At 68.9% G+C, this 53,945-nt stretch carries 54 protein-coding genes (1 of these 54 running past the window's edge); 34 read left to right on the top strand and 20 right to left on the bottom strand.

The annotated features are described in order from the left end of the window. Positions 1–860, bottom strand: the 5' portion of a protein-coding gene (locus tag QTI51_RS38270) for a YncE family protein (RefSeq protein WP_116912857.1). Its footprint begins 328 nt before the window's first position; 860 of the gene's 1,188 nt are visible here — the first part of the coding sequence; it begins with the start codon at positions 858–860; its stop codon lies beyond the left edge, outside the window. Between the two features lie 97 nt (positions 861–957). On the opposite strand from QTI51_RS38270, the gene QTI51_RS38265 reads away from it, so the two are divergent. The 3 genes from QTI51_RS38265 to QTI51_RS38255 all read left to right on the top strand — a co-directional run bounded on the left by QTI51_RS38265 (position 958) and on the right by QTI51_RS38255 (position 2,583). Then, entirely contained in the window at positions 958–1,236 is a 279-nt protein-coding gene (locus QTI51_RS38265; protein ID WP_116912858.1) for a DUF2164 domain-containing protein, read from the top strand. Positions 1,237–1,337: 101 nt separating this feature from the next. Next, the gene (locus QTI51_RS38260; RefSeq protein WP_116912859.1) at positions 1,338–1,760 is read left to right on the top strand and encodes a hypothetical protein; all 423 of its coding nucleotides are present in this window, start codon (positions 1,338–1,340) and stop codon (positions 1,758–1,760) included. Positions 1,761–1,785: 25 nt separating this feature from the next. Continuing rightward, complete coding sequence (locus QTI51_RS38255; RefSeq protein ID WP_116912860.1) at positions 1,786–2,583, top strand: enoyl-CoA hydratase/isomerase family protein; 798 nt, start codon at positions 1,786–1,788, stop codon at positions 2,581–2,583. Between the two features lie 19 nt (positions 2,584–2,602). Here QTI51_RS38255 and QTI51_RS38250 read toward each other — a convergent pair whose 3' ends face one another. After that, positions 2,603–3,724 (bottom strand): M14 family metallopeptidase, encoded by a 1,122-nt coding sequence (locus QTI51_RS38250; protein ID WP_116912861.1) that lies wholly within the window; start codon positions 3,722–3,724, stop codon positions 2,603–2,605. Positions 3,725–3,806: 82 nt separating this feature from the next. Beyond that, positions 3,807–5,156: an MFS transporter gene (locus tag QTI51_RS38245; protein ID WP_116912862.1), complete on the bottom strand. Its 1,350-nt coding sequence runs from the start codon at positions 5,154–5,156 to the stop codon at positions 3,807–3,809. 172 nt (positions 5,157–5,328) lie between these two features. Here QTI51_RS38245 and QTI51_RS38240 point away from each other — a divergent pair, with 172 nt between their 5' ends. Further along, positions 5,329–6,231: a LysR family transcriptional regulator gene (locus tag QTI51_RS38240; protein WP_116912863.1), complete on the top strand. Its 903-nt coding sequence runs from the start codon at positions 5,329–5,331 to the stop codon at positions 6,229–6,231. On the opposite strand, the gene QTI51_RS38235 is transcribed toward QTI51_RS38240, so the two are convergent. Beyond that, positions 6,228–6,926 (bottom strand): glutathione S-transferase, encoded by a 699-nt coding sequence (locus QTI51_RS38235; protein WP_116912864.1) that lies wholly within the window; start codon positions 6,924–6,926, stop codon positions 6,228–6,230. The two genes, QTI51_RS38240 and QTI51_RS38235, sit on opposite strands and share 4 nt — an antisense overlap. Positions 6,927–7,015: 89 nt before the next feature. On the opposite strand from QTI51_RS38235, the gene QTI51_RS38230 reads away from it, so the two are divergent. The 4 genes from QTI51_RS38230 (at position 7,016) to zigA (ending at position 11,012) form a co-directional block, all read left to right on the top strand. Continuing rightward, positions 7,016–7,825 carry a helix-turn-helix domain-containing protein gene (locus QTI51_RS38230; RefSeq protein WP_286518371.1) on the top strand — a complete coding sequence of 270 codons (810 nt, stop codon included), beginning with the start codon at positions 7,016–7,018 and terminating at the stop codon, positions 7,823–7,825. Between the two features lie 56 nt (positions 7,826–7,881). Beyond that, positions 7,882–8,787, top strand: a complete 906-nt coding sequence (locus QTI51_RS38225) for an SDR family oxidoreductase (protein ID WP_286518373.1) — start codon at positions 7,882–7,884, stop codon at positions 8,785–8,787. A 189-nt stretch (positions 8,788–8,976) separates the two neighbouring features. Beyond that, complete coding sequence (locus QTI51_RS38220; RefSeq protein WP_116912866.1) at positions 8,977–9,690, top strand: DUF899 family protein; 714 nt, start codon at positions 8,977–8,979, stop codon at positions 9,688–9,690. A 128-nt stretch (positions 9,691–9,818) separates the two neighbouring features. After that, the gene (gene zigA / locus QTI51_RS38215) at positions 9,819–11,012 is read left to right on the top strand and encodes a zinc metallochaperone GTPase ZigA (RefSeq protein ID WP_116912867.1); all 1,194 of its coding nucleotides are present in this window, start codon (positions 9,819–9,821) and stop codon (positions 11,010–11,012) included. A gap of 7 nt (positions 11,013–11,019) precedes the next feature. On the opposite strand, the gene QTI51_RS38210 is transcribed toward zigA, so the two are convergent. Then, positions 11,020–11,496 (bottom strand): Fur family transcriptional regulator, encoded by a 477-nt coding sequence (locus tag QTI51_RS38210; RefSeq protein WP_116912920.1) that lies wholly within the window; start codon positions 11,494–11,496, stop codon positions 11,020–11,022. A gap of 120 nt (positions 11,497–11,616) precedes the next feature. Between QTI51_RS38210 and QTI51_RS38205 the strand changes: the two genes are divergently transcribed. The 4 genes from QTI51_RS38205 (at position 11,617) to QTI51_RS38190 (ending at position 16,009) form a co-directional block, all read left to right on the top strand. After that, on the top strand, positions 11,617–12,618 hold the full coding sequence (locus tag QTI51_RS38205) for an AraC family transcriptional regulator (protein ID WP_116912868.1): 1,002 nt from the start codon (positions 11,617–11,619) through the stop codon (positions 12,616–12,618). Between the two features lie 110 nt (positions 12,619–12,728). Then, a complete protein-coding gene (locus QTI51_RS38200; RefSeq protein WP_116912921.1) occupies positions 12,729–13,664 on the top strand; it encodes a tryptophan 2,3-dioxygenase in 936 nt (311 codons plus the stop codon). A gap of 25 nt (positions 13,665–13,689) precedes the next feature. After that, positions 13,690–14,856: an FAD-dependent oxidoreductase gene (locus QTI51_RS38195; RefSeq protein ID WP_116912869.1), complete on the top strand. Its 1,167-nt coding sequence runs from the start codon at positions 13,690–13,692 to the stop codon at positions 14,854–14,856. Between the two features lie 139 nt (positions 14,857–14,995). Next, the gene (locus QTI51_RS38190; protein ID WP_116912870.1) at positions 14,996–16,009 is read left to right on the top strand and encodes a Bug family tripartite tricarboxylate transporter substrate binding protein; all 1,014 of its coding nucleotides are present in this window, start codon (positions 14,996–14,998) and stop codon (positions 16,007–16,009) included. 82 nt (positions 16,010–16,091) lie between these two features. Here QTI51_RS38190 and QTI51_RS38185 read toward each other — a convergent pair whose 3' ends face one another. Beyond that, entirely contained in the window at positions 16,092–16,400 is a 309-nt protein-coding gene (locus tag QTI51_RS38185; RefSeq protein ID WP_132748997.1) for a hypothetical protein, read from the bottom strand. A 208-nt stretch (positions 16,401–16,608) separates the two neighbouring features. On the opposite strand from QTI51_RS38185, the gene QTI51_RS38180 reads away from it, so the two are divergent. The 5 genes from QTI51_RS38180 to QTI51_RS38160 all read left to right on the top strand — a co-directional run bounded on the left by QTI51_RS38180 (position 16,609) and on the right by QTI51_RS38160 (position 20,993). Beyond that, positions 16,609–17,277, top strand: a complete 669-nt coding sequence (locus QTI51_RS38180) for an alpha/beta hydrolase (protein ID WP_116912872.1) — start codon at positions 16,609–16,611, stop codon at positions 17,275–17,277. A 37-nt stretch (positions 17,278–17,314) separates the two neighbouring features. Then, positions 17,315–17,632, top strand: a complete 318-nt coding sequence (locus QTI51_RS38175; protein WP_116912873.1) for a putative quinol monooxygenase — start codon at positions 17,315–17,317, stop codon at positions 17,630–17,632. Between the two features lie 175 nt (positions 17,633–17,807). Then, entirely contained in the window at positions 17,808–19,379 is a 1,572-nt protein-coding gene (gshA, locus tag QTI51_RS38170; protein ID WP_116912874.1) for a glutamate--cysteine ligase, read from the top strand. Between the two features lie 126 nt (positions 19,380–19,505). Beyond that, positions 19,506–19,886, top strand: a complete 381-nt coding sequence (locus QTI51_RS38165) for a response regulator (RefSeq protein ID WP_116912922.1) — start codon at positions 19,506–19,508, stop codon at positions 19,884–19,886. A 180-nt stretch (positions 19,887–20,066) separates the two neighbouring features. Continuing rightward, entirely contained in the window at positions 20,067–20,993 is a 927-nt protein-coding gene (locus QTI51_RS38160) for an SDR family NAD(P)-dependent oxidoreductase (RefSeq protein ID WP_286518378.1), read from the top strand. A 58-nt stretch (positions 20,994–21,051) separates the two neighbouring features. Here QTI51_RS38160 and QTI51_RS38155 read toward each other — a convergent pair whose 3' ends face one another. Further along, positions 21,052–21,411: an HPF/RaiA family ribosome-associated protein gene (locus QTI51_RS38155; protein ID WP_116912876.1), complete on the bottom strand. Its 360-nt coding sequence runs from the start codon at positions 21,409–21,411 to the stop codon at positions 21,052–21,054. Positions 21,412–21,561: 150 nt separating this feature from the next. Beyond that, positions 21,562–21,990: a CBS domain-containing protein gene (locus QTI51_RS38150; RefSeq protein ID WP_116912877.1), complete on the bottom strand. Its 429-nt coding sequence runs from the start codon at positions 21,988–21,990 to the stop codon at positions 21,562–21,564. Between the two features lie 378 nt (positions 21,991–22,368). Between QTI51_RS38150 and ylqF the strand changes: the two genes are divergently transcribed. Further along, positions 22,369–23,367, top strand: a complete 999-nt coding sequence (gene ylqF, locus QTI51_RS38145) for a ribosome biogenesis GTPase YlqF (RefSeq protein ID WP_116912878.1) — start codon at positions 22,369–22,371, stop codon at positions 23,365–23,367. A 25-nt stretch (positions 23,368–23,392) separates the two neighbouring features. On the opposite strand, the gene QTI51_RS38140 is transcribed toward ylqF, so the two are convergent. After that, on the bottom strand, positions 23,393–24,259 hold the full coding sequence (locus tag QTI51_RS38140) for a hypothetical protein (protein WP_132748999.1): 867 nt from the start codon (positions 24,257–24,259) through the stop codon (positions 23,393–23,395). A 153-nt stretch (positions 24,260–24,412) separates the two neighbouring features. Between QTI51_RS38140 and QTI51_RS38135 the strand changes: the two genes are divergently transcribed. The 7 genes from QTI51_RS38135 to QTI51_RS38105 all read left to right on the top strand — a co-directional run bounded on the left by QTI51_RS38135 (position 24,413) and on the right by QTI51_RS38105 (position 31,930). Next, the gene (locus QTI51_RS38135; protein ID WP_116912880.1) at positions 24,413–24,907 is read left to right on the top strand and encodes a Fur family transcriptional regulator; all 495 of its coding nucleotides are present in this window, start codon (positions 24,413–24,415) and stop codon (positions 24,905–24,907) included. A 149-nt stretch (positions 24,908–25,056) separates the two neighbouring features. Continuing rightward, positions 25,057–25,206 carry a type B 50S ribosomal protein L36 gene (gene ykgO, locus QTI51_RS38130; protein ID WP_013542562.1) on the top strand — a complete coding sequence of 50 codons (150 nt, stop codon included), beginning with the start codon at positions 25,057–25,059 and terminating at the stop codon, positions 25,204–25,206. Positions 25,207–25,358: 152 nt separating this feature from the next. After that, entirely contained in the window at positions 25,359–26,066 is a 708-nt protein-coding gene (locus QTI51_RS38125) for an ABC transporter ATP-binding protein (protein ID WP_116912881.1), read from the top strand. A 96-nt stretch (positions 26,067–26,162) separates the two neighbouring features. Then, complete coding sequence (locus tag QTI51_RS38120; RefSeq protein WP_286518382.1) at positions 26,163–27,563, top strand: ABC transporter permease subunit; 1,401 nt, start codon at positions 26,163–26,165, stop codon at positions 27,561–27,563. 24 nt (positions 27,564–27,587) lie between these two features. Beyond that, on the top strand, positions 27,588–29,099 hold the full coding sequence (locus QTI51_RS38115) for an ABC transporter permease subunit (RefSeq protein ID WP_116912882.1): 1,512 nt from the start codon (positions 27,588–27,590) through the stop codon (positions 29,097–29,099). A 65-nt stretch (positions 29,100–29,164) separates the two neighbouring features. Beyond that, positions 29,165–31,345, top strand: coding sequence for a TonB-dependent receptor (locus tag QTI51_RS38110; RefSeq protein WP_116912883.1), 2,181 nt, complete (start codon positions 29,165–29,167; stop codon positions 31,343–31,345). A 141-nt stretch (positions 31,346–31,486) separates the two neighbouring features. Next, positions 31,487–31,930: a PaaI family thioesterase gene (locus tag QTI51_RS38105; protein WP_116912924.1), complete on the top strand. Its 444-nt coding sequence runs from the start codon at positions 31,487–31,489 to the stop codon at positions 31,928–31,930. Here QTI51_RS38105 and QTI51_RS38100 read toward each other — a convergent pair. Continuing rightward, the gene (locus tag QTI51_RS38100; RefSeq protein ID WP_116912884.1) at positions 31,851–33,089 is read right to left on the bottom strand and encodes an acyltransferase family protein; all 1,239 of its coding nucleotides are present in this window, start codon (positions 33,087–33,089) and stop codon (positions 31,851–31,853) included. The two genes, QTI51_RS38105 and QTI51_RS38100, sit on opposite strands and share 80 nt — an antisense overlap. A gap of 179 nt (positions 33,090–33,268) precedes the next feature. Here QTI51_RS38100 and QTI51_RS38095 point away from each other — a divergent pair, with 179 nt between their 5' ends. The 5 genes from QTI51_RS38095 to QTI51_RS38075 all read left to right on the top strand — a co-directional run bounded on the left by QTI51_RS38095 (position 33,269) and on the right by QTI51_RS38075 (position 38,280). Beyond that, positions 33,269–34,225, top strand: coding sequence for a LytTR family DNA-binding domain-containing protein (locus QTI51_RS38095; protein ID WP_116912885.1), 957 nt, complete (start codon positions 33,269–33,271; stop codon positions 34,223–34,225). Positions 34,226–34,386: 161 nt separating this feature from the next. Further along, entirely contained in the window at positions 34,387–35,589 is a 1,203-nt protein-coding gene (locus QTI51_RS38090; RefSeq protein WP_116912886.1) for an ammonium transporter, read from the top strand. A gap of 75 nt (positions 35,590–35,664) precedes the next feature. After that, positions 35,665–36,858 (top strand): Fic family protein, encoded by a 1,194-nt coding sequence (locus QTI51_RS38085; protein WP_165840474.1) that lies wholly within the window; start codon positions 35,665–35,667, stop codon positions 36,856–36,858. A gap of 47 nt (positions 36,859–36,905) precedes the next feature. Next, on the top strand, positions 36,906–37,841 hold the full coding sequence (locus tag QTI51_RS38080; RefSeq protein WP_116912888.1) for a M14 family metallopeptidase: 936 nt from the start codon (positions 36,906–36,908) through the stop codon (positions 37,839–37,841). Positions 37,842–37,854: 13 nt separating this feature from the next. After that, positions 37,855–38,280, top strand: a complete 426-nt coding sequence (locus QTI51_RS38075; RefSeq protein WP_165840475.1) for a DoxX family protein — start codon at positions 37,855–37,857, stop codon at positions 38,278–38,280. A 92-nt stretch (positions 38,281–38,372) separates the two neighbouring features. Here the strand turns inward: QTI51_RS38075 and QTI51_RS38070 are convergent, their stop codons facing one another. The 4 genes from QTI51_RS38070 to QTI51_RS38055 form a co-directional block, all read right to left on the bottom strand. Beyond that, on the bottom strand, positions 38,373–39,320 hold the full coding sequence (locus tag QTI51_RS38070; RefSeq protein ID WP_116912889.1) for a restriction endonuclease: 948 nt from the start codon (positions 39,318–39,320) through the stop codon (positions 38,373–38,375). 157 nt (positions 39,321–39,477) lie between these two features. Next, positions 39,478–39,768 carry a nucleotidyltransferase family protein gene (locus QTI51_RS38065; RefSeq protein WP_116912890.1) on the bottom strand — a complete coding sequence of 97 codons (291 nt, stop codon included), beginning with the start codon at positions 39,766–39,768 and terminating at the stop codon, positions 39,478–39,480. 32 nt (positions 39,769–39,800) lie between these two features. Next, positions 39,801–40,724, bottom strand: coding sequence for a M23 family metallopeptidase (locus QTI51_RS38060; protein WP_116912891.1), 924 nt, complete (start codon positions 40,722–40,724; stop codon positions 39,801–39,803). Positions 40,725–40,761: 37 nt separating this feature from the next. After that, positions 40,762–41,322 (bottom strand): rRNA large subunit pseudouridine synthase E, encoded by a 561-nt coding sequence (locus tag QTI51_RS38055; RefSeq protein ID WP_207786813.1) that lies wholly within the window; start codon positions 41,320–41,322, stop codon positions 40,762–40,764. Between the two features lie 305 nt (positions 41,323–41,627). Here QTI51_RS38055 and QTI51_RS38050 point away from each other — a divergent pair, with 305 nt between their 5' ends. Next, complete coding sequence (locus QTI51_RS38050; RefSeq protein ID WP_207786814.1) at positions 41,628–41,930, top strand: hypothetical protein; 303 nt, start codon at positions 41,628–41,630, stop codon at positions 41,928–41,930. A gap of 89 nt (positions 41,931–42,019) precedes the next feature. On the opposite strand, the gene QTI51_RS38045 is transcribed toward QTI51_RS38050, so the two are convergent. Then, on the bottom strand, positions 42,020–43,846 hold the full coding sequence (locus tag QTI51_RS38045) for a glutamine--tRNA ligase/YqeY domain fusion protein (RefSeq protein ID WP_116912892.1): 1,827 nt from the start codon (positions 43,844–43,846) through the stop codon (positions 42,020–42,022). 149 nt (positions 43,847–43,995) lie between these two features. On the opposite strand from QTI51_RS38045, the gene QTI51_RS38040 reads away from it, so the two are divergent. Beyond that, positions 43,996–44,340 carry a hypothetical protein gene (locus QTI51_RS38040; protein ID WP_116912893.1) on the top strand — a complete coding sequence of 115 codons (345 nt, stop codon included), beginning with the start codon at positions 43,996–43,998 and terminating at the stop codon, positions 44,338–44,340. 94 nt (positions 44,341–44,434) lie between these two features. Here QTI51_RS38040 and QTI51_RS38035 read toward each other — a convergent pair whose 3' ends face one another. The 5 genes from QTI51_RS38035 to QTI51_RS38015 are packed head-to-tail and all read right to left on the bottom strand — an operon-like array spanning position 44,435 to position 48,275. Continuing rightward, entirely contained in the window at positions 44,435–45,274 is an 840-nt protein-coding gene (locus QTI51_RS38035; RefSeq protein WP_116912894.1) for a LytR/AlgR family response regulator transcription factor, read from the bottom strand. A 38-nt stretch (positions 45,275–45,312) separates the two neighbouring features. Then, complete coding sequence (locus QTI51_RS38030; protein ID WP_286518386.1) at positions 45,313–46,413, bottom strand: sensor histidine kinase; 1,101 nt, start codon at positions 46,411–46,413, stop codon at positions 45,313–45,315. After that, on the bottom strand, positions 46,410–46,724 hold the full coding sequence (locus QTI51_RS38025; protein WP_116912896.1) for a 2TM domain-containing protein: 315 nt from the start codon (positions 46,722–46,724) through the stop codon (positions 46,410–46,412). Before QTI51_RS38025 ends, QTI51_RS38030 begins: the two co-directional genes overlap by 4 nt. Further along, complete coding sequence (locus QTI51_RS38020) at positions 46,721–47,695, bottom strand: sterol desaturase family protein (protein ID WP_116912897.1); 975 nt, start codon at positions 47,693–47,695, stop codon at positions 46,721–46,723. The genes QTI51_RS38025 and QTI51_RS38020 overlap by 4 nt, the downstream gene beginning before the upstream one ends. Positions 47,696–47,753: 58 nt before the next feature. Continuing rightward, entirely contained in the window at positions 47,754–48,275 is a 522-nt protein-coding gene (locus QTI51_RS38015) for a DUF6622 family protein (RefSeq protein WP_116912898.1), read from the bottom strand. 296 nt (positions 48,276–48,571) lie between these two features. Here QTI51_RS38015 and QTI51_RS38010 point away from each other — a divergent pair, with 296 nt between their 5' ends. Together QTI51_RS38010 and QTI51_RS38005 are read left to right on the top strand one after the other, a co-directional pair. Beyond that, entirely contained in the window at positions 48,572–50,098 is a 1,527-nt protein-coding gene (locus QTI51_RS38010) for an efflux RND transporter periplasmic adaptor subunit (protein ID WP_286518389.1), read from the top strand. A gap of 61 nt (positions 50,099–50,159) precedes the next feature. Continuing rightward, entirely contained in the window at positions 50,160–53,273 is a 3,114-nt protein-coding gene (locus QTI51_RS38005) for an efflux RND transporter permease subunit (RefSeq protein ID WP_116912900.1), read from the top strand. Positions 53,274–53,945: the final 672 nt, after the last annotated feature.

The raw sequence follows: 53,945 nt of genomic DNA, 5'->3' as shown, positions 1-53,945 counted from the left end.
AGGCCTTCGGGGCCGTCGCCGACCACCACCTTGTCGACCACGCGCGGCGGCGCGGCCTCCATGTCGATCACGCTCACGGTGTCGACCTGCCCGTCGGAGGCGCCCGCGTTGCCGTTGTCGGCCGTGAGCGCCAGCTTGCCGTCGGGCGTCACGTCGACGTTGTAGGGCCACAGGCCCGCGGCCAGGTCGACCTTGTTGTAGCTGACCTTCTCGCCGTTGACCTCGAGCAGGGCGATCTTGTGGCTGGTGAACTTGGCCGCCAGCGCGCGCTTGCCGTCGGGCGTGAAGCGCACGTGCGCCACCGACTCGCCCATGGCCACGGTGTCGACCAGCGTCACCTGCTTGCCCGCGATGCGCAGCACGCTCACCGAGTTGTCGGCGCGGTTGGCCACCAGCGCCAGGTTGCCTGCGCGGTTGATCGACAGGCCCGAGGGCTGCTTGCCCACCTGCAGGGTGTCGAGCAGCTTGGGCGGCGTGGTGGTCAGGTCGATGACGAACAGGCGGTTGTCGGGCACCTGCTTGCGCACGCCGTTCTCCTCGACCACGTTGAGCGAGTTGGCGACCAGCGCCAGCGTCTCGCCGGGCGTGATCGCCAGGTTGGTGGGCGGGCCGGCGATGGTGTTGTCCAGCTGCAGCGTGCCCAGCACCCTGGGCGCGAGCGGGTCGGTGCCGATGTCGAGCACCTGCACCGTGTCGCGCCCCATGGGCGAGAGGATGACGGCGCCGGCGTCGTTCCACGATTGCTTCTCGTCGTTGGCGACCAGCATCAGCTGGCGCTGGGGGACGGTGGGCGTCATCGAGGTGCAGCCTGCCAGGGTGGCCAGCGCAAGGGCCGCGAGCGCGGCGGGGCGGAATGCCATGGTGTCTGTCTCCGGTGTTGTTGTGGGGCGCATGGTAGCGAATGGGCGAACCGCGCGAACCGCACAATCGTCCGACTCCATCACCGGAACCCCTGTCATGAGCATCGAGATATCGAAGGAAGCGCGCCAGCTGGCCATCACCTCCATCGAACGCTACTTCCGCGAGAACATGGAAGAGCCCATCGGCAACATCGCGGCGGGCGCGTTGCTTGGCTTCTTCCTGGAAGAGGTGGGGCCGCTGGTCTACAACAAGGCGGTGGCCGAGGTGCAGGAACGGCTGCAGTCGCGCATCTCCGAGATCGACCTCGAGGTGCACGAGGACGAGTTCCAGTACTGGCGCAAGTACGACAGGCAGAAGAAGGGCCGCCAGGGCTGAATCCACTGAAGCGGTACCGAAGCGCCACTGAAGCACCGCCGTCGCTTCCACGCATCGCCGCGCATTCAAAAGTGCTTCAAAACGTTGCAGAATTCGAAGCCATGCATCTCCACCGCACGCCCCCACGCCGCGCGCTCGCCGCGGCCCTTCGCACTCTCGCCGCCTTGCCCCTCGTGCTCGCCGCATCCGTCGCCATCGCGCAGCAGAACCCCGCCGACTTCCCGCTCGACGCGGTCGGCTACCTGAACGAGGAGCTGCCTCGCATGGACGCCGCCATCGCCGCGAAGGACCGCAGCTTCTTCCACGGCGCGATGGTGCGCACGGTGCAGTTCTCGGAGCGCTGGGGCTTCAAGGTCACGGCCAACCCCGACCTGGCGGCCTACCCGATGTGCACCGCCGCCGTCATGGACTACGCTGTGGTCGGCATGTGCCGGCTCGCGCCTTCCGACGAATGCGAGCCCGGCCTGGCCCCGCGCCTGGACGCGAACGTGAAGCGCTGCCGCGAGGTGGCCGCGAAAAAATAAACCCGCTCTTGGAGACACCGCCGCCATGGACTACGCCCGCTACCAGACCCTTGCCATCACGCGCCGCGGCGCCAACGGCGCGGTGCTCGACATCCAGATGCGCGCGGCCAACGGCAAGCTGCCCACGGCGGGCCACGACGGGCACCGCGAGCTGGCGGAAATCTGGCGCGACGTGTCCGCCGACGACTCGGTGCGCTGCGCCGTGCTGCGCGGCGAAGGCCTGGGCTTCTCGGGCGGCGGCGACCTCGCGATGGTGCAGGACATGACCACCGACGACGCGGTGCGCCAGCGCGTGTGGAAAGAGGCGCGCGACCTGGTCTACAACCTCATCAACTGCGACAAGCCCATCGTGAGCGCCATGCACGGCCCGGCCGTGGGCGCCGGGCTGGTGGCGGGGCTGCTGGCCGACATTTCGATCGCCACGAAGAACGCGAAGATCGTCGACGGCCACACCCGCCTGGGCGTGGCGGCGGGCGACCACGCGGCCATCGTGTGGCCGCTGCTGTGCGGCATGGCCAAGGCCAAGTACCACCTGCTGCTGTGCGAGCCGGTGAGCGGCGAGGAGGCCGAGCGCATCGGCCTGGTGTCGCTGGCGGTGGAAGAGGCCGACCTGCTGCCGCGCGCCTACGAGGTGGCCGACCGGCTCGCCGCCGGCAGCCAGAGCGCCATTCGCCTGACCAAGTACGCGCTGAACAACTGGCTGCGCCAGGCCGGCCCGACCTTCGACGCTTCGCTGGCGCTCGAGTTCATGGGCTTCGCCGGCGCCGACGTGCGCGAAGGCGTGGCCTCGCTGCGCGAACGGCGCGCGCCCAACTTCAGTTGAGGTCGGCGCGCCTGCCGCGTCAGGCCTTGCGCAGGCCTTGCAGCGTCTGCAGCAGCACGACGCGCGTCTGGCCCAGCACCATGCCCTTCCACTCTTCGTTGTCGCAGTAGAACGCGTCGCGCAGCCGCTGGCGGATCTCGCGCTTCTGCGACTCCGGCGCCTCGGGGTGGCGGCGCAGCCAGGTGTCGGCGCGCAGGCGGTCGAGCACTTCCAGGTCGGGCAGCGTGCCGAACTCCAGGCCCATGGGCGCGACGCGCGCGTTCGGGCATTCGTCGTACGCGGTCGAGATCACCGGGCCCGACACGTCGGCCGAGGCCGAGTCGCCGGCAAACGGCGCGAACACGTCGGCGCCCCACCATTCATGCGCCAGCGCCAGGTCTTCGGGCGTGTTGCGGCCCGGGTAGATCTTCTCGCCGTGGCCGTAGGGGCCCAGGCCGGTGTGCACGTCGATCCAGCCCAGGTGCGTGGCCGAGGCGGCGTACTTGCGCAGGATCGCGCGGATGGTCTTGTTGCTCCACGACGGCGCGGTGCCGCCGTAGAACAGGCCGTCGGGCGAGGTGTACTGGCCCTTGGTCACGGCGGCGCGAAAGGCCGTCATGCCGTGCTTGCCGATGTAGGCGTGCACGGCCGCTTCGTCGGCGGGCGTGGGCGGCCAGGCGTCGGGCAGCACCAGGGGCTCGACCTCGGCATAGGCCGCGTTCACGGGCAGCGCCGCGCCGAAGTCGATGTGGTTGCGGTTCAGGTCGATGTTGTCTTCGTTCGTGCGGTGCAGGTGCGAGAAGCCGTGCGGGTTCACCGCGTGCACCAGCAGCAGCGCCACGCCGGCCTGCTGCAGCCGCGCGAGCAGGTCGGCGTCGTTCAGCGTGGCCACCTGCGCGCCCGAGCCGCAGAAGCCTTCGGGGCCGTGCGTGCCCGAGGTGACGAGCAGCACCTTCTTCGCGTCGATGGCGCCGATGAGCGCCACGTCGGTGGCCAACTCTTCGCCGAGCGCGCCGCGGTGCTCCGGGTGCACGAACGACTCGACGGCCGCGCCGCGCTGGGCGGCGGCGTCGAGGAACTTGGCGCGGGCTTCGGCGTAGGTGCCCGAGAAATGGCGCGTGGCGGCGCTGCGGTGGGTGGATGTGTTGGATGGGGTCGACATGGCGTGGGGTTCCTGTGCTTTGGATGTCTTGAAATGAAGGAGGCGGTCGGTCCGCCGGATGCAGTCGGCCTGCAGCGTGCGATCAGCCGTTGGCGTGCGCGCCCGCCGCATCGATGTCGCGGCCCGTGTGGTCGCGCAGCCAGAGCAGGCCGAGCAGCGAGACCACGGTCATCGCCACCAGGTACCAGGCCGGCGCGAGCTTGCTGCCGGTGGCGTTCAGCAGCCAGGTGCTGATGAAGGGCGCGAAGCCGCCGAACAGGGCCACGCCCACGCTGTACACCAGCGACATGCCGCTCGCGCGCACCGCCTTGGGAAACATCTCGGGCAGCATCGTGATGCCGGGCACCGTCTGCACCACCAGGCCCAAGCTGAACACGCCCAGCACCACGAACAGCACCGTGGGCGTGGGCGAGGCGTTGAGCCACAGAAAGCCCGGGTAGATGAGCAGCGCCAGCCCGATGCGGCTCCACACGATGAGCGGCTTGCGGCCCACCTTGTCGGACAGCTTGCCCACGAAGGGCGCGAAGGCGAAGGAGATGAGGCCCGTAAGCGCCGCGCCGAACAGCGCCACCGACGGCGTGAAGCCCAGCTCGCGCACCGCGTAGGTCGGCATGTAGAAGGTGACCACGTACGCGGCCGTGGTGCCACCCACCAGCGACAGAATGGCCGCCAGCACCGTCTTGCCGTGCTGCGTGCAGACGATGTTCAGGCTGCTCTCGCGCGGCTTCGCGGCCTCGGCCGGCGTGATGTGCAGCGACTCTTCCAGGTGGCGGCGGATGTACATGCCCACCGGCGCGATCAGCATGCCGATGACGAAAGGCACGCGCCAGCCCCAGCTCAGCATGGCCTCGGGCGACAGCGCCGTGGTGAGCACGCCCACCACCACCGCGCCCATCAGCACGCCCAGGCCCTGGCTGGCGAACTGCCAGCTCGCCATGTAGCCGCGGTTGGCGGGCGTGGCGTGTTCCACCAGCAGCGTGGTCGACGCGCCGACCTCGCCGCCGGCCGAGAAGCCCTGGATGAGCCGCGCCAGCACGATGACGATGGGCGCCGCCACGCCGATGGCCGCGTAGGTGGGCGTGAACGCGATCAGCGCGCAGCCCAGCGCCATCAGGAAGATGGTGAGCGTCATGGCCTTCTTGCGGCCGGCGCGGTCGGCATAGGCGCCGATCACGATGCCGCCCAGCGGCCGCATGATGAAGCCCACGCCGAAGCTCGCCACCGTCAGCAGCAGTTGGCCGTACGAATTGAAGGTCGGGAAGAACAGCTTGCCGATCACCAGGGCCAGGAAACCGTAGACCGTGAAGTCGAAAAACTCCAGCCCGTTGCCGATGGTGGTGGCCACGATGGTCTGGCGCCGGCGTGCAGGGGAGGGCGCCGAAGCCGAGGGTGCTGGCGACGCGGGTGAAAGCCGGTTGCTTGGGGTGCTCATGTCTGTCCAGTGAGTTTGCTTTTTTTCGAGGGAAGGGTCGGAGCCGGCCAAAGGCAAGCGTCGACCGCGCCGGATGCTAGAGACTCGCTGCTGTCATGAAAAGACAATAATTGGGGCGGAAAGATAACTTTTTGTTGTCATGGTTCAAACCCTATGACGGCGCAAGGCACCGATGAAACCCAACCAGTTGCACGCCTTCGTGGCCGTGGTCGAGCAGATGAGCATCCGCGCCGCCGCGCGCGTGCTGGGCATTTCGCAGCCGGCCGTGACCAAGATCGTGCGCGAGCTGGAGCGCGAGGTGGGCGCCCCGCTGGTGGAGCGCAGCGTGAAGGGCGTGCGGCTGACCGAGTTCGGCCAGGCCTTTGCGCCGCGCGCGCGGCTGCTGCTGGCCGACATGCAGCGCGCCCGCGACGAGATTGCGCAGATTCGCGACGGCGCCACGGGCTCGGTGTCGATGGCCGTGAGCGCGTCTTTCGCGCTCACCGTGCTGCCCAGCGCCTTCAAGGACTTTCACACGCGCCTGCCCGCGGTCGACGTGCAGTTCAGCGAGGCCGTGCTGCCCTGGATGCTCGCGCGGCTGCGCGACGGCTACCTGGACTTTGCCGTGGCGCACGTGGTGCCCGGCACGCTCGACCCGCAGTTCGAGGCGCTGGAGCTGTTCCCGGTGCAGCTGGTGGTGGGCATGCGCAACCGCCATCCGCTGCGCGGCGCGCGCTCGCTGCTCGACCTGTACGCGGGCGAGTGGATCCTGCCGGGTGACGATCACCGCGGACGCGACTCGGTGGCGCCGCTGTTCACGCCGCTGGGGCTGCCGCCGCCCTCGCGCATCATCCAGGGCCAGTCGGTCACGGTGGCGCTGGGGCTGGTGGGGCACATGGACCTGATCGGGCTGTTCGTCGAGCCGCTGGTCAAGCTGACCTTCAAGCGGCACGGCATCCGCCGCGTCGATGTCGAGGAGCACCTGCCCATGCTGAACGTGTGCGTGGTGCGCCGCAAGGGGCAGCTGACGACGCCGGCGGCGCAGCACTTCATCGAGTGCATCCAGCGGGCTTCGGCGGTGGCGATGGGGGCTTAGCCCAGCGGAAATTCCACGGCCGCATCGCCCGTCTTCCACGGCGCGTACTTGTGCATGGCGCGCTCGAACAGCGCCGACGCGGTCCAGCCCGCCAGCCACGCCTGAAGCCGTGGCCAGGGCTGAGCGTCGAACCAGGCCGCGTCGACCGCCGCGAACTGGCGCACGAAGGGCATCAGGGCCGCGTCGGCCAGCGTGGCGTGGTCGCCCATCAGGTGATGGGTCGGGTGGGGCGAGTGGGGCGAGTGCGCCAGCCTTGCTTCGAGGCCGCGCAGCCACTGCGCGCCACGCTCGCGCGCCGGCTCGCCGCCGTCCGCATGGCGGTCCGGGTATTTGTAGCGGTCGAGCTGCGGCTTGAAGTCGATGTCGCAGGTGGCGACCAGCGCCAGCATGTCGTCCAGCGTGCCGGTCGTCGGCTGCAGCCAGCGCTGCGGGTCGTTGCGGCGCAGGGCCCAGAGCATCACGTCCAGGCTCTGCTCGATCACCTCGCCCTCGGGCGTCAGCAGCACCGGCACCGTGCCCTTGGGCGAGGCCGCGAGCATCTCGGGCGGCTTGTGCCGCAGGGCCACCTCGCGCAGCTCGCATTGCTGTTCGCCGGCCAGCAGCGCGAGGCGGGCGCGCATCGCGTAGGGGCAACGGCGAAACGAATACAGAACGGGAAGGGCGACAGGAAGAGCGACGTGCAGAGCGGCAGACATTCGAGGAAGCAGCGGCAAGAGGAGCCGCCGATTTTCCGCCACGGCCGCGCGCTCGCCGCCGCGCGGGTTTTTCCAGACAATCGCAGCCCATGGCCGAACGCCTCTTCCTGCGACTCGACGACGACCCGCTGCACGGGCCGGAGTCCAGCGTGCCCGCCGGCACCTTGCGCGCGCTGCCGGTGGGTGCCGAGTTGCGCGGCCATGTGTCGCACATCCTGCGCTACCGCGAGCGCTTCGCGGACGGCCACGAGGTGCGCGAGCGCGTGCTGCCCGACGGCGCGGTCCGGCTGGTCTTCAACTTCGGCGACGCGCCGACGGCGGATGAAGGGGAGGGGCAAGGCCAGCCGGTGGAGGCCATCGGCGCCTCGGCCTTGCCGGTCGTGGTGCGCATGCGGCGCCAGGTCGATGGCATTTCTGTCACCTTGCGTCCGGGCGCCGCGGCGGCCCTGCTCGGGCTGCCGGCCGGGGACATCGGCGGCAGCGCGCTGCACCTCGACGCGCTCTGGCACGGCGAAGGCGCGCGCCTGCTGGAGCGCATGGCCGAGGCGCCCGGCGACGCGGCGCGCGTTGCGCTGCTGCACACGGCCCTGCAACGCCGGCTCGATGGCTGCGAGCCCGCCGGCAGTGCCATCGCCCTGCACGCGGCGCGGCGCATCGCGGCCGCCGACGGGCGCGAGCGGCTGCGCGACGTGGCCGCCGCCGTGGGCGTTGGCGAGCGGCGGTTGCAGCAGCTGTTCCATGCCCACGTCGGCCTGACGCCGGCCTGGGCCGAGGTGGCGCTGGACGGCGGCTTCTACGACCAGTCGCACCTGGTCAACGAGTTCCGTGCGCTGTGCGGCGTCACGCCGACCGAGTTCCTCGGCCGGGCGATTGCGGGTTCTTCCAAGACGGCGGGTTGAGGGCGTTCTATCTTCGGCCGCTCCCAGCCAATGCCATTGAAGGACATGAAATAGCGATGAAGAAGATGCAAGACCACGACACCCCCCCGCCCCTGAAAGACTGCGTGGCCGTCGTCACCGGCGCCAGCCGCGGCGCGGGGCGCGGCATTGCGCTCGAACTGGGCGCGGCCGGCGCCACCGTGTACGTCACCGGGCGCAGCACGCGCACGAAGCCCGCCGGCAGCTACGGGCAGTTGCTGGCGCTGTCGGACATGGCCGCGGTGCCCGGCAGCATCGACGACACCGCCGACGAGGTCACGCGCCACGGCGGTCACGGCATCGCCGTGCAGTGCGACCACACGCGCGAGGAAGAAGTGACGGCGCTCTTCGACCGCGTCGCGCAGGAGGCCGGCCGGCTCGACCTGCTCGTGAACAACGCCTGGGGCGGGCACGAGAGCTTCACCGGCGTGTTCGACGCGCCCTTCTGGGAGCACCCGCTGGCCAACTGGGAGGCCATGTTCGACCGCGGCGTGCGCAACCACCTGCTCGCCAGCCGCTGCGCCGCGCCGCTGCTGCTGCGGCAGAAAAAGGGACTGGTCGTGACCACCACCTTCTGGGACCGCGACCGCTACCTGCGCGGCAACCTGTACTACGACCTCGCCAAGGCCGCGATGACGCGCCTGGCCTTCGGCATGGCGCAAGACTTCAGGCCGCATGGCGTGGCGTCGGTGGCCGTGTCGCCCGGCTGGATGCGCACCGAGTTCGTGCTGGCCGGCCACAAGACCGACGAGGCGCACTGGCAGGAGCGCCCGGCGCTGGCGCGCACCGAGTCGCCGCGCTACCTGGGGCGTGCGGTGGCGGCACTGGCGGGCGACGCGCAGGTGATGGAAAAGACGGGCGAGGTGCTGCGCGTGGCCGACCTGGCGCTGGCTTATGGCTTCACGGACGTCGATGGCAGGCGGGTGCCGGCGTTCGAGATGTAGCGTTCCCGGGTTGCGACGGCGCTGCTGGTGGCTGGCCGGGTAGGACAAATTCGCTCGCTACATGGGAAAAGCGCGTACTGGCGGTGCGGCGCGCGCGGGCGCAACATTCGCTCAGCTTCGCGGTTTTTTCTCGGTTTCTTCTCGTTCTCGCTTTGCACCCACCCGCCACCCTCCAGGAGGTGATTCGCCATGTCTGCCGCCACCGAATCCTTCGGCCCTGCGTCCGCCAGCCAGCTCGCAAGGTCCAGCCCCGTTCGCTTTCCGGGCGAGAGCGTCGCGTACCGCAAGGCGCGCACCGAATTGCTCGCGGAAGAAATCGATCTGCGCCGCCGCATCGAGCGCGTGGCCGAGATGCGGCGGGCGCTGCCGCCGGGCGGCGAGGTGCCCGAAGACTATGTGTTCCAGGGCGCTGACGGCCCGGTGAAGTTCTCCGAACTCTTCGGCCGCCACCCCACGCTCATCACCTACAACTGGATGTTCGGCCCGCAGCGCGAGCGGCCGTGCCCCATGTGCACGTCGCTGCTGAGCGCCTACGACGGGGAAATGCCCGACATCCTGCAGCGCGTGGCCTTCGCGGTGATCGCCACCTCGCCCATCGAACGCATGACGGCCTTCGCCGCCGAGCGCGGCTGGCACCACCTGCCGCTGTATTCATCGGCGGGCAACAGCTTCAACGCCGACTACGCCGGGGAAACGCCCGACAGCGGCGACGTGCCGGCGTTCAACGTGTTCCGGCGCGACGGCAAGGTGCTGCGCCACTTCTGGGCCGCCGAGATGGGCCCGGGCACGGCGGACGCGGGCCAGGACCCGCGCGGCGCGCCCGACCCGATGCCGATCTGGAACCTGCTCGACCTGACGCCCGAGGGGCGGGGCAAGGACTGGTATCCCAAGCTGAGCTACTAGGGCAACGCCGGGGCGGGAAGGCGGGAAGACGAGGAGGGCATCCCGGGAAACCAGCCCGCTCAAATATGCAACCGTGTTGCATATGCTCCCTATAATGCAATCCTGTTGCATATATGGAGCCTGCCCCCATGGCCGACCGCCTCCCCGTCACCGTGCTTTCCGGCTTTCTCGGTGCCGGAAAGACCACGCTGCTGAACCACATCCTCCACAACCGCGAGGGGCGCCGCGTGGCGGTCATCGTGAACGACATGAGCGAGGTGAACATCGACGCCGCGCTGGTGCGCGACGGCGGCGCCAAGCTCTCACGCACCGAGGAAAAGCTGGTCGAGATGAGCAACGGCTGCATCTGCTGCACGCTGCGCGAAGACCTGCTGCTCGAGGTGCGGCGCCTGGCGAAGGAAGGGCGCTTCGACCAGCTGGTGATCGAGTCGACCGGCATCTCCGAGCCGCTGCCGGTGGCCGAGACCTTCACCTTCGCGGGCGAAGACGGCAAGAGCCTGGCCGACGTGGCGCGGCTGGACACCATGGTGACGGTGGTCGACGCCTTCAACTTCCTGCGCGACTACGGCTCGGCCGACAGCCTGGGCCAGCGCGGCCAGTCGCTGGGTGATGAAGACACGCGCACGGTGGTCGACCTGCTGATCGAGCAGATCGAGTTCTGCGACGTGCTGGTGGTGAACAAGACCGACCTCGTCACGCCCGGGGAGCGCAAGCGGCTGATGGCCATCCTGCGCAGCCTGAATCCGCGCGCGCGCATCGAGCTGTCGGCGTTCGGCCGGGTGCCGCTCGACCGCGTGCTCGACACCGGCCTGTTCGATTTCGAGCAGGCCGAGCAGGCGCCGGGTTGGCTGGCCGAGCTGCGCGGCGAGCATGTGCCCGAGAGCGAGGCCTACGGCATTCGCAGCTTCGTGTACCGCTCGCGGCTTCCGTTCCACCCGATGCGTTTCTGGAAGCTGGTGCAAAGCGAGTGGGAAGGCGTGGTGCGCTCCAAGGGCTTCTTCTGGCTCGCGAGCCGCGCCACGCGCGCGGGCACCTGGTCGCAGGCCGGCGGCGCCTGCCGCTATGGGGCGGCCGGCTTCTGGTGGGCCGCGGTGCCGCGCGAGCACTGGCCGACCGACGAGGAGGCGCTGGCGCTGATCCAGAAGAACTGGGACCCGGCCACGGGCGACGCGCGCCAGGAGCTGGTGCTGATCGGCATCGGCATGGACGAGGCCGCGCTGCGCGCGCGGCTCGATGCCTGCCTGCTGACGGAGAACGAAATGCGCTTCGGCGCTTCGTGGTGGCAGAACTTCCAGGACCCGTTCCCGTCCTGGAACGTGTGAGCCAGGGCTAGCGGGCGCACTCTCCGCAGGTGCCGTGCAGGGTGAGCGCGGTGTGGCGGGTGTCGATGCCCTGCTTGCGCAGCGCCTTGCCCAGCCGGCCCATCACCTTCGGAAGCTCGGGGTCCGACGGCAGCGCCAGCACCTTGTGGCACTGGTCGCATTCGAAGGTGTTGCCGGAGGCGGCCTCCACATGGCGCGAGAAGCGGTTGACCCGGTCGGCGCCCACGCGCCGGTCGCACAGGCCGGCCTCGACCAGGCGGTCGAGCACGCGGTACACGGTCACGCGGTCGGGCGCCTCGCCGGTGGAAGTGGTGTAGGCCGCGGCCACGTCTTCGTGCGTGAGCGGCTGGGAGGCGTGGGCCAGCAGTTCGAGCACCGTCTGCGCGGCGCGCGTCACGCGCAGGCCGTTGTCGCGCAGCAGCGCTTCGCTGTCGAATGGGGCGGCGACCAGAGGGGGCTTCGGGTGCGAGGTGGAGGTCTTCATGCGGAACGCCATTGTGTTGCATCCACGGGCCGCATGGGTAGCGCCGCGGCGAATCGCCCGCCTGCCGTGCCAGATAATCGCCCCCTTCGAACAGCGGGGCCCGCGGGCGCCACGAACAGCATGCACACAGCGCGCGACGGCGATGCACTCAGCCACGTGCTGGCCACGTACAGGTCCGAGCGGGCGGTGACGGCGCGCTTCTCGCTGTCGGCGCCCTGGGCGCTGCATTCGAGCGGCGTGGACGGCCCGCTGATTCGCATGTGCACCGGGGCGCCTTACTGGATCGCGGTCGACGGCGGCGAGCCGGTGCAAGTCGCGCCGCACGACATCGCGATGCTGCCGCAGGGCGGGGCGCACACGGTGTCTTCGGCGCCCGGGCTGGCGCAGGTGCCGTTTCGCAGCCTGATCGAGGCGCACTCGGTCGGCCGGCACGGCGACCACCCCATCGTTTTCTCGCACGGCGGCGGCGGTGCCGCGACCACGCTGTTCTCGCTGCACCTGTGGATGCCGGCACAGGGGCTGGGCTCGATCATCGCGAGCCTGCCGCCGCTCATCGTGCTGCGGCGCGCGCAGATTCCCACCACCGCCTCGCTGGCGCAGGCGATGGAGTCGCTGGTGAACGAAACCACCGCGCAGCGCCCCGGCTGGCAACTGTCGGCGGCGCGCATGGCCGACCTGCTGCTGGTGCACATCCTGTGCGAGCACCTCTACGCGCAGCCGCAGACGCCGCTGCAGGCCGGTGCGCAAGGGCAAGGCGACGCGCCGAGCCCGGCCCTGGGCCAGCTTCGCGGGCTCGACGACGAGGCCATCGCGCGCGCCATGGCGCTGATGCACGAGCGGCCCGCGCACCCGTGGTCGGTCGCCACGCTGGCGCAGGCCAGCTACCTGTCGCGCACCGTCTTCAGCGAGCGCTTTCGCGCGCTGGTGGGCGTCACGCCCATGCACTACCTGGGCTCCTACCGCATGACGCTGGCGGCCGAGAAGCTCAAGAACCGGCAACTGAGCCTGCACCAGGTGGCGGAGGCGGTCGGCTATGCGTCGGAGAAGGCGTTCTCGCGCGCCTTCCAGCGCTGGACGGGGCTCACGCCCAGCGCGTACGCGCGGCGCGACGGGGCGGGCTGACACAGGGCACATCACGCCGTCGTTCAAGAGGCATGCGTTGCGGACGAACGGTGCCCAGATCCGGCGTGCCGGAGGTTGAGGCCGCCGCGCCCGCGCCGAACAATGGGCGCATGGCCATCACCCGCAAAAGAGTCATTCCCCAGGTTCGCGACCCCGCGCTCGAGCTGTCGCTGGCAAAGCCCGTCGCCGCCGGCGACAACGCGCAGCGCGCCGCCACCGTGCGGCACACCGACGGCGAGCCGCTGGTCGCCTTCGAGGGCCGCAGCAACCCCTACCTGGAACACCAGCGCAACGACCTGCTGCTGAGCCTGCAGCACATGCGCAGCGAAGGGCACGACGAGATGGTGTTCCTGTGCATCACGCACTGCAAGGAGCTGACCTTCAAGGCCTTGCACTACGAGCTGGCCAACATGCAGGCGCGCGTTCGAGCAGACGACGTGGCCGGCGCCTTGCAGCTGGCGCCGCGGGTGCGTGCGCTGCTGGAGTACCTGGGCAAGACCTGGGACGTGCTCTCGACCATCACGCCGCATGGGTTCAACCAGTTCCGCGACACGCTGGGCATCGCCTCGGGCCAGCAGTCGTACATGTACCGGCATGTGGAGTTCTTGCTGGGCAACAAGTCGGTGGCGCTGGCGCGCGCGCATGCCAATAACCCCGATGTCTGGCCGCAGATGGAGCGCGCGCTGAACGCCCCCAGCCTGTACGACGACGTGCTGGCGCTGCTGCACCGGCGCGACATCGCCGTGCCGCCCGAGGCGCTGGCGCGCGACTGGTCGGCGCCCTATGTGCCTAACGCGGGCGTGGAGGCGGCGTGGCTGTGGGTGTACAGCGACCCGACGCCCGAGAACGAGCTGTACCGACTGGGCGAGGCGCTGATGGACATCGCCGACGTGTTCTCGCAGTACCGCTGGCGGCACTTCGTGTCGGTCGAGCGCATCCTGGGCTTCAAGCCGGGCACGGGCGGCTCGGCCGGCGTGGGCTGGCTGCGCAGCGTGGTCGACCACCGCTTCTTTCCGGAGCTGTGGTCGGTGCGCACGCAGCTGTGAACGAGCGAGGACACGGGGACACGGCATGAAACAGACATCACATGTGTTGATCGTGGGCGCGGGCATTGCGGGCTGCGCCGCCGCCATCGCGCTGGCCGACCGCGGCCTTCGGGTGACGCTGGTCGAGAAGCAGGCCGAATGGCGCTTCCAGAGCTCGGGCATCTTCATCTACGGCAACGGGCTGGAGGCGCTGCGCAGGGTCGGCGTGCTGCCGGGCATCCTGGCGGCGGGCTTTGCCATCGAGGACGGGCGCAACGTGTACCTCGACCACCAGGGCGCGCCCATCGTCGATGTGTTCTATCCGCGCTCCAGCGGCGGCGCGGCGCCCATCGTTGGCATCAAGCGCTCTGAAATGCACCGCGTGCTGGCCGCGCGGCTCGGTGCGCTGGGCGTGGAGATCCGGCTGGCGACCACGGTCGCGGCCATCGATGCGCCGGGCGATGCCGCGCATGCCGACATTCGCTTTTCCGACGGCACGCAGCAGCGCTTCGACCTGGTGGTCGGCGCCGACGGCATCCGCTCGCAGGTGCGCGAGGCCGTCGCCGGCGCGCTGGTGCCGCGCTACACCGGCTTCGGCGTGTGGCGCAGCGTGCACCAGCGCCCGCGCGACATGAACGCGAAGGTGATGATGATGGGCGTCGGCAAGCGCCTGGGCATCATGCCGATCGGCGACGATCGGCTGTACCTCTTCGGCACGGTGAGCGAACCCGCCGGCCGCTGGTACCCGAAGGAAAGTTGGCCCGAGCGCATGCGCGAGCGCTTCGCTGAATTCGCCGGCCCGGCGCGGCCCTTTCTGGCGCAGCTGGGCGCGCACTCCGAAGTGTTGTACACGGCCGTCGAGGAGGTGCAGGCGCCGCTGCCCTGGCATGCGGGGCGGGTGCTGCTGATCGGCGATGCGGCGCATGCGTCGACCCCGTTCATGGGGCAGGGCGGCGCGATGGCGGTGGAAGACGCGGTGGTGCTGGCCGACATGCTGTCCTCGCACGGCATTTCGCAGGCCGTGCTGCGCGCCTTCGGCGAGCGCCGCTTTCCGGTGTGCCGCTTCGTGCAGGACGCCTCGCGCAAGGTGGGCGAGGCCGGCGCGTTGGAAGACGCGGCAAGCTGCGCGCGGCGCAACGCGGCCATGCGTGACGGTGCGCAGCGGCAGGTGGATGCGTTCTACGGGGAACTGCGGGCACTGCAGGCGCTGTAGGCGCTTTAGACGGCACAGACGCTGTGGCGGTTGCGCCATATGCCCGAATACACCTAAGCATCTGACGAATGGGTCGTTCGCTTGCGGGCCAAGGCGCGACAGAATCGCGCGCTTTGTCTTCTGCAACCGAAAGTTCTCCATGCGCGTGCGTTCCCCCCTGAAGCTGCTCAAACCGGTCCTGGCGCTGTGGGCCGGCGTGTCGCTCGCCCTGGGAGCGCAGGCACAGGCGCAGACACCTGCCTCGCCGTCAGCGGCGGCCTTTCCCTCGAAGGCGGTGCACATCACGGTGGCGAACACGCCCGGCAGCTCGCCCGACGTGCTCGCGCGCCTGCTCGGCCAGCGCCTGTCGGAGCAATGGAAGCAGCCGGTGGTGGTCGACAACCGCGCCGGCGCGGCCGGCATCCTGGCGGCCGACGGCCTGGCCAAGGCGCAACCCGACGGCTATTCGCTGCTGGTGGGTGCCGACGGGCCCATCACCATCCTGCCCAACATCCAGGCCGGCCTGCCGTACGACGCGCGGCGCGACCTGGTGCCGGTGGTGTCGCTGGGGCAAATCGATTTCGTGCTGGTCGCCAACCCCAAGACCGGCTTCCGCACCGTGGCCGACTTCGTGCGCGCGGCCAAGGCGCATCCGGGGCGCATCAACTACGCCTCGGCCGGCAACGGCAGCCCGCAGCAGCTGAGCATGGAACTGCTCAAGCAGAAGGCGGGCATCTACGTGACCCACATTCCCTACCGCGGCGGCCCGCTGGGCATGCAGGACGTGATCGGCGGGCAGGTCGACGTGATGTTCATCGCCGTGGGCCCGGCGCTGCCGCACATCCGCAGCGGCCGGCTGGTGGCGCTGGGCGCCAGCGGCGAGAAGCGCCACGCGCTGCTGCCCGAGGTGCCCACCGTGGCCGAAAGCTACAAGGGCTACCGCTCGGGCACGTGGTTCGGGCTGTTCGCGCCGGCGCGCACGCCGCAGCCGGTGATCGACGCCATTGCCGCGGACGCCGGGCGCATCGTGCAGACCCCGGGCCTGCGCAGCGAACTCGCGGCGCAGGGCATCGAGGCGACGGGCTATCCGCAGCGCCAGTTCCAGACGCTGGTGTCGGCGGAGTACGAGCGCTATGCGCAGATCGTGAAGGCGGTGGGCATCAAGGCCGAGTGACGTTGGCGGGCTGAGATTGGCGAGCTGAGCGGCTGCGCAGCATTCCGGCGCCATCCGGCCTCACTTCAAAGCCACTTCAGAGTCACTTCAAAGATTTGGCCACCGCCTTGGCAAAGGCCTCCACATCGTCTTCACGGCACACCTCGGCGGCCAGCGGCGCGTGGCCTTGCGCCACGGCGGCCAGCGCGATCGCCTTTTTCGGGCACAGGCCCAGGCAGCTGCACTGCACCACGCGCAGGCGCACCGGCATGTGCGAGAGGCCGTGCTTGAGTTCCTTGCGGACCTGGCGGGCGTTGAGTTTCGAGGGGCCGTCCTTGCGTTCTTCGCACTCGCCGCACACGAGCACGACGCCGGCCAGCTTGGTCTCGACCATGGGTGGGGAATGGCTCACGCGGGTTCCTTGGTGTGTTTTTAAGTGTGCTTCGGGCCATGTTGGGTGGCGCGCGGCGATGCGCAAGTCAGCCAACCGGCCGTTTCCATGCCCCTTGCGCGCTCTGCTCCGGTGCGCGCGGGTGGGCTCCGCCGGCTCTGGCAGGCGCTGGATGCGCTAAGGTCCGGCCATCCATCTTTCCGGTTTTTCTGATTACCTTCGTCCGACCATGTCCGCTGCCCGTCCCCCCATCGAGATCGAAACCGCCCCCAACCCCACCGCCACGGTGATCGTCATGCACGGCCTGGGCGCCGACGGCAACGACTTCGTGTCCATCGCCAACGAGCTCGATCTCTCCTCCGTGGGTGCCGTGCGCTTCGTGTTCCCGAATGCGCCGGTCATTCCCGTGACCATCAACGGCGGCTACCAGATGCCCGCCTGGTACGACATTGCCGTGGCCGACCTGGCCGCGCAGGAAGACGAGGCCGGCCTGCGCCGCTCGCAGGCCGCCATCGAGGCGCTTATCGCCAACGAGAAGGCCCGCGGCATCGCGGCCGAGCGCATCGTGGTGGCGGGCTTTTCGCAAGGCTGCGCCATGTCGCTCATGACCGGCCTGCGCCACACCGAGCGGCTGGCGGGCATCGTGGGCCTCTCGGGCTATTTGCCGATCGCCGCCACCACCGCCGCCGAGCGCCACGCCGCCAACCATGACACGCCCGTGTTCCTCGCCCACGGCCGGCAAGACCCGGTGGTGCCCATCGCCGCCGCGCTGCGCTCGCGCGACGCCTTGACCGCGCTGGGCTACACCGTCGAATGGCATGAATACACGATGGCGCATTCGGTGTGCATGGAAGAAATTGCCGACCTGAACCGCTTCCTGCTGCGGGTGCTGGGCTGACCGCATTGCAGGCCGCCACCTGAAAGGAGACCGACCCATGATCCTCGTCATCGGACACGCCCTGGCCAAGCCCGACACGCTGCAGGCCATGCTGGCCATCAGCACCGAGCATGTGCTGCGCTCGCGCGCCGAGCCCGGCTGCATCTCGCATGAAGTCACCACCGACGCGCTGCAGCCGCTGCGCCTGACCTTCGTGGAGCGCTGGAGCGACATGGCCGCGCTGCAGGTGCACTTTCGGGTGGATGCGTCGCGCGCCTTCGGCAAGGCGCTGGCCGCCATGGCCGACGGCGTGCCGGAGATCCACGTCTACCAGTCGGACGAGATCGACCTGTCGGCAGGCCGCGCGAAGGCCTGAAGGCCTGGTTTTTCGCAAGCCATTCGGGGCATGGGCAGGCGTTGTCTCGGTGCATGCAGCTATCAAAAAGGTAGCGCATCGAAGGGCGTAAAAGGCCGGGATTCCCTGCGCAAGCAACGCCCGCGCGCCCGTGCTACCTTCCAGCCCCTCAAGAAGATTGATGAGTCATAACAATATGAGCAACAGATTGCTGGAGAGGTTGGGTGCACTTTCAGCCGCACGACTGAAAGGCATGCGACGTGGCATCGAGAAGGAAAGCCTGCGCGCGCTGCCGGACGGCAAGCTCGCGCTCACGCCGCACCCCGCGGCCCTGGGCTCGGCGCTCACGCACCCGCACATCACCACCGACTTCAGCGAATCGCAGCTCGAACTCATCACGGGCGTCCATGGCGACGTCGAATCGGCCCTGGACGAGCTCACCCGGGTGCACCAGTTCACCTACCGCGTGCTCGACACGCTGGGCGACGAGCGCTTGTGGGCCTCCAGCATGCCCTGCGGCCTGCCCACGGACGAGACCATTCCCATCGGCCGCTACGGGTCGTCGAACGTGGGCCGCGCCAAGAGCGTGTACCGCATGGGCCTGAGCCACCGCTATGGCCGGCGCATGCAGACCATCTCGGGCATTCACTACAACTGGTCCCTGCCCGATGTGTCGAGCGAGCAGTACTTCGCGCTGATCCGGAACTTCCGCCGCCACGCCTTCCTGCTGCTGTACCTGTTCGGCGCCTCGCCGGCGCTGTGCTCCAGCTTCGTGGCGGGCCGCCCGCACGAGCTGCAGCCGCTGGGCGACGGCAGCATGTTCATGCCTCACGGCACCTCGCTGCGCATGGGCCGCCTGGGCTACCAGAGCGACGCGCAGGCCTCGCTGGCCGTGAGCTACAACAGCCTGGACGGCTACGGCGCCTCGCTGCAGGACGCGCTCACGCGCCCGTGGCCGGCCTACGAGGCCATCGGCATCCGCAACCTGGGCGGCGACTACAACCAGCTGGGCACCAGCCTGCTGCAGATCGAGAACGAGTTCTACGGCACCATCCGCCCCAAGCGCGTGATCCACCCCGGCGAGCGCCCGCTGCATGCGCTGCGCGAACGCGGCGTGGAGTATGTCGAGGTGCGCCTGATGGACCTCGACCCCTTCGAGACGGTGGGCATCAACGCGCAGACCATGCGCTTCATCGACGTGTTCCTGCTGCACTGCCTGCTGAGCGACAGCGCCGACGACACGCCGCAGGAAATCGCCGAGCTGGCGCACAACCAGCACCTCACGGCCGCGCGCGGTCGCGAACCCGGCCTGCAACTGCAGCGCGAGGGGCGCGAGGTGTCGCTGGCGGACTGGGGCACGGAGCTGGCCGAGCAGTGCCTGCCCATCGCCGAGGCGCTGGACATTGCACATGGTCAGGAAAACGGCAGCGGCACCCAGCACGCCGACGCGGTGCACGCTGCCCTGGCCGCGCTGCGCAACCCCGACAGCCTGCCCTCGGCGCGCGTGCTCGCGGCCATCGAGCAGGAACACGGCAACTCCTTCATCGGCTTCGTGCGTGCCCAGTCGGAGCAAACGCGCGCGCAGCTGCTCGGGCTGCCGTTCCCGCCCGCGCTGCAGGCCGGCTTCGAGCAGATGACGGCCGACTCCATCCAGGAGCAGAAGCGCATCGAGGCGGCCGACACCATGCCCTTCGAGATCTACCGCGAGCAGTACGTGTCGCCCGCGCGGCTGGGCATCGCGCGCGGTCGCATGGCCATGGCGGCCTGACACGCTCCGGCTTAAGACTTTCGCCCTGCTCCCGTTCCCATGACGACAGGGGCGGGGGCCGATGGCCTACAGGCATTGGCCCGCATCGCCCACCGCAGGTGCGCGGTGCAGGGCGACCATGCAGGCATGACATTCAAGGCTTACCTCGTCGAAGACAGTCCGGTCATCCGGGAAAACCTGGTGGGTTTCCTGGAGGAGGTGGCCGACGCGCACGTTGTGGCCTCCGCCAGCACCGAGGACGAAGCCATCACCTGGCTGCGCCTGCACCGCGACGACTGGGACCTGACCATCGTCGACCTGTTCCTCAAGCGCGGCAACGGGCTGGGCGTGATCCACGCCTGCCGCAACCGCGCACCGCACCAGAAGGTGATCGTGCTGAGCAACTACGCCACGGCCGACATGCGGGAGCGCTCGCAGCAACTGGGCGCCGACGCCTTCTTCGACAAGTCGGCCGAGCTCGACCAGCTGGTGGCGTACTGCGAGCAGGTGAGTTCGTCGCGGCACTGAAGCGCTGAACGAAGGCCACCACAGCGCCCGCCGCGGCCGCTGACACCCACGAGACTGTCCCCCGCGCGGGAGACTGCGCGCCCCCGCCTTTCTGGGTTAAAAAGCCACGCTGCCGCCCCCAGGGCGGCGCTGAACACCGGCAACCCCAACGGCAACTCCCTAGGAAAGCGACAGAGAGACATGAGCAGCAGCAACAGCATCGACTTCAGCGGCCGCGTGGCCATCGTGACCGGCGCGGGCGGCGGCCTGGGCCGCCAGCACGCGCTGGCCCTGGCGGCACGCGGCGCCAAGGTGGTGGTCAACGACCTGGGCGGCGCGCGCGACGGCTCCGGCGGCTCGGTGAGCGCGGCGCAGGCGGTGGTCGACGAAATCAAGGCCGCGGGCGGCGAAGCGATTGCCAACGGCGCCTCGGTGACCGACTTCGAGGCCGTGCAGGCCATGGTCAAGCAGGCAGTCGACGCCTGGGGCCGCGTGGACATCCTGGTCAACAACGCCGGCATCCTGCGCGACAAGAGCTTCGCCAAGATGGAGCTGGACGACTTCAAGCTGGTGGTCGACGTGCACCTGATGGGCGCCGTGAACTGCACCAAGGCCGTCTGGGCGCTCATGAACGAGCAGAAATACGGCCGCATCGTGATGACCACGTCGTCCTCGGGCCTGTACGGCAACTTCGGCCAGAGCAACTACGGCGCGGCCAAGCTGGCGCTGGTGGGCCTGATGCAGACGCTGAGCCTGGAAGGTGCCAAGAACGACATTCGCGTGAACTGCCTGGCCCCCACCGCCGCCACCCGCATGACCGAAGGCCTGATGCCGCAGGAAGTGCTCGATGCGCTCAAGCCCGAGGCCGTGGTGCCCGCCATGCTGGTGCTGGCCGCGCAGGACGCGCCCAACCGCACCATCCTGTGCGCGGGCGCAGGCACCTTCGAGGCCGCCCACATCACGATGACGCAGGGCGCCTGGCTGGGCATTGCCCCCGACACGCCGGAGCAACTGGCCGCGCGGCTGTCCGAGGTGACCTCGCGCGACGGCGAGGTGGTGCCGCAAAGCGGTGCCGCGCAGGGCACCAACGAGGTCGGCAAGGCGATGGCGAACGCCAAGCGGGGCTGACAACCCCAGGGGCAGGGCGGGGCTAGGCCCTTGCCGTGCCTCCGCCGGGCTGCCGGGCTTATTCCGCGATGAAGCTCGGGTCGGTGCGGATCGAGCCGCGGTCGCGATGGTTGTGAAGGCGCCCCAGCGTGCTGTCGAGCAGGCGCTTGAGCTTGTCGGCCGCGCCGCGGAAGGCTTCGTCGATACTGGCCGCATGCTGCGTCACCGCCAGCGGCTGGTGGTGCGCCAGGCGCGCCTCCATCACGCAGCACTTGTCGGCGCCGCCGGTCTTGTCGTGGTTCTCGTCGCTCAAGTGCACTTCGACGCGCGTGACGTCCTCGGCGAAACGGCTCAGGTGCTGCTTGATCTCCGTGTCGGCCCAGCGTTCCAGCGTGTCCTTGTTGTCGATACCGTTGCTCGTGTTGACCTGAATCTGCATGCAATGTCCCTGCTGGATGGATGAACGAAAGCCCACTGTGCGCCCTGAAGCGCGGGTGCGCGCGTAGGTCTATTCCCTACCCACGCGCCGGGCAGGGTCCGCAATGCGGCGATTGGCCTGGCCTGCGCCGCCCTGTTCGGCGTGGGGACTTCAGCTCTGGATGTATGTCGTCAGCTGCTCGATGGTCGCCTCGTGGTCCGAGATGATGTCGTCCATCAAGTCCTGGATGGAGATCATGCCGACCACCTTGTCGCCATCGACCACCGGCAGGTGGCGGAACTTGCGCTGGCTCATCAGCGTCATGCAGGCGCGCGTGCGGGTCTGCGGGGTGACCGTCATGACGTCGGGCGTCATGATCTCGCGCACCTTCACGTCTTTCGAGTTCTTGCCCTGCAGCGCCACCTTGCGGGTGTAGTCGCGCTCGGACAGGAAGCCCACCAGCTTCTCGCCGTCCATCACCATCAGCGCGCCGACCTCGAAGCGCGCCAGGGTGGACAGCGCATCGAACACGCTGGTGTCCGGGGAGGTGCGCCATGCTGCGGAGTCATGGCGTTTGAGCAGTTCGGAGACGGGTTTCATCGTGTGTAACTCCATGAAGGGTTTTCGATTCGACCGACGCTCGGGCGCCGCACTTGTTTCAAATGATAGGGGCGTTACCGCGCGCAATGGCGCCCCGCGATGCAAAACCGTCTAGGGGATTGCGCGTGTGTGCAACACGCTGTCAATGAGCGAGAACTAAGGGCTGCACGCGCCGGGCCGCGGCTTTCGGTGGACGGCGAGAATGCGCACTTGCAGCTATCGAAAACGTAGCGAAAACGTAGCGAAAACGTAGCAAAAACGTAGCGAAGACGTCGTTCAGGCTTGCGTTCAGGTTCCGGGGCCACAATGCGCACCCGGCCCTGCGAGGCCCTCCCCATTCCAGACAGCGGCAGCGCGAAAAAAGAAAGAACCCCACCGATGGCGATCCAGTGGTTCCCCGGTCACATGTATTCGACCCAGAAGGCCATCACCGAGCGGGTGAAGGACATCGACGTGGTCATCGAGCTGCTCGACGCGCGCCTGCCCGGCTCCAGCGCCAACCCGATGCTGGCCGAGCTCACGGCCGGCCGCCCGAGCGTGAAGGTGCTCAACAAGCAGGACCTGGCTGATCCCGCGCAGACCGCGCGCTGGCTCGCGCACTACAACGCGCTGCCCGCGACCCGCGCCATCGGCCTGGACGCGAGCCAGACCACGCCCGCGCAGCAGCTGGTCAAGGCCTGCCACGAGCTCTCGCCCAACCGCGGCGGCATGGCCAAGCCGATGCGCGTACTGATCTGCGGCATTCCGAACGTGGGCAAATCGACCCTCATCAACACGCTCACCGGCGGGCGCAAGGCCAAGACGGGCGACGAGGCCGGCATTACCAAGCTGGAGCAGCGCATCGTGCTGGCCGACGACTTCTACCTGTGGGACACGCCCGGCATGCTGTGGCCGCGCATCATCGTGCCCAAGAGCGGCTACAACCTGGCCGCCAGCGGCGCGGTGGGGCGCAACGCCTTCGACGAGGAAGAGGTGGCGCTGGAGCTGCTCGACTACCTGAAGGTGCATTACGCCGCCGGCGTGGCCACCCGCTTCAAGCTGGTCGAGCTCGACACCGAGACCATGGCCGGCATGAAGGACGAGGACCTGCTCGACACCATCGGCCGCAAGCGCGGCGCGCTGCTGGGCAAGGGCAAGGTCAACCTGCAGAAGACGGCGGAAATCGTGATGCACGAGTTTCGCGCGGGCAACCTCGGGCGTATCACGCTCGAGACGCCCGAGGAGTTTGCGCAGTGGCTGGCCGCGGGCCAGCGCGCCGACGCCGAGCGCGCTGCCAAGAAGGCCGCGCGCAGCAAGAAGGGCAAGGCCAAGCCTGCGTCGGACAGCATGCCGGGTGCCGTACCCGAAGACGCGCCCGCCGACGACCCGCAGGACTGAGCCGCACGGCCCCGCCCGTGGCCGATCAGTCCAGCGCGAACAGCGCCCCGGCCGCCTCGTTCAACGCCGCCGTGCGCCGCGAATCCGGATGCGGCCCCGCCGCCGACAGCGCGCGCTGGTACATCGCGATGCGCGTCGCCGACACCGGCCGACACAGCGGCCGCCCCACCGTTTGCGACAGCCCGCGCTCGGGCACCACGTAGCGCCCCGGGCTCAGCCGCGCGAAGCGGATGTACGCCTGCAGCGCGTAGAGCATGTCGGCGTGCAGCGCGTCCATGCGCTGCTCGGCGTCCTTGCCGATCTGCGCGAGGCCCTTGGCGTCCTTGGCCACCGGCAGCCCGAGGATGTCGGCCATGTCGATCTCGTAGTGCGTGAAGTCGCCGTAGGGGCGCTTGCAATCGATCATGAAGGTGCGCCAGTTCGCGTGCTGCAGCAGGCGGATGTGCTCCGCCGACACATCGAATGCATCGCGCTTTCCCAGCGGCGGCACGAAGCCGTAGTGCCCCGGCGCGAAGCTCGCGTGCAGGAAGAAGGCCGAGGTCACTTTCACGAAGCGGTCGAACAGCGGCGACACGCGCGGGTTGCCGCCGTCCAGCGCCTCGCCGAACTGCTCCAGCGACAGCTCGGGCGGCACGATGGCCGGCGCGCCCGATTCGCAGGCGATCCACTCGGCCTTGCTGCGGCGGAACCAGTCGATGTCGTCCTGCGTGATGGCGACGCTGCCGGGGGCCTCGGCGCCGGGTGCGGTGGGGGCCAGGGGTGCGACAGGTGCGGAAGATGCGCCAGGTGCGCTGGACGCGCCTTGCCGCCCGCAGCCCGAAGCGGCAAGCAGGGCGGAGGCGGCGCAGGCGGCCGAGAAGGCCAGCGCGCTCCGCCGATGGATCCATCTCACGTTTTCGTCTCCCATGGAAATTCGGACACAGCGTTCGGCTCCCGAGAATGCCACGCCGGCCTGACCTGCGCCTGAGGACGGCCACGGCACCGGGCGCAAGGTTGTTCGCGCCGCCGTCCGAAGCGCTTCGGCGCGGCCCACTATCATCGAAAAATGCAACGTCTCACGCGCCAACGCAACGCCGTTTTCTCCGCCTTCAGCGACGCCGGTCGCGTGCTCACCGCCCCTGAAATCCTCGCGCATGCGCGCGAGATCGTGCCCGAGATCAGCCTGTCGACCGTGTACCGCCAGGTGTCGCTGCTGCTGGCGGACGGCGAGATCGCCAAGGTCGAGCTGCCGGGCGAACCGGCGCGCTACGAGGTCGCCTGCAAGCCCGGCGCGCACGCGAAAGACCACGGGCACACGAAGCATGACGGGCACGACGGGCACGATGCGGATGGCGCCGACCACCACCATCACTACTTCCACTGCTCGAACTGCGGGCAGGTCTTTCTGCTGCACGCCTGCCCCGGCCCCATGGACGACCTGGCGCCCAAGGGCTTCCAGGTGACGAGCCACGAGGTGACGCTGCACGGGCTGTGCGCGTCGTGCGCGCGGGGTGCGCAAAAGGCGCAAAAGACACCGAAGGCGCGCGCGAAGGCGCACTGACGAACAGAAGCACCGAAGCACCGAAGCACCGACGCACGCGCACGGCAGCACGCCGTCGATCGGCATCGAATCGTTATTGAGAACGTATTCTCAATAACGTATAGTCGCGGGTTCCCAAACCCATGGCCAGCGACGGCCCGAGTACGACCATGCAAGTCCTTTCCTCGCTCAAGGAAGCCAAGAAGCGCCATCGCGATTGCCAGGTGGTGACGCGGCGCGGCCGCACCTACGTCATCTGCAAGTCCAACCCGCGCTTCAAGGCGCGGCAGGGCGGCGCGAAGAACAAGAACAAGCGCTGAGCACGGCGCAGCCCCCAGGCGCCGACTGAAGAGCGCCGACCGGCGCGCCCCCGCGCGAAGCGCCGGCCCCCCACGAACCCTTGTCGAATGTTTCGGCGCACCCGCGCCGGCGCAAGCCTGCGCGCGTCTTCTTTCCAACCTGGTTTTCTTCCATGCTCCGAGCCACCGGCCTCACCAAACAGTACGGCGCCCATACCGCGCTCGACCGCCTCGACCTCGACATCCGCGCCGGCGACATCTACTGCCTGCTGGGTGCCAACGGCGCGGGCAAGACCACCACCATCAACCTGTTCCTGAACTTCATCGCGCCGAGCGCCGGCACGGTCGAAATCAACGGCACCGACGTCACGCGCCACCCGGTGGCCACCAAGCAGGACGTGGCGTACATCCCCGAGCAGGTCACGCTGTACGGCACCTTGTCGGGCCTGGAAAACCTGCGCTTCTTCGCGGGCCTGGCGCTCGGCCACGAGCTGCCGCGCGAGCGCCTGCTCGAGCTGATGACCGAGGTGGGGCTCGACCATTCCTCTGCCGACAAGCGCGTGTCCGCGTATTCGAAGGGCATGCGCCAGAAGGTGTGGATCGCGGTGGCCATCGCCAAGCAGGCCAAGGCGTTGCTGCTCGACGAGCCGACCTCCGGGCTCGACCCGCACGCGGCCGCGGAGTTCTCCGACCTGTTGCGTCGCGCCGCCGACAGCGGCGTGGCCGTGCTGACCACCACGCACGACCTGTTCCACGCACAACAGACCGCCACGCGCGTGGGGATCATGAAACGCGGGCGGTTGGTCGAAAGCCTCGACGGCGAGGCGCAGATCGCGCGAACGGACCTGCAGTCGCTCTATCTCCAGCACATGAGGGCTTGAGATGAAGTGCTTTTCGATTCGCGGTGGCGAGCATTCGGGGCGCGATCACGCCGCAACAACAAACACCAAACACAACGACCCAGGGAGCCCACCGACATGCTGCTGAACTGGATCGCAAGACGCGAATTCCTCGAACGCCTGCGCGACGGCCGCCTCTACTGGGCCGGTGGCCTGGTGGCCGTGCTGCTGCTGACGGCACTCGCCGTGGGTTGGGCCCATCAGCGCGACGCGCGCGCAGAACAGCAGGCAGCCCAGGCCATGGACTACCGCGACTGGCTGCACCAGGACAGTCGCCACCCGCACGACGCCGCCCACCAGGGCATGCACGCCTTCAAGCCCGAGGCCGCGCTGGCCATGATCGACTCGGGCATCAACCCCTTCATCGGCAGCACCGTGTGGCTTCAGGCGCACCGGCAGAGCGAGGTGAAGTTCAACGCCGCGCAGGACGCGACCGGCCTGCAGCGCTTCGGCAACCTCTCGGTCGGCTGGATCCTGCAGGTGCTGGGGCCGCTGCTGGTCATCGTGCTGGGCTTCAATGCGTTCGCCGGCGAACGCGAGCAGGGCATTCTTCGGCAGACCTTGAGCCTCGGGGTTTCGCCGCTGCGGCTGCTGGGCGGCAAGGCCCTGGCGCTCGCGGCCTCGCTGGGCGTGCTGCTGGTGCCGGCCGCGCTCATCGCGGCGGTGGCGGTCGCCATCGGCGCCGGGGAGGGCGAGCGGCTCGATGCGCTGCTGCGGCTGGCCGCATGGTCGCTCGGCTATGCCGTGTACCTCGGCATCTTCGTGTTCCTGGTGCTCGGCGTGTCGGCCGCGTCGTCCACCTCGCGCATGGCCATCACGCTGCTGCTCGCGCTGTGGATCGGCCAGGCCGTGATGGCGCCGCGCGTGCTGTCCGAGCTGTCGCGCGCATGGTTTCCGAGCCCGACGCGGCTGCAGTTCAACCAGGCGCTGGGGGCGGAGCTGAAGTCGGTGTCCGACCAGGTCTGGCAGAAGAACTTCGGCACCACCGAACGCTGGGGCCGCGACGTGCCGCTCAGCAAATGGGGCATCGCGCTGCGCCTGGACGACCAGGCCTCCTACCCCGTGTACGACCGCCACTACGGCCGCCTGTGGGACACCTGGGAACAGCAGCAGAAGGTGCAGGAATGGAGCGGCCTGCTGCTGCCGATTCTCGCGATCCGCAGCTTCTCGATGGGCCTGGCCGGCACCGACTTCGCGCACCACCGCAGCTTTACGACCGCGGCCGAACTGCATCGCCGCCACATCCAGGACCTGATGAGCGAAGACCTGGTGGCGCATGCCGACCCCATGGGCGACCGTCACTTCGCCTACCAGGCCGCGCCCGGCCTGTGGGCCACCGTGCCGCCGTTCGACTACCACTCGCCCGGCGCCGGCTGGGCGTTGCTGCACCAGGCGCGCAGTCTGGCGGTGTTGGTCGCCGGGCTGCTGCTGTCCGCCGCGTTCGCGGCCTTCGCCACCGTGCGCCAGCGGGCGCTCTGAACAGACACCCGAACAGACATGCCCATGACCCCCTCTCTCCATCCGCCGCAAGGCCGCCGCCTGCTCGCCGTGATGCGCCAGGAATGCCGCCTCCTGCGGGCCGAGCGCACGCTGTGGGCCGTCGGCGCGCTCTTCGTGCTGCTCGTGGCCTATGCATTGGGCAACGGCCTGCTGCAGACCGCGAGCCGCGACCGCGCGCAGGCCGCCGTGGCGCAGGCCGACCGCGACACCCGCGCCGCGCAGCGCGTGCTGCTCGAAGGCATCTTCGCCGGCACCGCGCAGCCCACGCCCTTCGAGAACCCGGCCGATCCCTCGCGCATGGCCAGCGGCTACGGCGGGCACCACGCCATCCTGCCGACCGCCGCGCTGGGGCCGGTCGCGCTGGGGCAGAGCGACCTGTTCCCCAGCCAGTTCCACGTCACCAGCCAGAGCCGCGTGGTGTTCATGAACCCGAGCGACATCGAGAGCCCGTGGCACCTGCTGAGCGGGCACTTCGACCTGGCCTTCGTCATCGTGTACCTGCTGCCGCTGCTGATCTTCGCGCTCAGCTACAACCTGCTGTCGGCCGAGCGCGAGAACGGCACCCTGCGGCTGCTGCTGTCGCAGCCGCTGCGCCTGCGCACGCTGCTGGCGGGCAAGCTCACGGTGCGCGCGGCGGTGTTGCTGGGGCCCGCGGTGCTGCTGCCGGTGGCCGTGCTGCTCGTGGCGCGACACGCCGGTACCGTGGGCGCGGCAGGCATGACAGGCGCCACAGGCATGGGCGCCTCGTCGGACGCCACCCTGTGGTGGGCCTTGCTGGTGGGCGCCTACGCGCTCTTCTGGTTCGCGCTGGTGGTGGCGGTGAACGCCTTCGGCGCGTCGTCGGCGACGAATGCGATGGTGCTCGTCATCGCGTGGGTGCTGCTGGTGCTGGTCGCGCCCGTGCTGCTGAACCTGGCCGTGACGCAGGCCAGCCCCGCGCCTTCTCGCACCGAGCTGGCCACGCGCCAGCGCATCGTCACCGCCGAGGCCATGAAGCGCCACGCCGACCTGATGAGCACCGACTACCAGCACGTCGGCCGCGGCGCCGTCCTGGTGCCGCGCGACGGCAAGATCGAAATCGCGGGTCGGCTGCTGGGCAACTACCTGATCGAGAAAGAGGTGGACGCCGCCATCCAGCCCGCGCTCGACCGCTTCGACACGCAGCAGGCCCGGCAGCAGGTGCTGCTGGGGCGCTTCAGCGCGGTGTCTCCGGCGGCCGTGGCCTACGAGGGCATGACCGCGCTGGCCGGCACGGGCACGCGGCGCCAGGCGCGCTTCGAGGCGCAGACCGTGGCGTACCACGCGGCGTGGAAGCGCTTTTTCTTTGCCCGCATCGACGCGCGCGACGCGCTCGCGCCGGCCGACTTCGACCGCATTCCGGCCTTCGCCTGGCAAGAGGAGCCCGCGGGCCTCGTGCGCGGGCAGGCGGCGTGGGCCGTGCTGCAGCTGCTGGTGCCCAGCCTGCTGCTGTTCGGCGTGGCCGCGTGGCGGCTGCGCCGGTTCTCGGTGGCGTAGGCGCGGGCGGCGCCTTCGTCCCTTTGCCCCTCTGTTTCGTTTCTCAATCCCAAGCAAGCATTCCAATGACCATGTTCATCCGCACGGCCATGGCGGTGGCCGCCGCCACCGCGTTTCCGTCGACCTACGCGCAGGACACCGCCGAGCTCGGCACCGTCACCATCGAGGACAGCCGCGACGCCAGCAGCCTGCACCTGAACGCGCCCAGCGGCACCGCGTCGCGCCTGGGCCTGTCGGTGCGCGAGACGCCGGCTTCTGTGGAGATCCTCACGCAGGAGGCCATCGCGCAGCGCGGCGCGCGCACCTTCAGCGAGGCGCTGCGCGGCATGGCCGGCCTGTCGGGCGGCGGGCCGCCTTCGGCGCCGACCACGCTGTCCACGCGCGGCTTCACCAGCCTGCAGTACCTGTACGACGGCGTGCGCAGCTCCGGCGCGGGCGTGACCAACCGCGTGCAGGACACCTGGAACTACGAGCGCATCGAAGTGCTGAAGGGCCCGGCCTCGGTGCTCGACGGCGAAGGCGCCATCGGCGGCACCGTCAATTTCGTGAGCAAGCAGCCCGACCGCGACAACCCGCACAAGGAGGCGCTGCTCTCGTACGGCAGCTACGGCGCCACGCGCGCGGCCTTCGGCTTCGGCGGCGCGCTGGGCGACGCCAGCGCCTACCGGCTGGACTACAGCCGCAACGACAGCAAGGTGGGCACCATCGCGCGCAACGGCGAGCGCATCGACCACCTCACCAGCGGGCTGGCGGTCGACTTCGGCGGCTCGGTGAAGCTGGACCTGTCCTTCGACTACCTGCGCGACGACAACCAGGCCTACTGGGGCACGCCGCTGGTGCCGCGCAGCTTCGCGACGCAACCCACCAACGTGGTGAGCACGCCCGACGGCCGCGTGATCGACCGGCGCCTTGCCGGCAACAACTACAACGTGCCCGACGACGAGAACAGCTCCGAGACCTACTGGCTGCGCGCGCGCCTCACGGGCCAGCTCGACGGCGGCTGGTCGTGGCGCAACGAGTTCTCGGCCAACAAGGCCAACCGCGTGTTCCGCAACTCGGAAAGCGCCGTGTTCGTGGCGCCGGCCAACATCGCGCGCGACCAGACGCTCATCACGCACGACCAGGACTTCTGGCTCGACCGCTTCGACGCCACGCACAAGGGCACGCTGGGCGGCATGGACAACCGCTTCGTGGCCGGCGGCGAATACAGCGAGACGCGCTTCGGCAGCCAGCGCCGCTTTTCCGACAGCAGCGCCGCCACCGCCAGCCTGCTGCGCGTGCCGGTGTTCGGCGCGTACCTGGCGCCGTTCAACGAGAACCCCGCGCTGAGCACCGGCGGCGGCAACCGCACCAACACCGACACGAAGGTGCGCGTGAGCTCGGTGTTCGTGGAAGACGCGCTGAAGCCGCTGAAGAACCTCACGCTGGTGGCCGGCCTGCGGCACGACCGCACCGAGGTCGACCGCGGCATCGTCGACCTGAACCTGGGCAGCAGCTCGCGCTTTTCGACCAGCTACCGGGCCACGTCGGGGCGCATCGGCGCGGTGTACGACATCACGCCCGGTTCGAGCGTGTATGCGCAGTACACCAACGCCACGCTGCCGGTGAACTCGCTGTTCTTGCTGTCGGCGTCGAACGCGGCGTTTCCGATGTCGCGCGGCAAGCAGGCCGAGGTGGGTTTCAAGCAGAGCCTGCCGCAGGCCAACCTGGAGTGGACCGCGGCGGCCTACAAGATCGAGCTGGGCAACGTGCTTTCGCGCGACCCCGCCAACCCGAACAACACGGTGAACAACGGCAGCCAGTCGTCGCGCGGCATCGAGCTGTCGACCGTGTGGCGGCCGACGCGCGAGTGGACGCTGTCGGGCAACCTGGCCGCGCTCGACGCGCGCTTCGACACGCTGGTGGAGGCGGGCAATGTGTCGCGCGTGGGCAAGACGCCGCCCAACGTGCCCGAGCACGTGGCCAACCTGTTCGCGAGCTACCGGCCCGACGGTTCCAGGCTGGAGTATTTCGCCTCGCTGAACCACACCGGCCACATGTACACCGACACGGCCAACGACATTCGCATCAACGGTTTCACCACGCTCGACGCCGCGGTGAGCTACCGCATGCAGAACACGCTGCTGACCTTTCGCGTGCGCAACCTGACCGACAAGCTGTACGCGACGTGGGCCGGCCGCGCGACCAGCCAGGTGCTGCTGGCGCCGCGTCGCACCTTCGAGCTGTCGGCCAAGTTCGACTTCTGAGGGCGCGTGTCGCCAAGGTAACGCAGGGCGCATTCGCCGTCGCGCGCGCGACGGCGAATGCGGGTGGTGCTTTCTAGAGTGGGCCGTGTTGCATCAACCCGAGAAGAGATCGCCATGAACGCCATGACCGCCACGACCGACATGCTCGACACCATCCAGGCCATCAACGCCACCGCCGGCTTCAACCGCTGGGCGGGCTTCGAGGTCGTGAGCGCCGCCAACGGCGAGGCCGAGCTGCGCATGCACTTTCGCAAGGAAGACATGGGCCAGTACGCGGGCTTCCTGCATGCGGGGCTCATCGGTGCGCTGCTCGACACCGTGAGCGGTTTCGCGGCCGCCACGGTGGCGGGGCGCGTGCTGGCTTCGCACTTTTCGGTGAACTGCATCTCGCCCGCCGTGGGCCGCGCGTTCGTCGCGCGCGGCCGGGTGGTGAAGGCGGGGCGCAAGCAGGTGTTCGCGGTGGCGGAGCTGTATGCGCAAGGCGAGGGTGCGGGGGAAGGCGAGCTCAAGCTCGTGGCGACGGGGAACGCCATCCTCGTGCCGGTGGAGGAGGCGCAAGCGGCCGCGGCGAAGCCGGCCGCGTGATCTTCAGCCCGAACAGCGGACGCAGGAAGCCGACGCGCCGTATCACGCCGTCGGTCAGCAGCCAGCAGCCCGCGAGCGTCAGCACCACCAGCAGCACGGGCTCGACCACGGGTCCGAGCGCCAGCGGCGCCAGCACGGTGATGCCGGCCACGATCAGCGTCTGGTGCAGCACGTACCACGGGTACACCGACTCGTTGGCCCAGCGCAGCCACGGCCACGGGCGGTTCAGGTGGCGGTGCGCATGGCCCAGGATGGCCGCGACCATCAGCCACAGGTAGAGCACGCGCAGCAGGTCGGTCAGCGAGCTCGGCAAGGGCGCCTTCATGCCGGCGCGCAGCGCGAAGAAGGTGCTTATCACCGCGATGGCCAGCACGAGCGACACGCGGCGCAGCCGCTCCAGCTCCTTCCACACGCCCGTGTCCACGCCCATCCAGTAGCCGTAGAGAAACAGCGTGAAGTAGATGCTGTGCAGGTAAAAGTCGCGCACGAAGTTGTGCGTGCCCGGAAAGCGCGACGCCAGCAGCAGCGTGAAGACAAGCAGCGGCACCACCGGCAGCACCAGCAGCCGCCAGCCCCGCAGCCCGTTGAAGGCGCGGCGCAGCCGTTGCCCGGCGGCCGAGCGCCACAGCGGCAGCGTCACCGCGACCAGCGCCGTGTACGCAAACAGGTAGGGCAGGTACCACAGGTGGTTCCAGGTGATGCCGAATTCCGCGCCATCGAAGGCCTGCTTCGGCCAGGGCGCGCTCATCGACAGGTAGCGCAGCAGGAAGGCGCCGAAGCCCGGCGCGACGTAGCCGTTGGCCACGCCCTGCGCGTAGGCCTGGTACGGCACGATCACCGCCATGCCGAAGGCCAGCGGCAGCAGCAACCGCACGCCGCGGCTGCGCAGCAGCGCCCAGGTGCCCTGGCCCCGGCTGAGGAAGCCGAGCGACACGCCAGACACCAGGAACACCAGGTCCATGCGCCAGATGTTGAGCGCCACCATCGGCCACTGCAGCCATTCGGCGGCATGCGGGCTCTTCAGGTGCCAGGGCCAGCCGGCCACGTAGTACATGCCCACGTGATAGAGGATGACGAACAGGAAGGCCAGGGCGCGCAGGGCGTCGATGTCGTGGCGGCGGTGGCCGGGCGGGGTGGGTGCGCCAGTAGATGCGCTCATTGCAAGCTCCTTGAAGGGGTCTGGAAACGTCGGAAAGGCGCCATGCTCCGGCCCGCCGGCCCCGCGCGGCGCACCCATGGGACGGACCGGCCCGGCTTTGTGACGAGCGGTGGCCCGCAGGGACGAATTCAGCCCGCCCCGGGGCCCGGGCGGCGCGCTTTTCGCGAGAATTCCAGCCCATGCTTCCGCCCCGCAAGAACCTGTACGAGCGCTATGAGCCGGTCCGCCGGCCCGTGGAAGTGGCTTTCTGGATCGTGCTCATGGGGCTGCAGGCCGTGTTCGGCACCATGGTGGCGCTGGTCGACATGCGCACCCGCGCCGTGCCGGCCGAGAACTGGGAGGTCGTGACCTGGGAGGTGTCCAGCCACCTCGTGCTGTTGCTGCTGGTGCCTGCGCTGGTGTGGGTCGAGCGGCGCCTGTCGCCGCTGGCGCGCGGGCACTTGCTGCGCTTCGTGGCCTTGCATGGGGTGGCCAGCGTGGCGTTCAGCCTGGTGCACGTGGCCGGCATGTTCGGCCTGCGCGCGGCGGTCTACGCCCTGGCCGGGGCGCACTACGACTTCGCGGACTGGGCCGCGCAGTGGAGCTACGAGTACCTGAAGGACGTGCGCGCGTACGCGAGCATCGTCTTCGGCATCTGGGCGTACCGGTTGTTCCTGCTGCGCCTGCAAGGGGAGGCGAGGGTGCTGGATGCGCCGGAGGCGGGGGTCGTGCGGCCCGCCGGGATCCGGGCGGAACCGGGGGCATTCGAACCCTCGGCGCAGCAAGAGCCCTTATCGGAGCCGGTCGCACCGCCGGCGCCGCAGCGGCCCGAGCGCTTCCTGGTGCGCAAGCTGCGCCGCGAATTCCTCATTGCCGCCACCGACATCGACTGGCTGCAGGCCGAGGGCAACTACGTCGGCCTGCACGTGAACGGGCACGACTACCTGCTGCGCGCCACGCTCACCGACTTTCTCACCCAGCTCGACCCCGCCACCTTCGCGCGCGTGCACCGCAGCCACGCGGTGAACCTGGGCCGCATCAAGGAAATAGAGCCGCTCGACGGCGGCGACGCCCGCCTGCACATGCACGACGGCACCACCGTGCCCTGCAGCCGCCGCTACCGCGACGCGCTGCGCACGGGCGCCAGCGCGGGCTGATCCGGTGCGCGAGGGGCTTTGAAAGGGCGTAGCAAGCCCTTGTTTGGTTCATTCCGCACCATCAAAGAGCTGATAGGCACCATTTTTGCTTGATTTGGCCGCCGCTCCGACTGATTCGGGTGCGACGCACCAATTCAAATCAAAAACTGCAAGAAGCTTTCATGGACGCACTCAAACAGGGCGCAGATGCGCTGTTCATTCTTCTCGGCGCCATCATGGTCCTGGCCATGCACGCCGGTTTTGCTTTTCTGGAACTGGGCACCGTGCGCAAGAAGAACCAGGTCAATGCGCTGGTGAAGATACTGGTCGACTTCTCGGTGTCGACCATCGTGTATTTCCTGGTCGGCTACGGCGTGGCGTACGGCACGCATTTCTTCGTGAGCGCGACCGAACTGTCGGCAAGAAGCGGCTACGAGCTGGTGAAGTTCTTCTTCTTGCTGACATTCGCGGCGGCCATTCCCGCAATCATCTCGGGCGGCATCGCCGAGCGCGCCAAGTTCTGGCCGCAGCTGATCGCCACCGCGGTGATCGTCGGCTTCGTGTACCCGCTGTACGAAGGCATCGCCTGGAACAAGCACTTCGGCATCCAGGGCTGGATCGCCTCGCTCACGGGCAACGAGTTTCACGACTTTGCCGGCTCGGTCGTCGTGCACGCCGTGGGCGGCTGGCTCGCGCTGCCGGCCGTGCTGCTGCTGGGCGCGCGCCGCAACCGCTACCGCGGCGACGGCTCGCTCAGCGCGCACCCGCCGTCGAACATTCCCTTCCTGGCGTTGGGCGCGTGGGTGCTGTGCGTGGGCTGGTTCGGCTTCAACGTGATGAGCGCGCAGAGCATCGACAAGATCTCGGGCCTGGTGGCCGTCAACTCGCTCATGGCGATGGTCGGCGGCACGCTGGTGGCGCTGGCCATGGGCAAGAACGACCCCGGCTTCGTCTACAACGGCCCGCTCGCCGGGCTGGTGGCGGTGTGCGCCGGCTCCGACCTGATGCACCCGCTGGGCGCGCTGGTGGTGGGCGGCGTGGCCGGCGCCATCTTCGTGAAGATGTTCACGCTGGTGCAGAACAAATGGAAGATCGACGACGTGCTCGGCGTGTGGCCCCTGCACGGCCTGTGCGGCACCTGGGGCGGCATCGCGGCCGGCATTTTCGGCACCCAGGCGCTGGGCGGCATCGGCGGGGTGAACCTGTGGGCGCAGCTCATCGGCACGCTCATGGGCGTGGCCTGGGCCGGCCTGGCGGGCTGGGCGGTGTACGGCGCGCTGAAGAAAGCGGTGGGGCTGCGGCTGACGCAGGAAGAGGAGTTCGACGGGGCGGACCTGTCGATCCACCATATTTCGGCTACGCCGGAGCGGGAGGTGAATTGGTAGGCGTCGAACTGTCCTGAAGCGTATCGGGCATAAATACGCTTCATTTTTGAAGCGTATTTGCCTAAGATGCGCTTCATGTGGATCTGGCAAACCAAGAAATGGCCGCGTTTCGAAGTCGATGCGCAGGCCTTGCAGCCCGCGCTGTCCGCGGCGCGGCTGGCGCAGGGGCGCATGCTGGGCGTGGCCAGCAACCTGCAGCTGGTGGACCTTGGCGAGCTTCAGCTCGATGAATGGTCGCGCGAGGCCATCGCCACCGCGCAGATCGAGGGCGAGACGCTGCAGGTCAATTCGGTGCGGGCTTCCGCCGCCCGGCGACTGGGCTTGACGCCCGCGAGCCGCATTCCCCGCGACGAGCGCACCGAGGCCACGCTCGACATCGTCGAGGCAGCCCTGGCCCGCTGGAACGAGCCGCTCGCCGAAGCAACCCTGTTCGACTGGCATGCCGCGCTTTTTCCGAACGGCCGCAGCGGCATCACGCGCATCGTGACCGGCGGCTACCGTGTGCACGAAGACCCGATGCAGATCGTCACGCCCCGGCTGGGCAAGCCCGACACGGTGCACTACGAAGCCCCGCCGTCGCGCGACGTTCCCGCGCACATGCGCGCGTTGCTCGACTGGTTCGAGGCGGGCCGCGCGCAACCGGGCATCGACGGCATCGTGCGCAGCGCCCTCGCGCACCTGTGGTTCGAGACCATCCATCCGTTCGAAGACGGCAACGGCCGCATCGGCCGCGCGCTGAGCGACCTGGCACTGGCGCAAGACCTGCGAAGCAGCCAGCGGCTGTTCAGCATGTCGCAGCAGCTGTGGCTCGATCGGTCGGGCTACTACAGCCAGCTGCAGGCGGCCAGCGCGCAGGGCGACATGGACGTGACCGCATGGGTGCACTGGTTCGCGGGCTGCGTCGAGAAGGCGTGCCTGTCCACCGTGGCGCACATCCAGGCGGCGGGTGCCGAGAGCGGTTTCTGGGCCGCGCTGAACGCCGCCCACCCCGAGCTCGCGCCCAGCCAGCGCAAGGTGCTGAACAAGCTGTACGACGCGGGCCCCGGCGGGTTCCTGGGCGGCATGAGCACGGAGAAGTACGGGGCCATTGCCGGCGTGTCGCGCGCCACGGCCTACCGCGAGCTGACCGAGCTCGTCGCGGCGGGCCTGCTCGAGCGAACGGGGCAGGGCAAGGCCACGCGCTATGCACTGCTCGGTTCGTTGCCCGGCCCGGTCGGCGGCCTGGTCCCCGGCCCGGTGCCAGCCGAAGCACAAACGCGCGGCCTGTAGCAAACTCGCCGGACCTTTTCGTTTCACTCCCACGACCGCAGAGCCCCATGACCCAATCTCCCCCCGCCCTCGAAGTCCTCCCCCGCGACCTCTCCGCCTACCGCAAGGGCAACGTCGGCATCGACTACGTGCACCGCTTCGAATCCGGCAAGCCCGGCCCGCACGTGCTCATCAACGCGCTCACCCATGGCAACGAGATCTGCGGCATGACCGCCGCCACGCACCTGCTCGACAACAACGTGCGCCCCAAGGTCGGCACGCTCACCGTGGCCTTCGCCAACATCGACGCCTACGAGTCGTTCAAGGAGGAGTCGCCCTACGACAGCCGCCAGATCGTGCACAACCTCAACCGCATCTGGTCGCCCGAGTGGCTCGATGGCGCCGAGGACAGCCCCGAACTGCGCCGCGCGCGCATCCTGCGCCCGGTGGTTGACGCGGCCGACCACATCCTGGACATCCACTCGACCAGCCAGCCCGTGGTGCCGTTCTGGGTGTACCCGGCGTTCGAGCGCAACGCCAAGGTCGCGCTGGCCATCGGCCGCCCGTCGGTGCACCTGGTGATGCCCGACGGCCTCGGCTCGGGCACGCCGCTGATCCAGTACGGCAGCCACGGCGGCCCGGACGGCAAGGGCGTGGCCATGGTGGTCGAGTGCGGCCAGCACTTTCTGCGCTCGGCGTCCGAGCTGGCGACCGCCGTCACCTACGACTTTCTCGCGTACTTCGGCCTCGTCGACAAGAACCCGGCCAACCCCGAGCCCGAACCGCAACGGCGCTTCGAGCTGCTGCAGACGTATGTCATCAAGTCGGAAGACTTCGCGTTCGTGCGCCCGCTGATCGGCTTCGAGACCTTCGCCAAGGGCGAACTCATCGCCACCAACGGTACCGAAGAAATTCGCGCCCTGTGCGACGACTGCACGATCTTCATGCCCGCGCAGCGCACGATCGTCGGGCGCGAGGCGGTGTACCTCACCAAGCCGCTGTGAGGCTGGCCGCGCGATGAGCGCCACCCCCGCCAGGCCGGCCACGCCCGCCTTGGGTCGCTGGCGCGTGGCGGGCCTGGCCTTCGTCTTCCTGTGGTTCGCCATCGGCGGCATGGCGCATTTCGCGCTGACCGAGACCGAGATGCGCATCGTGCCCCCGTACATCCCCTGGCCGCGCGAGGCCGTGCTGGTGAGCGGGGTGTTCGAGTTGCTGGGTGCGGTCGGGCTGCTGTGGCGACCGACGCGACGGGCCGCGGGCGTGGGGCTGTTCCTGCTCACGCTGGCCGTGACGCCGGCGCATTTCTACATGCTGCAGCGGCCTGAGCTGTTTGCGAACGTGCCGTATTGGGCGTTGGTGGTGCGGTTGCCGGTGCAGGTGGGGTTGCTGGGGTTGATTGCGTGGTGCACCGCCGCGTGGCCGAAAAGCGCGGCCAGCAGATGAGCAGATAAGCAAGTGGCGCGGCTTGTCTGCGATGCTGTAGTCGCCGCGCCAAGCGAGTTCATCGCAGCGCCTGAAGGCGGCTCGCCTGGAGATCAGACCTCTGCAGATGCCTTGGACTTTGCAATCGTCCTGCCCCGGCACTTCGGGTAGTTGGCGCAGCCCCAGAAGCTGCCGTCATTCTTGGACGAGTTTCTCTCGACCATCTTGGTGCCGCAGCTTGCGCAAGTCGGCCGCCAGTATTCGCCTTCGTAAGCCACCGCGAGCAATGCCGCTTGCTGCTCGGGTGTGCGCTGGGCGATCAACTTGAGCAGCGCGGCGCCGTCCTGTGCGTGGATACCGTTTTCCTTGGCGAACGCAGCGGCCTCGGCGGAGAAGGTCGAACTCGTGACGTAGGTGCCGCTCTTCAATTGGTGCGACGCCATCACACCGAAGAACTCACGCATCTCCTTCACGCCCACGGCTTTGCTTTGCCAGTGCTTGCATTGGACGATGCGAGGCATGTCGCTGTGCCTGGATTGAAGCCAGATGTCGACGCCCCCGTCCGCGCCATGCGATTGGCTGCGCGTCGTGAATCCGGCCTGTGCGTAGAGGGCTTCGCACACCGCTTCGAAGCGGCGCCATTCGATGGCTGCGAGCACGGCAGGGCTCCATGAGCGCTCGTGCCGCAGCACGGATGCCGATGAGGACGTGGAACGAGGCGGCGCAGGTGCGAAGACGGGTTCGCGCCGGTGGGCCACCGATGGCGATGGTGCCGGCGCAGCCGCTTCGAAGGCAGGCGATTGCTGTGCGACGCGTTCCACCTTCGGCAGCGGCGCCTTGCGGGCGATGACGTAGTGCAGCCCCAGCAGCACTGCGCCGATTGCCAGCGCCGCCCAGCCCGCCGGACGAAGCGCCGGGCCCAATGTGCCGACGATGGATCCCTGCATGAAGCTGGGCCCGACCAGCAGCAAGACACCGATGATCGTCGCCGACCATCCCTTGCCTGCCAGTTCTCCTCGTGCGCGCTTGCGCCGGCGTTCGGCTTTTGTCTGTCTGGCCATTCCCGATCCACCCCTTGTTCGAATGGCGCGAGTTTAGGAGGCGAGTCGGGTTTCGCAACTCGGGGTGACTACCCGATCGGCGATGAACACCCCGCGTCCAACACCTTGCATGCCCACGTGGAAAACAGCACCGCGCAACGGAGCGGCGCGTTGCTCCTTACAGCGGCACGGCGTCGCGAAGCACCTGATCGCGGTAGCGCGGCGGCAAGCCGTTGGGTGTGAGCACGTCGACTCTCACTCCCAGCAGGTTCTTCAACTCGTGGCGGATCGCGCCAATGTCCATGAGCGTGGTCTGCTCCGTGGGGTCGACCAACAGGTCGAGGTCGCTCTCGGGTCCGTCCTCGCCGCGAGAGGCCGAGCCGAAGACGCGAACATTGTTCACGCGATGGCGCAGCGCTATTTCAACAATGCGCGCGCGATGAAAGGCCAGGGCTTCGGAGGGACGCATGAAGCTGGCACTCGGCGGGGCCGTTCGCGAACTCACCCCGCAATGAACAACGCCGGATCCACCATCGCCCGGTTCAGCATCACCGACCAATGCAGGTGCGGCCCCGTCACCCGGCCCGTCGCGCCTACCGCGGCCAGCGCCTCTCCGGTCTTCAGCACGTCGCCGACCTTCACGTCGACCCGGCTCAGGTGGCAGTACATCGTCAACAGGCCGCCGCCGTGGTCCATCCACACCGTGCCGCCGTTGAAGAAATAGTCGCCGGTGTCGATCACCTTCCCCGGCAGCGGCGCCAGCACCGGCGTGCCGGTGCCCGCGGCGATGTCCATGCCGCTGTGCGGATTGCGCGACTGGCCGTTGAACACGCGGCGCAGCCCGAACGAGCTGGAGCGGCGGCCCGGCACGGGCACGCGCATCTGCAGCGCGGCGTCGGGGCGCAGGTCGGTGAGCGTGGCCATCACGCCGGTGAGGTGGTCGCGCTCCTTCACGTAGCGGGCCTCGTCCTCGGGCGACAGGTCGACCGTGCGGGGCGCCACCGTCAGGCGTTGCTCGCGGTACTGCTTGGGGGCGACGGTGTAGGCGACCTGCCGCTCGGGCTTGCCTTCGGCGCGCACCGCGATGCTGGCCTCGCCGGGCTCGGCCGCTAGCGGAATGCCGACCAGCGCGGTCCATTCGATCGGGTCGCCGAGCACCAGCAGCGGCACGTCGCCGGCGAAGGCCTTCGGGCGCGTGGCCGAGGGGCCGAGCGACAGCCGGGCGACGCCGCCCGGCACCAGGGAGGCGTGCGGCCAGACGTCGGGCGCCGGCTGCTTCTTTGTTTTGCTGGTTTTTGCGTTGGCCGAGGTTGCGGCGCTCGCGTGCATCGTGGGCAGCGCGAGCAGGCCGAGGGCGCCGAGCACGGCAGCGCGGCGGTTCAAGACGCTGGACGAGAGGTCGGGGAAGGGAGGCTTGGTGTGCATGGAAAGGGGTCGGATGAAGGGTTGTGCGGCGGGCGGCTCAGCCGCCGGGTTGTTCCAGCCAGGTGCCGGGTGCCAGTCCGTCGAGCGTGTAGGGGCCGATGGCGGCGCGCACCAGGCGCAGCGTCGGCAGCCCGACGGCCGCGGTCATGCGCCGCACCTGGCGGTTGCGGCCTTCGCTGATCGCTAGCTCCAGCCACGCGGTGGGAATGCTCTTGCGCTCGCGGATGGGGGGCTCGCGGTGCCACACGGCGGGCGGCGGGTCGAGCAGGCGCGCGCGAGCGGGGCGCGTCGGTCCGTCGTTGAGCTGCACGCCGCTGCGCAGCGCGGCAAGCGCCTCGTCGGTCGGCACGCCCTCGACCTGCACCCAGTAGGTCTTCTCCATCTTGAAGCGCGGGTCTGAAATGCGCGCCTGCAGCTTGCCGTCGTCGGTGAGCAGCAGCAGGCCTTCGCTGTCGGCATCGAGCCGGCCCGCGACGTAGACGCCCGGGAGGTCGATGAAGTCCTTTAGCCCGCGCCAGCGGCCCTCGGGCGTGAACTGGCTGAGGACGCCGTAGGGTTTGTTGAAGCGGATCAGGCGGGACGAGGTTGGCAGATTCATGGGCGGGTGGCGGCGCGTGGCGTGTCGGCCAGCTGCGGCGGATAGTCTCGCACCAGTTGCGCGAGGGTTTTTGCCGGTGTGGCGCAACGAGAGGACAACGGTTTTTCCGTATGAATTCGATGTTTCGACTTTCATACGGAAATTTCTTTGAAATCAACGGCTTAGCCGAAGCCGACCGATGCGGCGGCCGCAGGCGGTTTATGAATCGGTCGCGGGCCACAGGCTGGAGCGGGGCTGTCCTGCAACGAAGCGAGCGTTTGCGCGTCTTAATTTCATTCCATCCAGCCAAAGACCAGGGAACCCTCATGACGATGCGAAGCCTCCTCCAGATCACAAGCATGGCCGGCGCGGCGCTCCTGCTGGCCGCCTGCAACAGCACTTCCGTTCGCGTCGGCGGCGCGCCCGAGGCGAGCGTCAAGAACTGCGTGGCGGCCGCCGCGCGAGAACTGCGGGTGCCCGCGGGCAGCATCGCGGTGGACAGCGGCTCCACGCCGCGCGATGGCGTCTACACCATCAACCTGAAGGTCGGCCCGCAAGGCCGCTCGGCCGTGTGCACCACCGACGAGAACAGCGCGGTGCTCGGCGTGGTCTACAAGCGGCCTGAATAACCGACGCTGACTAACCAACGCTGACGCGCCGCCAAAGAAAAAGCCGGGGCCATCGAGGCCCCGGCTTTGCGGTGTGAACGCCGAAGGGCTTACTTGCCCCAGCTGTCCCGCATGCCCGCCGCGCGGTTGAACACCAGCTTGCCGTCCGCGCCGCCCTTCGAATCGCGCACGAAGTAGCCGTGCCGTTCGAACTGGATGCCGACGCCCGGCTCGGCCCTGGCCAGCGAGGGTTCGACAAACGCCGAGCACACTTCCAGGCTCGTCTTGTTCAGTTCTTCCAGCAGCTCGCCGCTGCCCGGGTTGGCTTCCGAGAACAGCCGCTCGTACAGCCGCACCTCGGCCTGCACCGCGTCCGCGGCGGCCACCCAGGTGATGTTGCCCTTGACCTTGACGGCGTCCGCGCCGGGCGTGCCGCTCTTGGTGTCCGGCACCAGCGTGGCCTGCACCTCGACGAGCTTGCCGCTCGCGTCGCGCGTGGCGCCGGTGCATTCGATGACGTGGCCGTACTTCAGGCGCACCTTGTTGCCCGGGAACAGGCGGAAGAAGCCCTTGGGCTGCACGTCTTCGTAGTCGGTGCTTTCGATCCACACCTCGCGGCCCAGCTTGAACTCGCGCTTGCCCATTTCGGGGTGGTGCGGGTGCACGGGGGCCGAGCAGTCGTCCAGCGCGTTTTCATCCTTGTCGGGGCCGCCCATCAGCTCGCCCCAGTTGGTGATGACGAGCTTGACCGGGTCGAGCACGGCCATGGCGCGCGGGGCGACGGGGTCGAGGGTGTCGCGCAGCGCGGCTTCCAGGCTGGCGTAGTCGATCCAGCCGCCCGACTTGGTGGTGCCGCTGCGCTCGCAGAACAGGCGCAGCGCCTCCGGCGTGTAGCCGCGGCGGCGCAGGCCGGCAATGGTGGGCATGCGCGGGTCGTCCCAGCCGTCGACGTGCTTTTCTTCCACCAGCTGGCGCAGCTTGCGCTTGCTGGTCATGACGTGGGTGACGTTGAGCCGCGCGAATTCGTATTGACGCGGGTGCGGGCTGGCGATGAGGCCGCCCTCGGCGAGGCGGTCGAGCAGCCAGTCGTAGAAGGGGCGCTGGTCTTCGAACTCCAGCGTGCAGATGCTGTGGGTGATCTGCTCGAGCGCGTCTTCGATCGGGTGCGCGTAGGTGTACATCGGGTAGATGCACCACTTGTCGCCAGTGTTGTGGTGGTGGGCCCGGCGCACGCGGTACAGCGCGGGGTCGCGCATGTTGATGTTGCTGCTGGCCATGTCGATCTTCGCGCGCAGGATGGCGGCGCCGTCGGCGACCTGGCCGTCGCGCATGGCGCGAAAGCGCGCCAGGTTTTCCTCGACGCTGCGGCTGCGGAAGGGGCTGTCCTTGCCGGGCGTGGTGAAGTCGCCGCGGTTCGCGCGCACTTCGTCGGCGCTTTGCTCGTCCACGTAGGCCAGGCCGGCGCCGATGAGGTATTCGGCCGCCTCGTACATGAAGTCGAAGTAGTTGCTGGCGAAGTACTCGTGCGGCTGCAGGGTGCCGGGGGCGCTGGGGCGGTCGGCCAGGTAGGTTTCGTAGCCGAGCCACTTCACGGCGTCGCGGATGGAATCGACGTACTCCTGGTCTTCTTTCTCGGGGTTGGTGTCGTCGAAGCGCAGGTGGCACACGCCGCCGTATTCCTTGGCAAGCTCGAAGTTCAGCCAGATGCTCTTGGCGTGGCCGATGTGCAGGTAGCCGTTGGGCTCGGGCGGAAAGCGCATGCGCACCTTGGCCGGGTCGGCCATGCCCTCGGCGTGGTGGGCGGCGCTGCCGGGCGATCCGCCCCACTTGCGGCCTGCGTAGGCACCTTGTTCGAGGTCGTTCTCGATCACGTGGCGCAGGAAATTGCTCGGTGCAGCGGTCGTTTTGGCGCCGTTTTTGTCGGTCGGGGAGGTCATTGGTCCATTCTAGAGGGCACCCCTTAGGGGTTACCTTTGGCAACGTTCTTCACATTGGCGGGTGCACCCGGTTTGCAATTGCCGCGTTCAATACATACATGGGCGGCTCAGACCCGAGCCGGCCCGACAGATTCAAGGAGTCCAACATCATGAGCCTCACACGTTCTACTTTCTTCAAATGGGCCGCCGCCGGTGTCGTGGCAGCGGGCGCCTTGTTTGCAGCCACATCGGCCAGCGCCCGCAGCGACGTGAGCTGGTCGATCGGCGTCGGCGTGCCGGGCGTCGCGGTGGGTGTGGGCGCTCCGGCCTACTATCCGCCGGCACCTGCGTACTACCCGCCCGCACCGGCCTATTACCCGCCGGCCCCGGTGTACTACGCACCGCCACCGCCGGTGTACTACCGTCCGGCCCCGGTCTACTACGGCCCGCCGGCGTACTACGGCCCGCGCTACTACAACCGCGGCTACTACCGCGGCCATGGCCACTGGCGCTAAATTGCCACAGTGTTTGTGACTGATTGAAAAAGCCGGCTCCGCAAGGGCCGGCTTTTTCTTTGCCTGTTTTTCCTTTTGGCTCAGCGGTGCAATTTCACATCGCGCGAAACAGGTGCGCGTACAGCCGGCTGACCGGAATCTTCTCCGCCCGCCCGCGCAGCGCCAGGTGCATCTTGCCGGCCTCGTCCCGGTGCACCGACTCGATGGCCGCGCTGCGCACGACCACCGCGCGGTGCACCTGCCAGAAGGTGTCAGCGTCCAACTGCGGCAGCAGTTGCTTGAGCGGCGTGCGGATCAGGTACTCGTGCGACGCCGTCAGCACGCGCAGGTATTTGTCGGCCGCCTCGAAATACAGCACCTCATCGATGGGCACCATGCGCACGGTGCTGCCGCCGGCGTCGCTGGCGGCGATCATGCGCAGCGGGGCGGTCGGCGCCCCGGCCCCGGCCCCAGCACCGGCACCGGCGGCGCCCAGCACCTGCCGCCATTGCGCGAGCGTGCGTTCCAGCGCTTCGTCGGCCACGGCCGGCGTGGAAGAAGGCTGCCGCACCGCCAGCGCCTGCTGCAGCCGCGCGACCGTCTTGCGCAGGCGCTCGGGCTGCACCGGCTTCAGCACGTAGTCGATGGCCTGCGCCTCGAAGGCGCGGGCCGCGTACTCGTCGTAGGCGGTCACGAACACCAGCTGCGGCATGGGCGCCTCGTCGGTGGGCCAGCAGTCGGCCAGTTCGGCGGCGGCGCCCAGGCCGTCGAGGCCGGGCATGCGGATGTCGAAGAACAGCACCTGCGGCAGCAGCCGCAGCGCCTCGCGCACGGCGCTGCGGCCGTCGCCCGCGGTGGCCACCACCTGCAGTTCGGGCCAGGCGGCGGCCAGCTCGGCCTTGAGGGCCTGGGCCAGCAGGGGTTCGTCTTCGGCGATGAGGGCGGTGGGTTGCATCTTGGTGAAGTCGTCGGGTGTGTTCTTGGTGTGCGGGGTCAGGCCGGCAGCGGAAAACTCAGCGTGGCGCAGGTGCCGCCTTCGGGCTCCTGCGACGGCGCCAGGCGCATGCGCGCCCGGTCGCCGTACACGGTGGCCAGCCGCTCGCGCACCTGCTCGACGCCGAAACCGCCACCCTCGGACGACGGCGCAGCATCGAGTCCAACACCGACACCGACACCCGTATCGCTCACCTCGATGACCAGCAGGTCGGCCTCGCGCCGCGCGCGCACCGCGACAAGGCCGCCTTCCACTTTCGGCTCCAGCCCGTGGCGAATGGCGTTTTCCACCAGCGGCTGCAGCAGCAGCGGCGGCACGGGCACGTCGCGCAGCGCGTCGGGCAACTCCAGCGTGTAGCGCAGCCGCTCGCCCATGCGCACCGACATCAGCTCCAGGTAGTCGCCCAGCCGGTCGAACTCCGCGGACAGCGGATGCGACAGCGCGCGCGAGCCGCTGAGCGTCATGCGCAGGTAGCTGTTCAGCCGGTCGAGCATGGCCACGGCGCGCGGCGGGTCGAGGGTGATCAGCACGCGCAGGTTGGCCAGCGTGTTGAACAGCATGTGTGGCTCCAGCTGCGTTTCGAGCAGCTTCAGCCGCGCCTCGGTGGCCGCGCGCTGCGCCAGGTCGATTTGCACCTGCAGGTGCTTGCTCTTGCCCAGGCTGTAGAAGAAGTAGCACATGCCGATGGTCGCGGCGATGGTGATGACGACCCCGGTGGCCAGCTTCTGCCCGGCGAAATCCAGCATCGGCGCGCCGATCCATGCGTCGCCGATGAAGTTGCCGCCCACGAAGCCGAAGGTCACGCCGACGGCCACCAGCAGGTAGCCCCAGCCTCCGAGCGGCCAGCGGATGTCGCGGTGCCCGGTGACCAGCAGGCGGCTGATGTCGATGAACAGCCAGCTCAGCATGCCGATCGCCAGCGAGTAGACGAGGTGGTCGGCCCAGTTCCCGTTGCCGTGCTCGCTCAGCGTCAGCGCCCCGGCAATGAGGCAGCAGAACACGGCCGTGATCAGCCCATGCCGCAGCATGTCCCGCAGGTTCTCGGCCCCGAAGCGGGGAACGGGCGGCCTCGGACTGGCCGCGAGCGGGGCCACGCTCATCCGTGGTTCCTGCCGGCCAGCGCGCGGCGTTCGCGTTCCACCAGGCGGTCGTAGAAGCCGCCGCCCGGCGCCACGAACCAGATGACGGCCCCGTGGATCAGCAGCCCCAGCCCCCAGCCCATGAGCGGGTAGATGGCCCAGGTGTGGCCCCTGGAGGCCGACAGCCCGACCAGCCCGACGTTGACCAGCACATAGACGAAGGCGTGGATGTACCAGCCCATCTTGGCGCCGGCGCGGCGGCGGGCGAGGCGCTCGACCTCGGAAGGCGAGGCACTGGAGGCGTTCGGGAGATTGGACGAGGTGTAGTTCATGACAGCTCCTTGTTGTACTGCACGGGAATGAAGTCGGGGAGGGGGGCCGCCGTAGCCGGTGCCGCCGGTGGCACCGGCGCGGCCTGCAACGCAGCGCGCTCGCGCAGCTCCTCGGTCGTGTCGCCGGGCCCTTCGGGCTTCCAGCCCGGCGGTTTCACCAAGTAGCCGGCGAAGGCGCGCAGCGAGCGGGCCGAGGCCAGGTCGCGCAGCAGCGCGCGCCACTGGCTGAACTCGATCTCCAGCAGGTTGTACGAGGTGATCGGGTTCACCAGCCCGTAGCGGCAGGGCAGGTCGGCGCGCTCGGGAATGTAGGTGCCGAACAGCCGGTCGAACACGATGAGCACGCCGCCGTAGTTGCCGTCCAGGTATTCCAGGTTCGAGGCGTGGTGCACCCGGTGGGCCGAGGGCGTGTTCAGCACCCATTCCAGCGGGCCGAGGCGCGGGATCCAGGTGGCGTGGATCCAGAACTGGTACAGCAGGTTCAGCGTGAACATCAGCAGCACCACCTTCGGCGGCATGCCCAGCAGTGGCGCGAGCATGAAGAAGGCCAGGGTGCCGGTGAGGCGGCCGGTCCAGCCGAAGCGGTAGGCGGCCGACAGGTTCAGCTGGTTCGGCGAATGGTGGATGGCATGGGTGCACCAGAACCAGCGCACCCGGTGCGCCGCCCGGTGGTACCAGTAGTAGCAGAACTCCTGGCCGATGAAGCAGGCGACCCAGCCGCTCCAGTGGTCCATGGGCAGGCTGAACAGGCGGTGGGCGTAGAACCAGTCCATGGCGCCCGTCCAGAACGCCAGCGGCAGCACCCAGCGCAGCGGGTACTCCCGCACCAGGAAGTCGACCACCGAAATGGCGGAGGCCTTCCAGTCGTAGCCGCGCCAGCCATGGCGAAAAGACAGCACGAGCGCTTCGGCGATGGAGGCGACGAGCACCACCGCGACGGAGATCTTGAGGATCAGCAGGAGGGCGTTCATGGTGGCTGTTCCTGGAAGGCTGGGGCGACAGGGCCGCTTGGCGTACCGCTCGAAGATCTTAGGCGGCGCTGACCTGGCCCGCCATGGCGTCGGTACGGATGGCCAGCTTCCACAGGCGCACTGCACGGCCCACGAACACGCCAGTGAACGCGCCGTAAAGCACCGGCACCACGAGGCCGAAGGCGGCCTGCTGGCGCAGTTCGGGGTGCATGGCCAGGGCGGCGCCCACCACGTACTTGGTCAGGAAGATGCCCATCATCAGCGCCAGGGGCACCGCGCTGCCGGCCACGTGGAAGCGGCGTTGCGCCGCGTCGTAGCGGGTGGTGGCGGGCAGCGGGCGCTGCAGCACCAGCGACAGCATCACCACCGCGGCGGCGGCCCAGCCCAGCAGCGGGCCGACGGCATCGCCGAACACCGACACCATGCCGTACACCGACAGGCCGCCCATGGCCACGGGCATCAGGGTGACACGGCTCAGGCTCACCTGGTTGGTGAGCAGCTGCTTGGCGCCCAGCCACAGCAGCAGGAAGAAGACGGCGAACACCCACTTGGGCGTATGGAGGATGACTTGCATCAGCATGGTGGCGCTCCGTTGACGGTTGAAGGTTGAAGGAATCTGGAAGAACGAGGGCAAGGGACGGGGATCGATGGAGCGGACTGTGCCGGGGTGCGCGCCGCCTCGCCACGGGCGTGCGACGGAATGCAGGACGGGGGCGCGAGTTGCATCGGGGCGGCGCGAATTGCAGGCACGATCGGGCGTCCCGCACCGACATGTGACAGCTTTACCGTCGCTTTACGGCCCAGCAAACAGCCGGACTACCATTCCGCGCTGTACTACCCCGGTTCGCACCTCCGCATCCTTCGCACGCACCGTCCATGGAACAAGAAAAACAACCCGAAGCCTTGCCCTCCAACGTGTCGCCAACCCATCCGCCGGTGCGCCGGCGCCGCTGGGTCGGCGCCTTGCTGACCCTGCTGCTGCTCGTGGCGCTGGGCGGCGGGGCCTGGTACCTGATCCAGCGGTCGAAGACGCCCGCGGCCGGTCCGGGGGCGGGCCCCGGGGGCGGTGCCCGCGCGGGTGGGCCCGGGGGGCCTGGCGGTCCCGGTGGAAGAGGTGGCGGCGGCGCCGCTTCCAGCACCGTCGGCATCGCCACGGCCAAGCAGGCCGACATTCCGGTGCAGCTCGAGGCGCTGGGCACGGTCACCCCACTGGCCAACGTGATCGTGCAGCCGCAGGTGTCGGGCGTGCTCACGGGCGTGCTCTTCCAGGAAGGGCAGATGGTGAAGAAGGGCGACGTGCTCGCCACCATCGACCCCGCGCCGTTCCAGAACGCGCTGGCGCAGGCCAGCGGCGCGCGGCAGCGCGACGAGGCGCAGCTGGCCGCCGCGCGCGTCACGCTGCAGCGCTACCAGACCCTGCTGGGGCAGGACTCCATTGCCCGGCAAGACGTCGACACCCAGGCCGCGCTGGTCAAGCAGCTCGAAGGCACGGTGGCCATCGACCGCGCCAACGAGAACACCGCCAAGCTCAACCTCGCCTGGAGCCGCATCACCGCGCCGGTGAGCGGGCGCATCGGCCTGCGGCCCATCGACGCGGGCAACTACATTTCGACCGGCACCACCAACGGCGTGGCGACCATCACGCAGATCGCGCCCATCGACGTGGAGTTTTCCATTCCGCAAGACCGCGTGCCCGAGGTGCAGGAGCGCCTGGGCCAGGGCGCCAGGCTCGACGCCACCGCCTTCGACCGCACCCGCACGCGGCGGCTGGCCAACGGCACCTTCGCCACGCTCGACAACCTGGTCGACACCGCCACCGGCACCGTGAAGGCCAAGGCGCGCTTCACCAACACCGACAACGCGCTGTTCCCGAACCAGTTTGTCAACCTGCGGCTGCTGCTGCGCACTGTGAGCGGCGCGGTGGTGATCCCGGTGACGGCGCTGCGCCACGGGCCCAACGGCGACTACGTGTACGTGCTGAACGACGACAGCACCGTGTCGCAGCGCACGGTGACGCGCGGCGAGTCGAGCGTGGACAACGTGGCGGTCATGTCGGGCCTGAAGGCCGGCGAGCAGGTGGTGACCGAAGGCGGCGACCGGCTGAAGGACGGCGCGCGCGTGCAGACCTCGGTCGACCGACCGGCGGTGCCGGCGGCCGGCGCGGCGTCGGGGGCGCGGCGCGGGAACCGGGGCGAGCGTGGCGAACGCGGTGAACGCGGTGAACGGGGTGCGGGTCGCCGCGAAGGCGGTACCGGGCAAGGTGGCCCAGGCGGTGCAGGCGGCGCCCGCAGCGCCCCTCCGGCCGAGTCGCCCACCTCGCCACCGGCCACGTCCACGCCGCCGGCCGCGCCCAACCTGACGCCGGGCACCCCGCCCGCCGCCCCGGGCGGCGCCATCCGCTGAGCCCGGCAGGCACACCCGCAGATTCCCCAGACACCCCGAACGACAGCAAGCGCCGCGCCCGATGAGTCCTTCACGCCCGTTCATTCTTCGACCGGTGGCGACCTCGCTGCTGATGGTGGCCATCGTGCTGGCCGGCCTGGTGGCGTTTCGCTTCCTGCCGCTGTCGGCCCTGCCGCAGGTCGACTACCCGACCATCCAGGTGCAGACGCTCTACCCCGGGGGCAGCCCCGAGGTCATGAGCAACACCGTCACCGCGCCGCTGGAGCGCCAGTTCGGCCAGATGTCGGGGCTGGACCGCATGAGCTCGACCAGCGCCGCGGGCGTGTCGATCATCACGCTGCAGTTCACCCTGGGCCAGACGCTGGACGTGGCCGAGCAGGAGGTGCAGGCCGCCATCAACGCCGGCGGCTCGCTGCTGCCGGCCGACCTGCCCGCGCCGCCCGTGTACGCCAAGGTGAACCCGGCCGACGCGCCCGTGCTCACGCTGGCCATCACCTCGGACACGCTGCCGCTCACCGAGGTGCAGAACCTGGTCAACACGCGGCTCGCGCAGAAGATCAGCCAGGTCTCGGGCGTGGGGCTGGTGTCGCTCAGCGGCGGGCAGCGCCCGGCCGTGCGCATCCAGGCCAACACGCAGGCGCTCGCGGCCAACGGCATCGGGCTGGACACGCTGCGCACCGCCATCAGCGCGGCCAACTCCAACGGCGCCAAGGGCAGCTTCGACGGCCCCAAGCGCGCGTACACCATCAACTCGAACGACCAGCTGCTCACGGTGGAGGACTACAAGAACCTCATCGTCAGCTACAAGAACGGCGCGCCGATCCGCATGGTCGACGTGGCGCAGGTGGTCAACAGCGCCGAGAACACGCAGCTCGGCGCCTGGGCCGGCAGCAAGGCCACCGACAACAAGCTCACCCCGGCCATCATCCTGAACGTGCAGCGCCAGCCCGGCGCCAATGTGATCGCCACGGTCGACGCCATCAAGAAGCAGCTGCCCGAGCTGCAGGCGGGCTTTCCGGCGGGCCTGAAGATCGACGTGCTCAGCGACCGCACCGCCGGCATCCGCGCCTCGGTGGAACACGTGGAAATGGAACTGGTGCTGGCCGTGGTGCTGGTGGTGTTGGTGATCTTCGCCTTCCTGGGCAGCCTGCGCGCCACCGTCATCGCGAGCATCGCGGTGCCCATCTCGCTCATCGGCACCTTCGGGCTCATGTACCTGCTGGGCTACAGCCTGAACAACCTGAGCCTGATGGCGCTCACCATCGCCACCGGCTTCGTGGTGGACGACGCGATCGTCATGATCGAGAACATCGCGCGCTACATCGAGGAGGGCGAGAAGCCGCTGCAGGCCGCCTTCAAGGGCGCCACGCAAATCGGCTTCACCATCATCTCGCTGACGGTGTCGCTCATCGCGGTGCTGATTCCGCTGCTGTTCATGGGGGACGTGGTGGGGCGGCTGTTCCGCGAATTCGCGGTCACGCTGGCCATCACCATCCTGATCTCTGCCGTGGTCTCGCTCACGCTGGTGCCGATGATGTCGGCGCGCTGGCTCAAGCACGAGCCGAAGAAAGAGCCCGGCGGCAAGGGCTTCGGCGCGCGCGCCCAGCGCTTCTTCGACCGCGTGATGGTGCGCTACGACCGCTCGCTGCACTGGGTGATCGACCACCAGCCGCTCACGCTGCTGGTCGCGCTGCTGACCATGGTGCTGACCGTGGTGCTGTACCTGAGCATTCCGAAGGGCCTGTTCCCCACGCAGGACACCGGCCAGCTGCAAGGCCGCGTGCAGGCCGCGCAGGACGTGTCTTTCGACCGCATGGCGCAGCTGCAACTGCAGGCCGCTCATGCCGTGCTCGAAGACCCCGACGTCGAGAACCTGAGCTCCTTCGTGGGCGTGGACGCCGCCAACAACACCATGCTGCACACCGGCAGCATGCTCATCAACCTGAAGAAGAGCCGCGGCAGCCAGCAGGAGGTGATGGACCGCCTGCGCGAGCGCGTGCACCAGGTGGCCGGCGTGACGCTGTACCTGCAGCCCACGCAAGACCTGACCATCGACGCCGAGACCGGCCCCACCGAGTACCGCGTGTCGCTCGAAGGTGTGGACAGCGCGGCCATCACCGAGTGGATGAAGAAGCTCGTGGCCAGGCTGCAGGACTCCAGCAAGGTGCGCAACGTGAGCAGCGATGCCGGCGCGCAGGGCCTGGCTGCCTTCGTGAACGTGAACCGCGACACTGCCGCGCGCCTGTCCATCACCGCGAGCACCGTGGACGACGCGCTGTACAGCGCCTTCGGCCAGCGCATCGTCTCGACCATCTTCACCGAGACCAACCAGTACCGCGTGATCCTCGAGGCGCAACCCGGCATGGTGAACACGCCGCAGACCCTGGGCCAGCTGAACCTCATCGCCGGCTCGGGCACGGCCACGCCGCTGTCGGCCATCGCGCAGATTTCGGAGCAGCAGGCGCCGCTGCAGATCACGCACGTGGCGCAGTACCCGGCCAGCACGCTGAACTTCGACACCGCGCCGGGCGTGTCGCTCGGCGATTCGGTGGACGCCATTCGCGCGGCCGCCAAGGACATCGGGCTGCCCAGCAGCGTGACGATGACCTTCCTGGGGGCGTCGGGCGCTTATGAACGGTCGCTGTCGAACCAGCTGTGGCTCATTCTTGCGGCGGTGGTGTGCGTGTACATCGTGCTGGGCGTGCTGTACGAGAGCTACGTGCATCCGCTGACGATCTTGTCGACGCTGCCATCCGCCGGGGTCGGCGCGTTGCTGGCGCTGATGATCACGGGCAACGACCTGGGGGTGATCGGCATCATCGGGATCATTTTGCTGATCGGCATCGTGAAGAAGAACGCGATCATGATGATCGACTTTGCGATCGATGCGGAGCGTACGCAGGGGAAGTCGCCTCGGGAGGCGATTCACCAAGCGGCTTTGCTGCGGTTGCGGCCTATCCTGATGACGACGCTGGCTGCGCTGTTCGCTGCCGTGCCGCTGATGTTGAGCTTCGGGGATGGGGCGGAGTTGCGCCGTCCGCTGGGGCTTGCGATTTTTGGGGGGCTGATTGTCAGCCAGCTGTTGACCCTGTTCACCACGCCTGTGATCTATCTGGCGTTTGATCGGATGGGTGGGGGGAGTACGCGGCGGGTGGTTGAGGAGGAAGCGGTTTGAATCGTCTTTGCTCCTGCTTGCCGTTTGCTGTCCGGGGCCGGGTCTCGCCCCGGCGGGCGAGCCACTTTCTTTTGCTTCGCCAAAAGAAAGTTGCCAAAGAAAAGGCGACCCCACTGTCTGCGACCCTTCGCTTCGCTGCGGGCAACCTGCGGTGCTCGCGTTTCGCGGGGTCTCGCAGAACTCGCTTCGCTCAAACAGCTGCGAGCCCTGATCCGCGAAACACTCCGCTCCTCGGCGCAGCCAGAGGGGCAGAGAACCAGACGGGCCATCGCTGCGCTCGGCCCCCAAGGCATCGCTGCCGCTTTGCGGCTGCGATGCCTGGTGCTGGTACCAACATTGCCACTGGTCTCGGCTGTCGGAAACTGGCAGGCCGAGCGCAGCGATGGCCTGTTGGTATTCACCTCCCTTCTGGCCGCGCCGAGGAGCGGAGCGTTTCGCGGACCAGGGCCCGCCCTTGTTTGAGCGAAGCGAGTTTGGGCGGGACCCCGCGAAACGTGAGCACCGCAGGTTGCCCGCAGCGAAGCGGAGGGACGCGGACAGCAGGGTCGCCTTTTCTTTGTCTGGCGGCCTCAAATCCCAAGTGCAACGATGGGTTGGATATCGACATTCTGGTTGAAACAGTCTTCGAAGAGGACTTGCGCCGGAGTGCGGAACCCCAAGGTCTTGCGTGGG

Source organism: Variovorax sp. J22G73 (assembly GCF_030317035.1).
Classification (GTDB): Bacteria; Pseudomonadota; Gammaproteobacteria; order Burkholderiales; family Burkholderiaceae_C; genus Variovorax.
The sequence above is the reverse complement of the archived record's forward strand: the minus strand, read 5'-3'. Positions and strand labels throughout refer to the sequence as shown.

Bases quoted from the DNA above. Each gene is read 5' to 3' on its own strand.
- QTI51_RS38265 (WP_116912858.1), top strand. From the start codon at position 958: ATGAGCATCGAGATATCGAAGGAAGCGCGCCAGCTGGCCATCACCTCC.
- QTI51_RS38260 (WP_116912859.1), top strand. From the start codon at position 1,338: ATGCATCTCCACCGCACGCCCCCACGCCGCGCGCTCGCCGCGGCCCTT.
- QTI51_RS38255 (WP_116912860.1), top strand. From the start codon at position 1,786: ATGGACTACGCCCGCTACCAGACCCTTGCCATCACGCGCCGCGGCGCC.
- QTI51_RS38250 (WP_116912861.1), bottom strand. From the start codon at position 3,724: ATGTCGACCCCATCCAACACATCCACCCACCGCAGCGCCGCCACGCGC.
- QTI51_RS38245 (WP_116912862.1), bottom strand. From the start codon at position 5,156: ATGAGCACCCCAAGCAACCGGCTTTCACCCGCGTCGCCAGCACCCTCG.
- QTI51_RS38240 (WP_116912863.1), top strand. From the start codon at position 5,329: ATGAAACCCAACCAGTTGCACGCCTTCGTGGCCGTGGTCGAGCAGATG.
- QTI51_RS38235 (WP_116912864.1), bottom strand. From the start codon at position 6,926: ATGTCTGCCGCTCTGCACGTCGCTCTTCCTGTCGCCCTTCCCGTTCTG.
- QTI51_RS38230 (WP_286518371.1), top strand. From the start codon at position 7,016: ATGGCCGAACGCCTCTTCCTGCGACTCGACGACGACCCGCTGCACGGG.
- QTI51_RS38225 (WP_286518373.1), top strand. From the start codon at position 7,882: ATGAAGAAGATGCAAGACCACGACACCCCCCCGCCCCTGAAAGACTGC.
- QTI51_RS38220 (WP_116912866.1), top strand. From the start codon at position 8,977: ATGTCTGCCGCCACCGAATCCTTCGGCCCTGCGTCCGCCAGCCAGCTC.
- zigA (WP_116912867.1), top strand. From the start codon at position 9,819: ATGGCCGACCGCCTCCCCGTCACCGTGCTTTCCGGCTTTCTCGGTGCC.
- QTI51_RS38210 (WP_116912920.1), bottom strand. From the start codon at position 11,496: ATGAAGACCTCCACCTCGCACCCGAAGCCCCCTCTGGTCGCCGCCCCA.
- QTI51_RS38205 (WP_116912868.1), top strand. From the start codon at position 11,617: ATGCACACAGCGCGCGACGGCGATGCACTCAGCCACGTGCTGGCCACG.
- QTI51_RS38200 (WP_116912921.1), top strand. From the start codon at position 12,729: ATGGCCATCACCCGCAAAAGAGTCATTCCCCAGGTTCGCGACCCCGCG.
- QTI51_RS38195 (WP_116912869.1), top strand. From the start codon at position 13,690: ATGAAACAGACATCACATGTGTTGATCGTGGGCGCGGGCATTGCGGGC.
- QTI51_RS38190 (WP_116912870.1), top strand. From the start codon at position 14,996: ATGCGCGTGCGTTCCCCCCTGAAGCTGCTCAAACCGGTCCTGGCGCTG.
- QTI51_RS38180 (WP_116912872.1), top strand. From the start codon at position 16,609: ATGTCCGCTGCCCGTCCCCCCATCGAGATCGAAACCGCCCCCAACCCC.
- QTI51_RS38175 (WP_116912873.1), top strand. From the start codon at position 17,315: ATGATCCTCGTCATCGGACACGCCCTGGCCAAGCCCGACACGCTGCAG.
- gshA (WP_116912874.1), top strand. From the start codon at position 17,808: ATGAGCAACAGATTGCTGGAGAGGTTGGGTGCACTTTCAGCCGCACGA.
- QTI51_RS38165 (WP_116912922.1), top strand. From the start codon at position 19,506: ATGACATTCAAGGCTTACCTCGTCGAAGACAGTCCGGTCATCCGGGAA.
- QTI51_RS38160 (WP_286518378.1), top strand. From the start codon at position 20,067: ATGAGCAGCAGCAACAGCATCGACTTCAGCGGCCGCGTGGCCATCGTG.
- QTI51_RS38155 (WP_116912876.1), bottom strand. From the start codon at position 21,411: ATGCAGATTCAGGTCAACACGAGCAACGGTATCGACAACAAGGACACG.
- QTI51_RS38150 (WP_116912877.1), bottom strand. From the start codon at position 21,990: ATGAAACCCGTCTCCGAACTGCTCAAACGCCATGACTCCGCAGCATGG.
- ylqF (WP_116912878.1), top strand. From the start codon at position 22,369: ATGGCGATCCAGTGGTTCCCCGGTCACATGTATTCGACCCAGAAGGCC.
- QTI51_RS38135 (WP_116912880.1), top strand. From the start codon at position 24,413: ATGCAACGTCTCACGCGCCAACGCAACGCCGTTTTCTCCGCCTTCAGC.
- ykgO (WP_013542562.1), top strand. From the start codon at position 25,057: ATGCAAGTCCTTTCCTCGCTCAAGGAAGCCAAGAAGCGCCATCGCGAT.
- QTI51_RS38125 (WP_116912881.1), top strand. From the start codon at position 25,359: ATGCTCCGAGCCACCGGCCTCACCAAACAGTACGGCGCCCATACCGCG.
- QTI51_RS38120 (WP_286518382.1), top strand. From the start codon at position 26,163: ATGCTGCTGAACTGGATCGCAAGACGCGAATTCCTCGAACGCCTGCGC.
- QTI51_RS38115 (WP_116912882.1), top strand. From the start codon at position 27,588: ATGACCCCCTCTCTCCATCCGCCGCAAGGCCGCCGCCTGCTCGCCGTG.
- QTI51_RS38110 (WP_116912883.1), top strand. From the start codon at position 29,165: ATGACCATGTTCATCCGCACGGCCATGGCGGTGGCCGCCGCCACCGCG.
- QTI51_RS38105 (WP_116912924.1), top strand. From the start codon at position 31,487: ATGCTCGACACCATCCAGGCCATCAACGCCACCGCCGGCTTCAACCGC.
- QTI51_RS38100 (WP_116912884.1), bottom strand. From the start codon at position 33,089: ATGAGCGCATCTACTGGCGCACCCACCCCGCCCGGCCACCGCCGCCAC.
- QTI51_RS38095 (WP_116912885.1), top strand. From the start codon at position 33,269: ATGCTTCCGCCCCGCAAGAACCTGTACGAGCGCTATGAGCCGGTCCGC.
- QTI51_RS38090 (WP_116912886.1), top strand. From the start codon at position 34,387: ATGGACGCACTCAAACAGGGCGCAGATGCGCTGTTCATTCTTCTCGGC.
- QTI51_RS38085 (WP_165840474.1), top strand. From the start codon at position 35,665: ATGTGGATCTGGCAAACCAAGAAATGGCCGCGTTTCGAAGTCGATGCG.
- QTI51_RS38080 (WP_116912888.1), top strand. From the start codon at position 36,906: ATGACCCAATCTCCCCCCGCCCTCGAAGTCCTCCCCCGCGACCTCTCC.
- QTI51_RS38075 (WP_165840475.1), top strand. From the start codon at position 37,855: ATGAGCGCCACCCCCGCCAGGCCGGCCACGCCCGCCTTGGGTCGCTGG.
- QTI51_RS38070 (WP_116912889.1), bottom strand. From the start codon at position 39,320: ATGGCCAGACAGACAAAAGCCGAACGCCGGCGCAAGCGCGCACGAGGA.
- QTI51_RS38065 (WP_116912890.1), bottom strand. From the start codon at position 39,768: ATGCGTCCCTCCGAAGCCCTGGCCTTTCATCGCGCGCGCATTGTTGAA.
- QTI51_RS38060 (WP_116912891.1), bottom strand. From the start codon at position 40,724: ATGCACACCAAGCCTCCCTTCCCCGACCTCTCGTCCAGCGTCTTGAAC.
- QTI51_RS38055 (WP_207786813.1), bottom strand. From the start codon at position 41,322: ATGAATCTGCCAACCTCGTCCCGCCTGATCCGCTTCAACAAACCCTAC.
- QTI51_RS38050 (WP_207786814.1), top strand. From the start codon at position 41,628: ATGACGATGCGAAGCCTCCTCCAGATCACAAGCATGGCCGGCGCGGCG.
- QTI51_RS38045 (WP_116912892.1), bottom strand. From the start codon at position 43,846: ATGACCTCCCCGACCGACAAAAACGGCGCCAAAACGACCGCTGCACCG.
- QTI51_RS38040 (WP_116912893.1), top strand. From the start codon at position 43,996: ATGAGCCTCACACGTTCTACTTTCTTCAAATGGGCCGCCGCCGGTGTC.
- QTI51_RS38035 (WP_116912894.1), bottom strand. From the start codon at position 45,274: ATGCAACCCACCGCCCTCATCGCCGAAGACGAACCCCTGCTGGCCCAG.
- QTI51_RS38030 (WP_286518386.1), bottom strand. From the start codon at position 46,413: ATGAGCGTGGCCCCGCTCGCGGCCAGTCCGAGGCCGCCCGTTCCCCGC.
- QTI51_RS38025 (WP_116912896.1), bottom strand. From the start codon at position 46,724: ATGAACTACACCTCGTCCAATCTCCCGAACGCCTCCAGTGCCTCGCCT.
- QTI51_RS38020 (WP_116912897.1), bottom strand. From the start codon at position 47,695: ATGAACGCCCTCCTGCTGATCCTCAAGATCTCCGTCGCGGTGGTGCTC.
- QTI51_RS38015 (WP_116912898.1), bottom strand. From the start codon at position 48,275: ATGCTGATGCAAGTCATCCTCCATACGCCCAAGTGGGTGTTCGCCGTC.
- QTI51_RS38010 (WP_286518389.1), top strand. From the start codon at position 48,572: ATGGAACAAGAAAAACAACCCGAAGCCTTGCCCTCCAACGTGTCGCCA.
- QTI51_RS38005 (WP_116912900.1), top strand. From the start codon at position 50,160: ATGAGTCCTTCACGCCCGTTCATTCTTCGACCGGTGGCGACCTCGCTG.